Source organism: Candidatus Chlorohelix allophototropha (assembly GCF_030389965.1).
In the GTDB taxonomy this organism is placed as follows: domain Bacteria; phylum Chloroflexota; class Chloroflexia; order Chloroheliales; family Chloroheliaceae; genus Chlorohelix; species Chlorohelix allophototropha.
Window position 1 is genome coordinate 1 of sequence record NZ_CP128403.1, and the last position, 54,957, is coordinate 54,957.

General features: G+C 47.1%; 48 protein-coding genes and 1 pseudogene. 32 read left to right on the forward strand and 17 right to left on the reverse strand.

Annotated elements, in window-relative coordinates; translation table 11 throughout:
* The 11 genes from OZ401_RS25450 to OZ401_RS25500 all read left to right on the forward strand — a co-directional run bounded on the left by OZ401_RS25450 (position 1) and on the right by OZ401_RS25500 (position 13,002).
* Positions 1–1,848: a DUF4209 domain-containing protein gene (locus OZ401_RS25450; protein WP_341472306.1), complete on the forward strand. Its 1,848-nt coding sequence runs from the start codon at positions 1–3 to the stop codon at positions 1,846–1,848.
* Positions 1,820–4,657 (forward strand): site-specific DNA-methyltransferase, encoded by a 2,838-nt coding sequence (locus tag OZ401_RS25455; protein ID WP_341472307.1) that lies wholly within the window; start codon positions 1,820–1,822, stop codon positions 4,655–4,657. Before OZ401_RS25450 ends, OZ401_RS25455 begins: the two co-directional genes overlap by 29 nt.
* A 24-nt stretch (positions 4,658–4,681) precedes the next feature.
* Complete coding sequence (locus OZ401_RS25460) at positions 4,682–5,626, forward strand: hypothetical protein (RefSeq protein ID WP_341472308.1); 945 nt, start codon at positions 4,682–4,684, stop codon at positions 5,624–5,626.
* Positions 5,627–5,878: 252 nt separating this feature from the next.
* Positions 5,879–6,769: a hypothetical protein gene (locus OZ401_RS25465; protein WP_341472309.1), complete on the forward strand. Its 891-nt coding sequence runs from the start codon at positions 5,879–5,881 to the stop codon at positions 6,767–6,769.
* Positions 6,770–6,992: 223 nt separating this feature from the next.
* The gene (locus OZ401_RS25470) at positions 6,993–8,075 is read left to right on the forward strand and encodes an Eco57I restriction-modification methylase domain-containing protein (protein ID WP_425607654.1); all 1,083 of its coding nucleotides are present in this window, start codon (positions 6,993–6,995) and stop codon (positions 8,073–8,075) included.
* On the forward strand, positions 8,072–8,779 hold the full coding sequence (locus OZ401_RS25475; protein ID WP_341472311.1) for a CBS domain-containing protein: 708 nt from the start codon (positions 8,072–8,074) through the stop codon (positions 8,777–8,779). Before OZ401_RS25470 ends, OZ401_RS25475 begins: the two co-directional genes overlap by 4 nt.
* Positions 8,780–8,842: 63 nt before the next feature.
* Positions 8,843–9,793, forward strand: a complete 951-nt coding sequence (gene gnd / locus OZ401_RS25480; RefSeq protein ID WP_341472312.1) for a phosphogluconate dehydrogenase (NAD(+)-dependent, decarboxylating) — start codon at positions 8,843–8,845, stop codon at positions 9,791–9,793.
* A 35-nt stretch (positions 9,794–9,828) separates the two neighbouring features.
* Positions 9,829–10,557, forward strand: coding sequence for a M48 family metallopeptidase (locus OZ401_RS25485; protein WP_341472313.1), 729 nt, complete (start codon positions 9,829–9,831; stop codon positions 10,555–10,557).
* A gap of 42 nt (positions 10,558–10,599) precedes the next feature.
* Positions 10,600–12,237, forward strand: a complete 1,638-nt coding sequence (locus OZ401_RS25490) for a hypothetical protein (RefSeq protein ID WP_341472314.1) — start codon at positions 10,600–10,602, stop codon at positions 12,235–12,237.
* 53 nt (positions 12,238–12,290) lie between these two features.
* Positions 12,291–12,542, forward strand: a complete 252-nt coding sequence (locus tag OZ401_RS25495) for a hypothetical protein (protein WP_341472315.1) — start codon at positions 12,291–12,293, stop codon at positions 12,540–12,542.
* Positions 12,543–12,660: 118 nt separating this feature from the next.
* Entirely contained in the window at positions 12,661–13,002 is a 342-nt protein-coding gene (locus tag OZ401_RS25500; RefSeq protein ID WP_341472316.1) for a hypothetical protein, read from the forward strand.
* A gap of 136 nt (positions 13,003–13,138) precedes the next feature.
* On the opposite strand, the gene OZ401_RS25505 is transcribed toward OZ401_RS25500, so the two are convergent.
* On the reverse strand, positions 13,139–13,750 hold the full coding sequence (locus OZ401_RS25505; protein WP_341472317.1) for a Uma2 family endonuclease: 612 nt from the start codon (positions 13,748–13,750) through the stop codon (positions 13,139–13,141).
* A gap of 238 nt (positions 13,751–13,988) precedes the next feature.
* On the opposite strand from OZ401_RS25505, the pseudogene OZ401_RS25510 reads away from it, so the two are divergent.
* The 6 genes and pseudogenes from OZ401_RS25510 (at position 13,989) to OZ401_RS25535 (ending at position 17,880) form a co-directional block, all read left to right on the forward strand.
* Positions 13,989–14,305 (forward strand): annotated as a pseudogene (locus tag OZ401_RS25510) (HigA family addiction module antitoxin).
* A 54-nt stretch (positions 14,306–14,359) separates the two neighbouring features.
* Positions 14,360–15,019 carry an SDR family NAD(P)-dependent oxidoreductase gene (locus OZ401_RS25515; protein ID WP_341472318.1) on the forward strand — a complete coding sequence of 220 codons (660 nt, stop codon included), beginning with the start codon at positions 14,360–14,362 and terminating at the stop codon, positions 15,017–15,019.
* A 416-nt stretch (positions 15,020–15,435) separates the two neighbouring features.
* Positions 15,436–15,621, forward strand: a complete 186-nt coding sequence (locus OZ401_RS25520; RefSeq protein ID WP_341472319.1) for a glycine zipper domain-containing protein — start codon at positions 15,436–15,438, stop codon at positions 15,619–15,621.
* Complete coding sequence (locus OZ401_RS25525) at positions 15,618–16,019, forward strand: 2TM domain-containing protein (protein WP_341472320.1); 402 nt, start codon at positions 15,618–15,620, stop codon at positions 16,017–16,019. The genes OZ401_RS25520 and OZ401_RS25525 overlap by 4 nt, the downstream gene beginning before the upstream one ends.
* A gap of 571 nt (positions 16,020–16,590) precedes the next feature.
* Positions 16,591–16,881: a hypothetical protein gene (locus OZ401_RS25530; RefSeq protein ID WP_341472321.1), complete on the forward strand. Its 291-nt coding sequence runs from the start codon at positions 16,591–16,593 to the stop codon at positions 16,879–16,881.
* 825 nt (positions 16,882–17,706) lie between these two features.
* Complete coding sequence (locus OZ401_RS25535) at positions 17,707–17,880, forward strand: hypothetical protein (protein WP_341472322.1); 174 nt, start codon at positions 17,707–17,709, stop codon at positions 17,878–17,880.
* A 765-nt stretch (positions 17,881–18,645) separates the two neighbouring features.
* Here the strand turns inward: OZ401_RS25535 and OZ401_RS25540 are convergent.
* On the reverse strand, positions 18,646–19,053 hold the full coding sequence (locus OZ401_RS25540; protein WP_341472323.1) for a hypothetical protein: 408 nt from the start codon (positions 19,051–19,053) through the stop codon (positions 18,646–18,648).
* 273 nt (positions 19,054–19,326) lie between these two features.
* On the opposite strand from OZ401_RS25540, the gene OZ401_RS25545 reads away from it, so the two are divergent.
* The gene (locus OZ401_RS25545) at positions 19,327–19,470 is read left to right on the forward strand and encodes a hypothetical protein (protein ID WP_341472324.1); all 144 of its coding nucleotides are present in this window, start codon (positions 19,327–19,329) and stop codon (positions 19,468–19,470) included.
* Between the two features lie 318 nt (positions 19,471–19,788).
* On the opposite strand, the gene OZ401_RS25550 is transcribed toward OZ401_RS25545, so the two are convergent.
* The 6 genes from OZ401_RS25550 to OZ401_RS25575 form a co-directional block, all read right to left on the reverse strand.
* Positions 19,789–22,632: an nSTAND1 domain-containing NTPase gene (locus OZ401_RS25550; protein WP_341472325.1), complete on the reverse strand. Its 2,844-nt coding sequence runs from the start codon at positions 22,630–22,632 to the stop codon at positions 19,789–19,791.
* Between the two features lie 248 nt (positions 22,633–22,880).
* Positions 22,881–25,775 (reverse strand): nSTAND1 domain-containing NTPase, encoded by a 2,895-nt coding sequence (locus OZ401_RS25555; RefSeq protein WP_341472326.1) that lies wholly within the window; start codon positions 25,773–25,775, stop codon positions 22,881–22,883.
* A gap of 114 nt (positions 25,776–25,889) precedes the next feature.
* Positions 25,890–26,837 carry a helix-turn-helix domain-containing protein gene (locus OZ401_RS25560; protein ID WP_341472327.1) on the reverse strand — a complete coding sequence of 316 codons (948 nt, stop codon included), beginning with the start codon at positions 26,835–26,837 and terminating at the stop codon, positions 25,890–25,892.
* Between the two features lie 269 nt (positions 26,838–27,106).
* A complete protein-coding gene (locus OZ401_RS25565) occupies positions 27,107–27,550 on the reverse strand; it encodes a hypothetical protein (RefSeq protein WP_341472328.1) in 444 nt (147 codons plus the stop codon).
* On the reverse strand, positions 27,543–28,484 hold the full coding sequence (locus OZ401_RS25570) for an AAA family ATPase (protein WP_341472283.1): 942 nt from the start codon (positions 28,482–28,484) through the stop codon (positions 27,543–27,545). Before OZ401_RS25570 ends, OZ401_RS25565 begins: the two co-directional genes overlap by 8 nt.
* Positions 28,485–28,927: 443 nt before the next feature.
* Positions 28,928–29,539 carry a hypothetical protein gene (locus OZ401_RS25575; protein WP_341472284.1) on the reverse strand — a complete coding sequence of 204 codons (612 nt, stop codon included), beginning with the start codon at positions 29,537–29,539 and terminating at the stop codon, positions 28,928–28,930.
* Positions 29,540–29,703: 164 nt separating this feature from the next.
* On the opposite strand from OZ401_RS25575, the gene OZ401_RS25580 reads away from it, so the two are divergent.
* Both OZ401_RS25580 and OZ401_RS25585 read left to right on the forward strand, forming a co-directional pair.
* Positions 29,704–30,225 (forward strand): hypothetical protein, encoded by a 522-nt coding sequence (locus tag OZ401_RS25580; protein ID WP_341472285.1) that lies wholly within the window; start codon positions 29,704–29,706, stop codon positions 30,223–30,225.
* A gap of 121 nt (positions 30,226–30,346) precedes the next feature.
* Complete coding sequence (locus OZ401_RS25585) at positions 30,347–31,633, forward strand: pentapeptide repeat-containing protein (RefSeq protein ID WP_341472286.1); 1,287 nt, start codon at positions 30,347–30,349, stop codon at positions 31,631–31,633.
* 3 nt (positions 31,634–31,636) lie between these two features.
* Here the strand turns inward: OZ401_RS25585 and OZ401_RS25590 are convergent, their stop codons facing one another.
* From OZ401_RS25590 to OZ401_RS25615, 6 genes are all read right to left on the reverse strand, one after another.
* On the reverse strand, positions 31,637–31,873 hold the full coding sequence (locus OZ401_RS25590; protein ID WP_341472287.1) for a ribbon-helix-helix domain-containing protein: 237 nt from the start codon (positions 31,871–31,873) through the stop codon (positions 31,637–31,639).
* 55 nt (positions 31,874–31,928) lie between these two features.
* Positions 31,929–32,564: an AAA family ATPase gene (locus OZ401_RS25595; RefSeq protein WP_341472288.1), complete on the reverse strand. Its 636-nt coding sequence runs from the start codon at positions 32,562–32,564 to the stop codon at positions 31,929–31,931.
* Between the two features lie 232 nt (positions 32,565–32,796).
* Positions 32,797–33,072, reverse strand: coding sequence for a hypothetical protein (locus OZ401_RS25600; RefSeq protein WP_341472289.1), 276 nt, complete (start codon positions 33,070–33,072; stop codon positions 32,797–32,799).
* Between the two features lie 90 nt (positions 33,073–33,162).
* Entirely contained in the window at positions 33,163–33,816 is a 654-nt protein-coding gene (locus OZ401_RS25605; RefSeq protein WP_341472290.1) for an AAA family ATPase, read from the reverse strand.
* 143 nt (positions 33,817–33,959) lie between these two features.
* On the reverse strand, positions 33,960–34,211 hold the full coding sequence (locus OZ401_RS25610) for a hypothetical protein (RefSeq protein WP_341472291.1): 252 nt from the start codon (positions 34,209–34,211) through the stop codon (positions 33,960–33,962).
* 1 nt (position 34,212) lies between these two features.
* Positions 34,213–34,512: a hypothetical protein gene (locus OZ401_RS25615; protein WP_341472292.1), complete on the reverse strand. Its 300-nt coding sequence runs from the start codon at positions 34,510–34,512 to the stop codon at positions 34,213–34,215.
* 56 nt (positions 34,513–34,568) lie between these two features.
* Here OZ401_RS25615 and OZ401_RS25620 point away from each other — a divergent pair, with 56 nt between their 5' ends.
* The 4 genes from OZ401_RS25620 to OZ401_RS25635 all read left to right on the forward strand — a co-directional run bounded on the left by OZ401_RS25620 (position 34,569) and on the right by OZ401_RS25635 (position 39,825).
* Positions 34,569–34,967: a hypothetical protein gene (locus OZ401_RS25620; protein ID WP_341472293.1), complete on the forward strand. Its 399-nt coding sequence runs from the start codon at positions 34,569–34,571 to the stop codon at positions 34,965–34,967.
* Positions 34,968–35,499: 532 nt separating this feature from the next.
* Positions 35,500–38,667 (forward strand): SUMF1/EgtB/PvdO family nonheme iron enzyme, encoded by a 3,168-nt coding sequence (locus OZ401_RS25625; protein WP_341472294.1) that lies wholly within the window; start codon positions 35,500–35,502, stop codon positions 38,665–38,667.
* Positions 38,668–39,238: 571 nt separating this feature from the next.
* Complete coding sequence (locus tag OZ401_RS25630; protein ID WP_341472295.1) at positions 39,239–39,475, forward strand: DUF433 domain-containing protein; 237 nt, start codon at positions 39,239–39,241, stop codon at positions 39,473–39,475.
* Positions 39,472–39,825: a DUF5615 family PIN-like protein gene (locus OZ401_RS25635; RefSeq protein ID WP_341472296.1), complete on the forward strand. Its 354-nt coding sequence runs from the start codon at positions 39,472–39,474 to the stop codon at positions 39,823–39,825. Before OZ401_RS25630 ends, OZ401_RS25635 begins: the two co-directional genes overlap by 4 nt.
* Before the next feature lie 20 nt (positions 39,826–39,845).
* Here OZ401_RS25635 and OZ401_RS25640 read toward each other — a convergent pair whose 3' ends face one another.
* Positions 39,846–41,723, reverse strand: coding sequence for a DUF4231 domain-containing protein (locus OZ401_RS25640; protein ID WP_341472297.1), 1,878 nt, complete (start codon positions 41,721–41,723; stop codon positions 39,846–39,848).
* Between the two features lie 273 nt (positions 41,724–41,996).
* Here OZ401_RS25640 and OZ401_RS25645 point away from each other — a divergent pair, with 273 nt between their 5' ends.
* Genes OZ401_RS25645 through OZ401_RS25665 form a run of 5 tightly spaced genes read left to right on the forward strand, consistent with a single transcriptional unit; the run spans position 41,997 to position 44,878 of the window.
* Positions 41,997–42,341 (forward strand): helix-turn-helix domain-containing protein, encoded by a 345-nt coding sequence (locus tag OZ401_RS25645; protein ID WP_341472298.1) that lies wholly within the window; start codon positions 41,997–41,999, stop codon positions 42,339–42,341.
* Between the two features lie 2 nt (positions 42,342–42,343).
* Complete coding sequence (locus OZ401_RS25650; protein ID WP_341472299.1) at positions 42,344–42,919, forward strand: type II toxin-antitoxin system RelE/ParE family toxin; 576 nt, start codon at positions 42,344–42,346, stop codon at positions 42,917–42,919.
* A gap of 38 nt (positions 42,920–42,957) precedes the next feature.
* Complete coding sequence (locus OZ401_RS25655; RefSeq protein WP_341472300.1) at positions 42,958–43,518, forward strand: Uma2 family endonuclease; 561 nt, start codon at positions 42,958–42,960, stop codon at positions 43,516–43,518.
* 22 nt (positions 43,519–43,540) lie between these two features.
* Positions 43,541–43,876: a TfoX/Sxy family protein gene (locus OZ401_RS25660; protein ID WP_341472301.1), complete on the forward strand. Its 336-nt coding sequence runs from the start codon at positions 43,541–43,543 to the stop codon at positions 43,874–43,876.
* 42 nt (positions 43,877–43,918) lie between these two features.
* Entirely contained in the window at positions 43,919–44,878 is a 960-nt protein-coding gene (locus OZ401_RS25665; protein WP_341472302.1) for a tyrosine-type recombinase/integrase, read from the forward strand.
* A gap of 778 nt (positions 44,879–45,656) precedes the next feature.
* On the opposite strand, the gene OZ401_RS25670 is transcribed toward OZ401_RS25665, so the two are convergent.
* Positions 45,657–45,902 (reverse strand): UPF0175 family protein, encoded by a 246-nt coding sequence (locus tag OZ401_RS25670; protein WP_341472303.1) that lies wholly within the window; start codon positions 45,900–45,902, stop codon positions 45,657–45,659.
* A 759-nt stretch (positions 45,903–46,661) separates the two neighbouring features.
* Between OZ401_RS25670 and OZ401_RS25675 the strand changes: the two genes are divergently transcribed.
* Positions 46,662–48,023 (forward strand): hypothetical protein, encoded by a 1,362-nt coding sequence (locus OZ401_RS25675; RefSeq protein ID WP_341472304.1) that lies wholly within the window; start codon positions 46,662–46,664, stop codon positions 48,021–48,023.
* On the opposite strand, the gene OZ401_RS25680 is transcribed toward OZ401_RS25675, so the two are convergent.
* Positions 47,995–49,086 carry an IS4 family transposase gene (locus OZ401_RS25680; RefSeq protein ID WP_341467879.1) on the reverse strand — a complete coding sequence of 364 codons (1,092 nt, stop codon included), beginning with the start codon at positions 49,084–49,086 and terminating at the stop codon, positions 47,995–47,997. The two genes, OZ401_RS25675 and OZ401_RS25680, sit on opposite strands and share 29 nt — an antisense overlap.
* On the opposite strand from OZ401_RS25680, the gene OZ401_RS25685 reads away from it, so the two are divergent.
* Positions 49,063–51,045 (forward strand): plasmid replication protein, CyRepA1 family, encoded by a 1,983-nt coding sequence (locus OZ401_RS25685; RefSeq protein WP_341472329.1) that lies wholly within the window; start codon positions 49,063–49,065, stop codon positions 51,043–51,045. The genes OZ401_RS25680 and OZ401_RS25685 overlap by 24 nt on opposite strands.
* A 911-nt stretch (positions 51,046–51,956) precedes the next feature.
* Positions 51,957–54,956: a BPTD_3080 family restriction endonuclease gene (locus tag OZ401_RS25690; RefSeq protein ID WP_341472305.1), complete on the forward strand. Its 3,000-nt coding sequence runs from the start codon at positions 51,957–51,959 to the stop codon at positions 54,954–54,956.
* Position 54,957 lies beyond the last annotated feature (1 nt).

The window sequence follows — 54,957 nt, forward strand, 5'->3', positions numbered from 1 at the left end:
ATGACTATCATTGATATAGCAATTACTCCCGATGAATTCAATCAGGTAGATATTGAGTCAGTCATTAGTCAACTCAGTGAGCGAAACTGTGATTACTATTCTTCTCCTTTTTTTGCTAAATCCGAGGAAGCTAAATCAAATGGCTTGCTTATCGCCAGTGCGGTATTTAGGTTACTTGGAGCGCTCACTGATTTTCACCTTATGAGGTTGGATATACCTGAACAACCTTATGTAGCTAAATATGAAGGGCCAACTGGACGAACAGCAATGCCTGAAGATTTCACGGAAGAAGAGTTGGCATTATTAGCTCAAACTGCTAAGGATATTCAAGATGCCGATTTAAGAGCAAGAACCGCTGATGTTATTTGGCTTCGAAAGAAAGATTTTCGAATGGCTGGTTTGGCTGTTGAGTCCTATCTGGAATCGGGTACACTTCTTGAACACCCGGAAGACTGGTCACAAAGTGCTGATAGAATAGAACGAGCACTACAGTTAGCCTTAAAAATTAACTCAAAGCCTTTAGTTGATAAAGTTATTAGCCATATAGAAAATGTACTCGCAAAATATGACGGTCAAGACCCTTCTTTTTTAACCATTAAAATGTTTGAGCTACTAACTAAAAACAATAAAGCTGCTCCAGTTAAATATATCCCCCTTGTTGAGAGGTATGCTAAGGAAAATGAAAATCAAAAAGATTGGAGACGTGCCAGACATTTTTGGGATATTTTAGAACAGCTCTATCGGAAAGAGAAAAATTCTGAAAAAGCAAAAGAGGCATCGATTAATTCTGCCGAAACTCATTTTAATGAGGGCTTGGAATCTTTAAATATTGTCCCTTCTGAGGCTGACTCTTCCGAAAGAAATTATCCCGTTGCTATTTTTCATTTGCAACAAGCTTATGAGGCATATACAAAAATTCCAAATGCCAAATCGCGACAGGATGAAATCCACAAGAAAATCCTTGAATATCAAGAAAAATCAGTTGAAGGGCTACCTCGTATCTCGACAGATCCCATTGATATCATAGATTTCGTTGAAAATGCCCAAAACTTTGTGCGGGGTAAACCTTTATTTGAAGCTTTATTAGCACTCGCAACAGCATCCAAGAGTGAATCAAAAATTGCTTTAAGGCAACAGGTCCTAGATTTATCCGAACAAGCGCCACTGCTTCATATAATTACAACCACAATAATAAACGAAAAAGGTAAAACAGTCTCTAAAGCGCCTGGAATACTATCAAATGACCCCGAAGAGGTTGATGCTGCAATTACAGCAAATATGTATCGAAATTCTATATACAACCGCTCTCTTAAGGTTGCCTCAACAATTGATCCAATGCGTTATCAAATTGATTTAGAGCACAATGTGCGCATACAAGATTTTTATCCGATTGTTTTCAATAATCCCTTGATTCCGCCTGGCAGAGAACAACTATACGCTAAAGGCTTATATGAAGGGCTGATTGGAGACTTCCTCACTGCCGCTCATATATTAATTCCCCAATTGGAAAACTCCATTCGGTATTTGCTATACCGGACTGGAAAAATTACCTCCACCTTTGAAAATGAAGGTATTCAAAATGAATACGACATCAATAAAACCTTGAGGATGTCAGAGCTTACAGAAATACTTGGAGAGGATGTAGTTTTTGAATTAAGGGGTTTATTAACAGAACATGCAGGTTCAAATTTAAGAAATCTATTTGCGCATGGGCTGCTGGACTACGAAAGGTTTTTTAACACAGAAGTAGAATATGTTTGGTGGCTTACGTTACGCTTACTTTTTATTCCCATTATTCACAAATTGCAAGAGGTACAGAATGCCACCGAAGAACAACAAGCAGAATAACCCCACCCCCGTTGATGCACTCAAGCACAAGGATACGCGGGTGAATATACCCACTAACGAGTTGCAGGAGTTTGTGGCAGAGGAAGAGCAGAAGCCGAAGACGCTGCTCTACCCTCGCGACCCTTCGCTTGACCCGCAGTTGGTGTGGAAGGGCAAGGATGAGCAGGATGCCGCCGCGCTCGAAGTGCCTGCCGTACCAATCTACATTCAGGAGAAGATTCACCCGCAGGCTATAATCGAGGATTTGAGAGCGGAAGCGCGTAAGGAAACGCCTCAGCAGTTATCGCTATTCTCCGACTTCAACGGGATAGAAAACTTCGAGGATTTGGTGGATTTCTACCAGCATGAGCAGCACTGGTCTAACCGGATGATTTTGGGCGACTCGCTGTTGGTGATGGCTTCGCTGGCGGAGAAAGAGGGACTGAAGGGCAAGGTGCAGATGATTTACCTTGACCCACCCTATGGCATTAAATTTGGTTCAAATTGGCAGACGAGTACCCGCAAGCGTGATGTAAAAGACGGTAAAGCGGAAGATTTAACCCGCCAACCTGAGCAAATTAAAGCCTTCCGCGACACATGGAAGTTGGGTATCCATAGCTACCTTGCCTATCTGCGTGACCGTCTGATGGTAGCACAAGAGTTGCTAACCGAAAGTGGCAGCATCTTTGTACAAATCGGTGGTGAGAATGTACATCTGGTGCGTAATTTATTAGATGAAGTTTTTGGAAGCGAGAATTTTGTTTCCTTCATAAGTTTCCAAAAAACAGGTGGTGTACAAAGTAACTTCTTGCCTTCTTCTGTAGATTATTTGCTTTGGTATGCCAAAGAAAAAATCCAGGCAAGGTCAAAGTTTAGACAAATATATCAGACTAGAAACCAGGGCGAAACATCGCTTGAAAGATATGACCAAGTAGAAGAAGCAAATGGACTACAGCGGAATTTGACAGTTGAAGAAAGAAAAAATGGGCTATTGCAACAAGGCGCAAAAAGATATCAACTAGCTCCAATATATTCCGAAGGTGAATCATCTGATACAAAAGAATTTAAATTCCATGGTAAGGGGTATAAACTTAGACCAGGGACACATTGGAAAACAACAAGTGACGGGTTGCAAAAACTTTCCTTTTCTGGAAGGTTAGAGGAAATGGGGTCAGTCATTCGCTATAAAAGATTTGTAGATGATTTTCCTGTTATTCCAATAACTGACCACTGGGAATCGATGCAAATAGGAACCGAAAGAGTTTACGTTGTTCAAACTTCTTTACTTGTAATCCAACGTTGCCTACTAATGACTACCGACCCCGGCGACCTGATATTTGACCCCACTTGTGGCAGTGGTACAACCGCCTATGTCGCCGAGCAATGGGGGAGGCGTTGGATTACCTGCGATACCAGCCGGGTATCTCTCGCCCTTGCCCGCACCCGCCTCATGGCTGCCCGCTTCCCCTACTTTCTGCTCTCCGACTCTCCTGATGGAGTTAAAAAAGAAGCCGATGTTACCGGGCGTATCCCACCCGACTATCCCACCAGCGGCGACATTAGGAAGGGCTTCGTTTACAAGCGCGTACCTCACGTCACGCTGAAAGCCATTGCCAACAACCAAGAAATTGACACCATCCATGCCAAATATCAGGAAAGGCTTGAAGCGCTGCGCCAGCAACTCAATTCCCTGCTCCACCACAATTGGGAAGAGTGGCAGATACCACGCGAACCGGACAAAAGCTGGAATGAGCAAGCCTTGAAAGCGCACGAACAATGGTGGCAACTCCGCCGCCAGCGTCAGCAAGAGATTGACGCTTCTATTTCCCGCAACGCCGAGGTCGAACTGCTCTACGACCAGCCCTACGAGGATAACAAACGCATCCGAGTCAGCGGTCCCTTCACTGTCGAAAGCCTCTCCCCCCATCGCGTAATCAGCGCAGACGAAGAACGCCCCGCTACCGAGCAGGACGGTCAGAAGCAGCAGAGCGGGGGCGACTTCCTTAACATGGTACTGGACAACCTCAAAAAAGCCGGTGTCCAGAATACCGTCAAAACCGAGCGTCTCAAATTCGACTTACTTGAACCCTTCGCCGGAGAGTGGCTGCACCTCCACGGGGAATACACCGAACCGGATGGCTCTACCCACCGTGTCGCCGTCTCCATCGGCTCTCAACATGGCACAGTCGGGTCGGAGCAAATCAAAGGGGCAGCCCGCGAAGCTCTCAAAGGCGCAGGCTTCGACCTGCTACTGGTATGCGGCTTTGCTTTCGACCCTTACGCCAGCGAAACAGTCCGCGAATTCAGCCCCTCCCCAGAGGCTACGGGTAAAAACTTCGCCATTGCCGAAGAGCGCAAACAATACGGCAAACTCCCGGTGCTGCTGGTGCGAATGAACCCCGACCTGCTGATCGGAGAAGACCTACTCAAGAAAACGGGCGCGGGCAATCTATTTATGGTCTTTGGCGAGCCTGACATCAAAATCGACAAAGATGCTGAAGGGAAACTGGTAGTCACCCTTCAAGGGTTGGACATCTACAACCCCACCACCGGCGAAATAAGCCCCTATTCCACCGACAAAATCGCTTGCTGGTTCATTGATACCGCCTATAACGAAGAAAGCTTCTTTGTGCGCCACGCCTACTTCACCGGAGCCGACCAACCCTACGAAAAGCTGAAACGCGCGCTCAAAGCAGAGGTGGACGAAGCCGCATGGTCATCGCTCTACTCCACCACCAGTCGCCCGTTCGAGCGCCCTGCCAGCGGCAAAATCGCGGTAAAAGTCATCAATCACTACGGGGACGAGGTGCTGAAGGTTTATCGGGTGTAAGTACACCACAAGAAGGGGGGAAATATGGTAGCACATTGGAAGATTGGACAGGGTTTTGCTATTCGATACGGTGGACGTGGCAATATCCAGTGGTTTAAAGGCAAAGAATTCGATCAACTTGCGCGTGGCTTTCATCAAGGAGTAAGCCCTCTTTCTCCGTTTGGACTTGCGCTCGAAGCAGCTAACAGTGCAGTTGGTTTCCTCCAGTGGTGGGAATCACGCAAGTCTAGGCTGCTTCAGGAAGCACAGTATGAAGAGAGAAGAATTGGCTGGTTAGCCGATATTCTGGAAGTATGGTATCAGGAACTGGATAATGGCGAAATGCGCCGAGATACTATTCATTATCTGGATAGGGAAGTTTCCAAACTGGTAGAAAAACTGGAGCAGAATAAGTTAACAGATGTACCTTCTTCCTTTCTACTCCAAGTAGAACGAACTACTGAGTCTCTTATGCAAATGAATATGAGAATGGATAAAATTCTCAGAGAGTCCGCACCAAATTTTGTGCTACCCGATGTTGATCTACCGCAACGCTATGAGTATAAACCCTACTTTGAGGTTCTTGAAAACGAAGAAATATTCAAGAAGTATATAGAGGTAGCCAATAAAATAATTGAGGCAACTTCATTTGTCTTTTTGGGACTACAGTTTGCTTCAAAAGCTTTCAGATTAAGCCCCATGGGAATGGTTTTAACCGGAGTTCTATGGACAGCCCCGAAGTTATGGGAACTAGTCAAGAAATTCAACGATGATAAAAAGAACCAGCGAATCCAGGATTTTATAGCTCTAATTAACTTAATGGTAGAAGTACGAAGTGCAGATGCTTTATTAAGCCTTTTCGTGAAATTACCACCCGTCACTAGGGTTTACACACTTGAGGAAATGCTGAACAACGGGGAAGGCAGATTATTACCTGCCGAAGACAGCCTCCTTTTATTGGCAGAACCCGAAGCTGAAAATAATTCCTAGAACTCTGAATTTGGCAATAGAAGCTGTGTGAGCGTCCAACCAAAGAGGGCGCGAAGCCCATCGGGAAACTGAACGCTTGTTTACAGGTTGTTAAGAGATTCAGAAACTAGAATCATGGTGAAGTAGTTGCAGAAATAGTACATTCGTTTATAGCTTTATCCCTTGACATTTTCGCACATACCGAGTCAAGTTGGACAGCTATAGAGGTACCAAAGAGTGCTGATTTAAGAGTAGTACATAGAGGAAAACACTATGGTTATAATAAAACTAATTCGGTGGCTGGTATTTTGTTTCGTTTATCTACCTTTGGGTATAATCTTTAAATTTCGTGTGTCAGGCTCAAAAAAAAGGGAACGCCATGAGATTATTGAATACACCGTATATCGGGTTCTAAAGCTAATTCGTTGGCTGACAATTTGTTCTGTATATATTTTATTGTTTTCTCCTATTTTTTACTTTCTTTCTAAAATCCTATCCCAAGAACAAGCTCAGATCGTAAGTGCAGGAATTTTTTTTATCGGAATTCTAGTTATCGCGTTAATTGCTTTAGTTTCCCCATCTTTCTGGATCTTCTTAAATGGGAAACCGAAACCTAAAACTCTGATACAAGAAATGCCTAGCTATTACGTATCTTTTGAACAAGAGCTTTACCAAATATATTCAAATCGTGATGATAATAAGTTAATTAGCACGTTAAAAACTAGGTTGCCATCTTGGGAGTTGAGCAACTCCATTATTGTTACTACTAAGGAACTTCTGCAATTACGCCAGAATGTATTAAATGCCTGTACTAAAATCAGCGAGGGATATTTCAACGATTTATTGAACCGCTTAAATAGTGCATCACAAATGATATGGATTTATGCAGATCGCATTGCGACCTTCAGGAACGATAAAACAAGTATGAAAGATCCAGGTGGTAAGTCATTTTTAAAACCAGCTAATGAATCAGAAAAGTTTTGGGCAAATCAGAATCTGCGTATGCTTAATTTGCGGATTGTTTTACGTAATACACGTCTGTTGTTAGCTGAAACACTTATGTCCAATATTTATCTTACCAATGGTATGGAGCGAGTACAGATAAGCTTAGAATCCCTTAATCAGGCTACCAAGGAGTTAAATACGGAATGGCACTTGGGGTAGCGGGCACAGTGGAACAATTTTGTACGGTTTGCGTTTTTTTCTGGCTAAACTTGTTATTAGTAGTTAAAAACCGCCAATTTGGGAGTATATTTTCGCGTTATTGGTAGCACAGCATAGTAACAAGTGCCAATAATGTCAGTTATTGGTAGTTCGCCCTATTTCAAAAAAGAAATAGAAGAACATGATTTTTAGATTATAGGTTCAATATCGAAAGCGCACAAAAATGTTCCACTGTGCCCGCTACCCCATTATGCAAGAGGGTGGCTTCGATGTGATTATTGGCAATCCGCCATACCTTGAAATGAGAGAAATAGATTACCAACCGCGTAACTTTAAAAGTGTCGAAAGTGGTGCAGTACACGTATTATGTATTGAGCGTGGCTTAAACCTTTTAAAAGCTACGGGAGGTTTAAGTATGATTGTTCCACTTGCCTTAGTATCTACTCAAAGAATGCAAACTATACAGAATCTTTTGGAGAACAAACGAACAGTATTTTATTCTAATTATTCTTGGAGACCAGGAAAGTTATTTGATACTGTAAATCGCGCACTTACCATATTTATTGCACACTTCACAAAAGAGTCCAAAACTTTTTCGACTAAATATGAAAAATGGATTTCAGAGACTAGGAACGGTCTTATTGAACGTATTAGTTATGTAGAAGTGCCTCATCAACGACAGTTATTTTGGGTTCCAAAACTAGGGAGCAATATTGAGCAATCAATTTTGAACAAAGTAACTAAGCAAAAATCAACCATTGCTCACTTCAACACTAAAAGTGATTACAAAGTATTTTATAGAACGACTGGTGGTTTATATTGGAAAGTTTTTACTGACTTTCCCCCTGCTTTCAATGTTGAAGGTAAATCTGGGCATTCTTCGCGGGAAACTTGGTTTTCTCTAAGCAAAAAAGAAATGGTTAAACCTGTTATTGCTATTTTAAGTAGTGATATATTCTGGTGGTGGTACACAATTACTACAAACCTACGTGACTTGAACCCATCTGATATCCAAAAATTTCCTATACCAGAAGATGTTTTAAATGATACAACTTTAGCTAGAGTTGCCGAGACATATCTTAAAGATTTACAACAAAACAGTACGATGTTAATGCGTATTCAGAAGCAAACTGGACTTACTGAAACACAATCATTCAAAATACAAAAATCCAAACCCATAATAAACGAAATAGACCGGATTCTGGCGCAGCACTATGGCTTTACAGCCGAAGAACTGGACTTCATCATCAACTACGACATCAAATACCGCATGGGCAAGAGCAGCGAGGAAGAAGGGGAAGAATGAAAGCAGAAGACCAAGATTTGATTGAACGGTTTGAAATCGCTTACAACAACATTGATAAACAACTTCGTGAAAAACTGGAAGACCAAATAGACGCAACTTTTTCCGTGCTTGTCTGGGAATATGCCCAAAAGTTTCCCTTTTGGAAATATCAAGCTACTCTACAACAATATGGCAAGTTAAGAAATTCTCTGGTTCACCAACATTACAAAAAGCACGAGTATCTAGCCGTTCCTCTTCTTGAAACTGTGCTTAATATTGAATTTATCCTAGCCACCTTAGAAAACCCACCACTTGTTTATCCCGATTATCAAGCTGAAGTAATGAGATTGAGTATCAACGATAACTTAAAGCGAATTTTTGATTTAATAGCAAACCTTAACTACAGCCAATTTCCGATTTACGATGACTCAGATTTCATTGGCTTATTGACCGAAAACGGTCTGTCCAGAGGGTTAGCCCAGTTTCGGCAAGACGACACTATTCAGTTCAGTGATATTAGTATCCGGGATTTGTTGAGTAAGGAAGAAACTACTAATAATTACGGCTTTATTTCTCGGAGAACTCTATTTGCCGAAGCTGCCCGACTCTTCAGAGAGAATACCAAATTGGAAGCATTGTTCATTACCGAAACTGGTCGAAAAACCGAAGGGCTATTAGGTATCATAACTCGGTGGGACATAGTTAACCCAAAGCGCCCTGCATAGGGCAGCCACACTGAGAAGTAAGCTCAAGAAGGTTGTGGCTAACGTCAAAATAAAAGGAACTATATGGAACTAGGATTTCTCGGTCTGGGCAGGATGGGCTTCAATATGTCTCGGCGGTTGCTTCTGGGCGGTCATTCTGTAGTAGCGCATGATTCCGAGGCACTCAGGACTCAGGAAATAATGGAGCAGGGGGCTATCGGCGCTAGTTCCCATCAGGATATGGTGAGCAAGCTCAAACAATCCCCAAAGTGTGTCTGGTTGATGGTGCCAAGCGGTCAAGTGACCGAAAACCTTGTAAATAAAGTTGCGAATTTGCTCAGCCCTGGCGATATTATAATTGACGGTGGCAACTCTAATTATCACGATACAATCCGCCGTCATACTATACTAAAAGAAAAAGGACTTCATTTTGTAGATGCTGGCACCAGCGGCGGTATCTGGGGCTTGCAGAACGGTTACGCTCTGATGGTCGGAGGTGACCCAGAACCGGTGAAGTTTTTAGAGCCAATCTTTAAGACCCTTGCGCCTGAAAACGGCTATCTACACTGCGGAGCAAGCGGGGCAGGACATTTCGTTAAAATGATTCACAACGGCATAGAATATGGAATGCTGGCGGCTTACGGGGAGGGTTATGAAATCTTAGAAAAGAGCCGATATCAGCTTGATTTGCTGGCAATCAGCAAGATGTGGCAGAACGGCAGCGTTGTGCGCAGTTGGTTGCTCGATTTGGCAGTGTTGGCTTTTGAACAGGAGGGCAACAAGCTTGACGGTATCAAAGGTTATATCCAGGATAGTGGAGAAGGTCGTTGGACAGTACAGGAGGCGCTTGAGCAATCCACCCCTGCGCCGGTTCTTACCCTAGCCTTGCTACAGCGCTTTAGCAGTCGTCAGCCTGAAAGCTTTAGCGCAAAAGTGGTGGCGGGGCTTCGTAACCAAGTTGAAGGAGATGTCATTTCATCAGGGACAAAACATAGCGACTCTTTTTGTCCAATCAATGTTCCTACACGGCAATAAGATGAAATTCGCACAAATCAGATTAAAGCATCAGAATGAATACTGAAAGCTATCAAATCACCGTCAACGATTTTGTGGTTGACGTGGTTCGCAAGAATATAAAGAATGTGCATCTGGCGGTTTATCCCCCCAATGGGCGGGTGCGAATCGCCGTTCCGCTGCGGGTTAATGACGAAGCCGTTCGCCTCTTTACCATCTCCAAAATCGGTTGGATAAAACGGCAGCAAGCCAAATTTAACCAGCAAGAACGCCAAGCCACCCGCGAATTTGTCTCCGGTGAAAGCCATTACTTTCAAGGAAACCGCTACCTACTCAACGTCATTTATCAGGAAGGCACACCCCACGTCAATTTCCAGAGCAAGACCCGTCTTGACCTGATAGTGCGCCCCGGCAGTAGCGCCGCTCAACGTGAGCAGGTACTCACTAACTGGTATCGTCAGCAACTCAAGGAAATGATACCCCCGCTCATCGCCAAGTGGGAAACCGAGATAAACGTTAAAGTGGCAGAATGGGGCGTGAAGCAGATGAAAACCAAGTGGGGCACTTGCAACATACAGGCGCGGCGCATCTGGCTGAATCTGGAGCTTATCAAAAAGCCGGCGCATTGTATTGAGTACGTGGTCGTACACGAAATGACCCACTTGCTGGAGCGCAAACACAATGAGCGGTTTAGCAAGTACATGAGCGCGTTCCTCCCACAGTGGCGCTTGTACCGCGAAGAACTGAATCACTCCCCTTTGGGACATGAGGTCTGGGATTACTGAAGGTTGGCTAACGTTCTACTCTTTTGAGAAGGAATCTGACTTATGACCGTAACAGTTATGACGGTGGTAATATGCGCTCCTAAAGACCAACCCATACGAAATGAACTTCTCAAGTTTTTCTCACCCCTTATCCGACAAGGTGATATTACAGTTTGGCCCGAGCTTCAGCTATTCTCGGATATGGCCCAAGTAAAAAAGCTAATTTTAGAGAAGGCACACCAATCTGACCTGCTGGTTCTTATCGTTAGCCCGGAATTTCTGGATGATGAGTTCTTTTACACTGAACTCATCAAAGGTCTGGTGGCTAGGGACACCTTGCGGATAATTCCTGTAATCCTCAAGGATTGCCTCTGGTGGGAAACACCACTTGAAAAGCTGAGCGTCTTGCCGAAAGAAGTCAATCAGAAAAAGGGCGAATTATTACCGGACTATCTGGGCAGAAGAACAAAACGGGAACGGGTCTTGTGTCAGGTCGGGCTTGACCTGCTGGAAGTAATCAAAGAGATGCGCGTCAGGAAAGCGACGCAACCACCATCCCTACCCACCGCCACCGTAACGGAAACCAGACATCTGGATACCGCCCTACCTTCCGAAGTAGAAATGGGTGAGCGGGTTCATATACTGGCGATGTTGCGTACCAAAAACTCTCAAGGTTTGCGGGAATACTTATCCGATATTGAAAAGCAAGAGGCTTTCGACCTTAAGCCTGAACAGGTAGTAACACCCGGAAAAATAGAAATAAAATACCCCAAGGACTTAGCAGGGCAGGTTTTACCCGTAGAATTACTGGTAAAAGTTAGCAGTATAGATTTTGAGCTTGAAAAGAGCGTGGAACGGGTAACACTAACTCTACAAAAGGATTCTATACCCTGTATCTTCCCAATGAAACCGCTAAAGCTTGGAACTCTTGAAGTTAAACTGAAAGTGAGTAGTCTTGATGAAGCGCTATTCTTTGAAACAACCCTTACAACCGAGTGCGTTGCTAAGGCAGCAAGCACCAGCTATACAATAAAAGCTGTAACTAAAAGGAATACCCGCCCAGATATAGTCTTACAAGCTCGCCCAGGCAAACTCGCCCAATATGTAGCCAACCGGGAAGCCGGGCAACTAGACCTTATTCAGAAACTAGACCGGGCATATAACCTTGCAAGCGAACTAGACCTCCAATTAGCTCACGCCCACAACTTTGACGTAACCCGCGAGGTAAGCCTTGCACGTAAATTCGCGAGCCAACTAGCCTATGAACTCAACCACCTCCGTGAACTAAACTACGCAGAACTATTCGGACGCGGTGGCATCTCTACATTTTTCACTCGCGCTTCCGACCGTGCCAGCACCCGCGCCAGCCTACTCAATAGCATCCGTGAACTCGCCAGCCAACTTGACCCTACCATAACAAGTGAACTCATTATAGCGCGTGAACTCGCCAACCAACTTGTCAGCAGTATCGACGGTCTACCCTTTCAAAACACACCTGAGTCTGTTATAACCGCTGAGAGCAAACGCTTTTTAATCATAGCGGTGGCTATATTCATAGTTTTTCTAATAATCGCACTCTCCGTAAACTATTTAGGCGCTAGGGATGCTATGCCCACCAGCATACCGTATGGCACACCAAACTTTACAGTTCAGCTTTCGCCAAGCCCAGCAAGCTCGTTAACGCCAGCATACTTGCCGTAATAGAACTACTATTTCGGCTGAATCGGAAAATTGTCAGAAAAGGTATGTTAAAAATGGAATGGGATAAAATACCGCTGCGCTTTCAGCGTCTTATGCATATTGCTAGGGAATATGATAGGACATATTTCGAGAAAAACCCGGAGGCTGAAAGTTATATACGCCCATATCTGCCCGGCGAAAACTACCCGATGGATTCACTCAGCCGAGCAAACGGGGAGGAAGTCGAGCCTTGCGACTTTTTAATAGTCTATCGAGACAATACTAGAGAAGCGCTAGACCGTAAAAAAAAGCCGGAAGATTTTTAATTTTTTACGAGTGATTTCAGATTCGGGTAGGAAGACGAGTCGGACAGTCGCTACGGAGAATTGGCGATGAACCTCTTTCGCCCTAAATCTTTTAAGTACCACACAAAGGAAGGTTAGGATGAACGCCAAAAAACTATCTAGTATTGTTGTAGTTGTATTTGTGCTTGCGACCGCTTTCTTGACCAGAATTCCCGATATTGGACCAATTCTCGCGAAACTGGCAGGCTTGATTGGCATCATAGTCGCCCTGTTAGCAATCTGGTACCGTAACGCTATGGTAAAACAGATAAAACAGGATTATAAGGAAGAAATTGAAATGAAGCAGGAACTTCAGAAAATTATACAGGAACAGCAAGCCCAGACTACTACGTCCACTCCCGCATCAGCGGCTACACCAAAGCCACAAGTTCGCCCGACCCGAACTACCAGCCGTTCTAATCTGCGCTCTAAGTTACCTTAGAGCCTACGCCACTGCGGCTAAAAGACGATTTGAATTCAACGGTAAGTTAAGACAAGGCTTACCGACTCTTTTTGTCCAAGCAGTGTTCCTACCAGAAAGGCTGCGAGGAAGAGGATTAGGGCGCTAGCCGACGCAACTACTTTTTTCTGGCTCTCGGTTTTGGTTCCGGCTTTTCTTCAAAAATCACTTTGTGATAGATTGTTTCCAGAGATAGTTCTAAATCCAGCGCGGCAATTTCTATACTGCCTTTAAGGTCCTGCTTGAGTTCTAGTAACCATTTCTCGGCATCAAGCCGATGGTAATACTGGATATAAGGGCTGTACTGGTCAACCAGTAGATAATCTTGCAAACTAGACAGGCTCTTGTATAACCTGAATTTACCTTGCTGGTCATATTTCATTGTAGTGGACGAGAGAACTTCAACCACTACGAGGGGATTGGTAATGGTATCATTTCTACCGGGCATAAATAAAGGCTGACCGCAAATAACCGTCACATCGGCGTAGGTATATTTTTTAAGCTCCTCGATTTGCAGCCTCATATCACTGCCAAAAACAAAACAGGGCTTTTCCGCCACCGCCCGGCTGAGGGCTGCCAGAATATTTGAGGCAATCAAATTATGATTAAAGGAGCCGCCCGCCATTGCAAATATAACGCCGTCATAATATTCACTTTTATAATCTGCGGTCTCCTCCATCGCCAAGTATTCTGCTGGGCTGAAGAAGCGTTTAGATAAAGCGTTGGTCATTTCTCCGACCTTTCTCTTTGCGATATAATTATAGCATCAAAAAAGCGAAGTTCTCTCAGGTCGTAACCCAGAGGCGGGAGCATGTTTCACCCCTTCTACCAAGTAGAAGAATAGCTCTGGTAGGAGTAACGCTCTAAGTTAAGCTTGGTTTTTGCTAAAGAAATTGAGCTAAGTCTGGGCAGTCTGTACGAGGGCATTGCCTTTGAAGAAGATGAATGACCATTGAGGAGGCAGCACTATGGCAAGACCACCCATCCATCCGGGCGAGATACTGGCAGATGAACTGAAGGAATTGGGCATTAGCGCGGCTGAGCTTGCCCGTTCTTTGCAAGTCAACCGCATCACCCAAATTTAAGCGGTAGGCGTTCTATCACAGCGGATACCGCCTTGAGATTAGCCCGGTGGTTTGGTACCAGCGCCGAATTCTGGATAAATTTACAGAAGAATTACGAACTCCGCCTTGCCGAGCAAGCAGAAGGGCTGGAAATTGAACGCACTATTATCCCACGACAGCAAACTTCCACGTTGGAGCATACCGTGAGTAACTCGAACTAGCGTAGGACTTACGATTATTTAAAAGATTCGTACAATTTGAAAGGCTTATAGCAAATGGACAAAGAACTTTGTGTGGTTATCGGGGCAGGCGCTGGTGTCAGCCAGGGTGTCGCCAAGCGTTTCGGAAAAGAAGGCTTCCGCATAGCCCTTATCGCTCGCCGTGCTGAGTCTGTCGCGGAGTCAGTTTCAGAACTTGAGAATTTAGGGGTAAAAGCCTTTGGTTTTGTCGCAGATGCCTCCGACTTTAACGCTTTAAAGCAGACCCTAGAGCTTATAAGGCAAAGTCTGGGTGAGACAACCGTGCTGGTCTACAATGCCGCTGCAATGAAACCGGGAATTCCTTCCGAGATACCGGTGGAAAGCCTAGTAGAAGATTTCAAAACTAACGTGGCGGGAGCATTGGTAGCTGCACAGGCGGTAATTCCAAGCATGAGGGCGAAGGGGAAGGGTACAATCCTTTTCACAGGGGGTGGGCTGGCGCTAAGTCCAAACCATCAGGTTGCCTCCCTGTCAGTGGGCAAGGCCGCCCTCAGAAACCTTGCTTACTCTCTGGGAGCTGAACTTGAAGTGGAAGGAATCCAAGTAGCTACTGTAACCATTGCTGGTTATGTTAAACCTGGAACTCACTTTGACCCTGACCTGATAGCGGAAACATATTGGCAGTTACACACTCAGAAACTAGGTGAGAGGCAAAGAGAAATTGTCTATAAGTGAGTAGTTACAAGGCTTTCCGCACACATTGGAGAAATTTCGGGCGGTAAGAAAAAGCTGAAAAGGATGTGAACAGCACCTTTCAAAGCCTGAGCAGCGTTGTTCAGGCTTTTTTTGTTACCGCGATATTTTTGTATTACTCACGGAATTAGTGACTACACTACATAGAATTTAGAACAAACGATTACTTTGCACTTCCTCGTAGAGCTGCTCAGGTTGGGCCATATTGCTTAAAATTCTTGGCTCTACAAAGCCATAAAACTTGGATATAGAGGGGGGTGCTGAGTTAATTTAAAATTGGGCTTATATGTGGGGCAACGAACAGACCATCCTATTTAATTACTATATGCTCAGAGAACATTGGAGGCATATATGAGGTTGCAGTTCAAGTTTTTGCGGAATGAACAGGTAAGGCAATAATGAATCAACCGAAGAAACCTACTAAATATGAAACCGCTGTTGGACTGGGTTTGGCACTTGGGTGCGGTGTGGGGCTTACCTTCGGAATTATCTTTAATAATATTGCGATGGGCATTGCTTTCGGAGCAGCATTGGGCCTGGTATTTGGAAGTGTGTTTGGAATACAAAAGGATGGCACGAAATGAACAATTCCACTGGAAACGACCAGAGTTATTTGAATGCCTATCAGGCGGCTGAAAAACGGGTGAAAGCAAAAATTGGGTTTAAGTGGCATCTTGCCAGTTATCTGGTAGTAAACTCTTTTCTTATTGTCGCTTACCTGTTGAGTTGTTGGGATGGCAGTAACTGGAACTGGTCTTATCCTTGGTTTGTCTGGACATTAGGTGGTTGGGGTATCGGTGTAATGTTCAATTTCTTGGCAGTATATATTTTCCCGGATAATCACGTTACCAACCAGAAAATGATTGGTCAGGAGTTGCAGCGCATGGGTGTAGCGTCTCCGACCTTAGCCCCAACTGCTACCTATTCTCCGAGCGGGCAACCGGTGGCAGCAGTACCACCAATACAAGATACTAACCTGTAATCGGCTAGGGTGATTACTCTCCATCGCTAACAATACATTCCAAAGCCTAAACCATTCTCTGGTTATAGGCTTTTTTTATGCCACGATATTTCTGTAGCTATACCCGGAATTAGTGATTACACTACATGAGAATTTAGAACAAACGATTACTTTGCCCATTATTACAGCTATGTTGGGTTTACTTCCTCGTAGCGCTGCTCAGGTTGGGCCAAGTTATGTGTGTTAACTAACAGACGCAGGTCATTAAAATGTTTTAATATTAGTAGGTAAGACCCAGCTACCATAGTAGTTGTAGCAAGACAATCCGGTCAAGGATGTCCGGATTTTCCTACCCACAAATAGAAACGCTTACTGCTAGCACTAAACGAGCGTACTTCTGGGGTAGGGCTGGCAGATTAGTTTGTTCTAACCCTTTTGTGTCTGCCTCCACACTCACCGGACAATTTTTAAGAACCGAAACAAGTTCTCCCCATCGTCATCTCAATAACCCTCCCTGAATATTTAAAAATATTAGTGTCCAAGAAGGTTATCCGGTAAAGTGTTACCGGGAGAAGAAAGGGGAAATCAACCAATGGTAAGCCGTTTAACGCTGATGATAGAAGATTTACAAACCAATCTTTACAGTATCACAAATGTGATAACTGCCTTGAGATTGGTGCTGGAAATGGGGAATCCTAGCCCGGATGGCGTAGTATTTACCAGCGATGAAGTTCGCCAGATGCTCGAAGAACTGGGGGTAGGGGATGACCAGATTGAAGCAGCTCGCACCCATATTAATAGCTTGCAAGCGATGGTGGTGCGCAGCAACCGCCAGTTTGGAACCGGCGAATTAAACCGCCTGATTGAAAGCGTAGGGCGGTGAACAGCACATTCCAAAGCCTGAGCCTTACTGTTCAGGCTTTTTTGTTGTCACGTTTCTCCTACCGCCTACCACTAATTTAGTGACTTCCCCATAATATCCTATAGAGGATAAAGAGTAACTAGGCGCATGAAAAAACCCACAATACCAGGCATGTGAAAGGCTATGAAATATTACCAGCGTTTGCCGAAAATAGCATGTTTTTGAGTCTGACAAAATTGTTTTAAGCTCAGTTATTCGGCAAAGGGTACTGAAGAAATGTGTAAAGCATCATATGAGCTAGTCTGTACTCATGATGTACTGCTTCTCTCTCACAAGGTAACGATACGCCGGGATGATGATAAGCCAGATTGGAGCAACTTAACCGTGTTCCATATGGAGGGCAGTTATTGCTAAGTGGATCACACGTTGCTTGGAAAAGTGATTGCCGGCTATACGTTTGCAGCGTTGGTATGGAAATAGCTAGCTAAACCTCAAAACAATCTAACGGTTTTGGGCAAGCTTCGTTCACGTAGAGCCAATTACCCCACCTGACCCATCCCCGGATTTGAACGCAGGATTTGCGACAATTGTATTATAGGCATATCAACCATAAGACAAGTGCATCATATATAAGGGTGGCGATATGCAATAAAAATATATGGGTGTGAAAGATTCAAATAGTTTTACTCTATAGTGTTTTTTAAAGCTATGAAAGGTTTACATTATCACGATGTGCAATTAATGTATTAAAAAAGTGGAATTTTGGCATAGCTAGTATGCGTGTTTATAATACAATTCGCTGCTTATTATTTTGACCTTAGTTTAAAATCCTAGGCATGCTCAAAAGTGAGATGTAAGGTTAATAAGACGGTTGGCTTAGAAAACCCAGAGAAACGTGGCGGCACTTCGCCCTTCTCCAGCACCATTCGCTCTTTTTCACTGCTCTCTACCGAGCAACAACCAGAATTGCTATCTATCCCTTCAAAATTAAAGATTATTTTCCCACATGTGTATTTTTGATAGGCAAAATTCTTTGTTTGGAAGCATAGACCACCAAAGCATTAAAATGCTAAGGGTGTTCCAGTTGGCCCCCACCGAGCAGCTTTAATTGGTAATTCTCACCACCACTACCCTGCCATATACCCCATAGGGCTTTTGAGAAAGAGCGACCCGCGAGAATGAACCTGCCCAGAAAATTTTATATATTCGGACTTTTTGAAGTGGTACTTCAATAGCCAGCTAAGTTTTGGTGGCTGACCCTAAAAGTCCTCGAAGAAACCCAGCTCATAAAAGTGACTTCTGGAAGAAGAAGTGAGAATGGATTAGCAGATAGTTCCAACACTTACACTCTTCTTCCGGTTCCTAGAAATACGTTGTTGCACACAGCAACACTAATAAGACTCAGTTAAAGAATTAGTTGTTAATGGTGCTAACGCACCGGCGGCGGCAAACTCTTCTCAACAGCTTAATCAGCAACCCCCGCTCTTCCCACCTCCAGAACTTAGTGAATCCAATTCCCCTCCCTCTGCCGAGGATAAAAGTGTGCCGCCTGCGCCGAAGAAGCAGCGTGTGCCTATCAGCCCGGAAGCGGCTTTCAAGAAGGTTTAGAACATAGGATTACTTTGCACACTAGGCCACGTCACAGCGTGCTTTTGCACTTTCGTCCTTAATTCCCACATCGAAGAACATTTCATCTGCCCACTAAAGCCTCTAAGACAGCCCACAACGCCAGAGGCAGCACAATTGCTATTATTCTATTTAACCGCCCCAATTCGCTTTGTGGCCTCACTCGTCCTCTTCAAATTCATCAAAGTGCATCTGTATAGCTTGATGCCACAAGGTGAGAAACTGCTTAACGCTAAGCTCAACAGTATATTCAACCTTTCTAACCTTTTCAAAAGTTTCAAAAGTTATTCTCATGCCATCCTCATAGCCTGTAACTTCGTTGACCTTAAACATACCCGTAAGTTCTATCGTACGTGTTACTTTAGAAACTTGAAAAAAATCTAATCTATCAAGTACAAAACCGTTTTTTACAGGCGTAACATGACCAATTTTGTAATGATTATTCACCATATACATTAGCTCGTTATAATCCGTCTCATTCTTATAGGTTTCGGGTTCATAGCTACTCACGATACGCAGTAGCGTGCTAAAAGTCTTCGGGTTCTTAAATCTAATTCTTTCGGGCATCTGTTTCTCTCCTCTGTTACTTGTGAAGTTTTTGCTAAAGTCTTTTTTGTCCCAGGCAAACTTAAGAAACCCACCCTTGACTGGTAGCGCCCGTTGGAACGGATACTATCCGGTCATAGGGTAGGCTAACGAACTGTGGCAGAAACAGAAAAAGCAGTTACCCAAGAGTATCCAGAGCCATGGGTAATACTCCAATAGCCACAAGGGCTATGGGATACCACTCAAAACTTTGAATAATATCAGGATAAGCTGCCGGAAGAGGAGTTACGCTCTGTGAAAAACAGAACGTGGTGTGATAAAATCGCGACAGCCCTATCCTGCCAGAACCAGGAATGGGTTAGTGGTGCGCCGATGTTACTAGCATCTGCGTGCCACGCTACTTTTGTTCTATTTGCTCAGTGGTACTTTACAGCCTGACATTTCGCTTGTCAAGAGTCTTGGATTTACCCCCAATCAGCCCAGATTGCATAACCTTGTGTAATGATAATACCTCCAAATACCGCCATGCTGGCGGTATTGTACTACGCAGCTACCGGAAGGGCTTTTCGTACACAGTTGAGAGAATTTAGTGGCTTTTATACCACGCGCCAATAAGCTGACTACCTCTTTTTGGAGCGGCGCTTCGCGCTTTCGGAATTCTCTTTACTCCTTACCCCTTTGACCTTTCCCTACCCCTAGTTCTTTGGGTTAGTTAATTTAGAGGAAAGAGCGCCAGAGACTCAGAGTTCAGAGGATTCAGAGTTCAGAGGGGCGCATAGAGGACGACACCACCACCCGAAAACCAAAATAGTCGTAATCGTTGACAGGGTTGAAGTTGACGCGGAACACACAGGACGCAATAGCTACATTGGAGTTGAAAGACCCGCCCCGCAGCACTCGACTATCTCCGCTACCATCCACCACCACTTCCGAAGGCTTCCCATACTTGTTCAAGCACCACTCCCACAAGTTTCCGCTCATATCCAACGCCCCGCATTTCGCCGCCCCTTGCGGGTACATGCCCACGCCCACCGCCCGGTTCAGCCCCGCCTCTGCGGTATTGGCATAGCCTTCTCGCCACTCCTCGCCCCATGGGTACTCCCGCGCTTCCGCGCCCCCCTGCGCCGCCCACTGCCATTCCCATTCCGTAGGCAGCCGTATCTGCGCGTTTTCACCTACTACTAAAAGCTTGCCCTGAGAATCGCCCACATCCGGAAATTGCCAGCCCCTATACCGCTTATTCAACCACCGCCCATATGCTACGCTCTGATACCACGAGATAGTATCGCGCGGGTTGTTCCACGCTTTGGTGCGCGGTTCATCCAGCTGGTAATCCTTGGGAAAGCCTTGCCACCACTCCCGGTTCTGGTAGCCGTCCGCCGCTTTCACAAACGCCTCATACTGGGCATAGGTTATCTGGTATTGCCCGATGTAAAACGGCGCTACCTTGAAACTCTCCTTCTCTATTTCCAGCTTCCCGCCCGGCGCTACCGCCATCCACGCTATCTCCGGCGTGCCGTCTTCTCGCACTCCTATCCCCCTCCGCGTGTCCCCGATTACACTCAATCTTCGCCCTATCTCATCCCGGCGCAGATGGCTGGTTCGCAACAGATTTGTTTCTCGCAGCAATCGCTCCTGCTCAGGCTCAATGAAATCTTCTTCGAGCGGGTTAGGTTTCCATTTCAACCGTTCCTGCATCGCATATACCATCAACAACCGCTCCTGTGACCAGCGCCACGCCTCCGGTTTGCCCTGCCACACCCAGTCTGCCGCTCCGTTCTGCACCTGCCGCCTCAGAATCAGGTCATCTTGGTATTCCTCTATCCATTTCTGCAACCGCCCCCAACTCCTGAACAAAGTCTCGTGCGCTACCTCAACCTGAGTTTCGTCCTTCACCAGCAACCGCGCCTGCGTAAAAGCCTCCACCAGCGCCAATTCCTCTGCCCCAAAACAGTCGTGCCGTACCCGCTGCCGCGTTGCCGCAAACTGTCCTTTCACTTCTTCCACTGTCACCAGTTCCCGGAATACCTGCCCCAACAACCGTGTTTTTCCCGCTTCCTCGCCCGGTAGCTTCTCGAAAACTTGCTCTGCCCTCTTCCCAATTGCCCCTTCTACCTTTCCTAACGCCTCGTAATCCGCATAGGTCAGGCGGTTGTCCCCTCGCGTCATCGCTATCTTGTACAACTCATCCAAAAGATATGCCAACAATGCCAGCGAGCCTGCCTCACTCCCGGTGTCTCGTAAAATCAGTGAGGGTAGTCCTCGTTCAAATTCCAGAGTCGCCATTTCCGCCGGGCGTTCTATCATCTGCAACAATGCACCCGGATTTGGCGCAGACAGGTAGAAAGTACCCTTGTTCAACAGTTCAGCCAGTATGGGATTTTCGATGGCGCGATGTACAAAGTCGTGCCTTATTGTTACCAACACCCGCATGCTGGGATGCTCCGCCAATTCGCTTAGCATCTGAATAAAAGGTTCAATCGTATCTTTCTGTGACAGCGTAAACAATTCCTCGAATTGGTCTATGAACAGCAGCACTTCCGCCCATTCCGGTGCTTTGGCGCTCTCCAGTGCGGTATTGAGCAGCTTACCTAACGTTGCCGGATTGCGGGTTATTTCTTCCACGAAGGCTTGCTTGTCCTTGGGCAAGGGCGCAAAGCTCTTGTTGATGCCATCGAATAAAGCATCAAACGGCTCTTTTCCCGGCGTGAACTGCACCACCCGCCAGTCCTTGCTACCCGGAATAGCGTTCGTTTCCAGTCGTGGCAATAGCCCTGCCCCCACCAGCGATGATTTCCCACTCCCAGATGCCCCCACCACCGCTACAAAGCGGCTCTCCACCACCTTCCGCACCAACGCATCGGTTTCCGCTTCTCGCCCGAAGAAGATGGGCGCATCGGTTCTCTTGAAGGAACGTAGTCCCGGAAAGGGCGAGCCTTCCCACTTCTTAGTGGCTATAATCTGCGTTTCAGGTGCAAGATTTGGGGATAGAATTGACAGTGGCTGAGCAGCCTGACGTTCCAGCAGTTTCAGCACGGTACTTTCGAGGTCGGTTTCAAATTGTTTCTTGAAGTCGGCAGGACTCTTGTATTTGTTGACCCCGCGCCGGATTTGTCCGGTAGCGGAATCATAGAACAGGTCGCTCTTGAAAAAACTCTTTACCTTCTTATCTTGGGCGATACCTTCATCATCGTCAGAATCAAACAGCTTTTTCTCGGTGCGGCGATAGATGAGTGGGTAGGTCTGGGGATTGTTCAGCGCGTTCAGCAGTTCGTAATGAGTACCGGAAAGATAATCTACTCCTTTATAACTAAAAGGGGTACCCATCCTCGACCACAATATCACCACCACAATGTCACATTCAGAGGGTTTGGGTAGCCCAGCGTCAATCGCTTCTTGCGGAGTCATTCTGGCATCCATCGGCACACCTGCACCCGGCTTGTCCCATGCCACCGGACGGAAACTCAGTTTTTCACGGAACACAGGGCGGTTCAGCAGCCATTCCAGCACTTCCAGCACAGCTTGTCGTTCTTCTGGCACATCGCCGGGTGAGGATACGAACACTCTGAAAAGAGGTGGTGGTGGTAACTTTTCTGGCATCAACCTTCTCCAATGTAAAGTTTAGTGGTAACGCAACTGCGGTTTAATTATAGCGCACGCTCAAAGCCTTTTCCATTTCGCCTTAGCCAAGCCGCTCCTGCAAGAACGCCAGAGGCTCAGAATTCAGAGATTTCAGAGTACCGCCTACACAACATCAGACTAGCTCACAACATACTTTACATATATCTTCACCAGCGTTTGCCGAAAATAGCATGTTTTTGAGGCTAATAAAATTGTTTTTAGCTCAGTTATTCGGCAAATAGTACTGAAGGAATGTGTAAAGCATCATATGAGCTAGTTTCACACAACACCACCCGAAAACCGAAACCGCTGAGACCGCTGTCCGCGCCGCTGCTACCGCGGTACACACAGGACGCAAGGGCAAGAGTGCTGCCGAAAGAGCCACCTCGCACCACTCGAGAGTCGTCACTATCGTCCACCGCCACTTCCTCCGGCTTCTGGTACTTGTTCAAGCACCACTCGCGCAAGTTCCCGCTCATATCTAACGCCCCGCATTTCGCCGCTCCCTGCGGATACATTCCCACTGCCGTTACTCGGTTCAAGCCCGCTCCCTCGGTATTAGCGTAACCCTCTTGCCACCCACCCCACGGGTATTTGCGTTCTTCCTCGCCACCTTGCGCTGCCCACTGCCACTCCCACTCGGTCGGCAGCCGTATCTGCGCGTTTCCTCCCACCACTAAAGGCTTGCTCCCACCGCCCGGTTGTGCCAATTCCAGACCGCGCAGACGACTATTCACCCAGCGCGTAAACGCCACGCTCTGATACCACGAAATAGTATCGCGTGGGTAGTTCGTCAAGCGGGTACTTTGGTTGCGTAACTCTTGAGGCTGGTATTTCTTCGGAAAGCCCTGCCACCACTCCGGGTTCTGATATCCGCCCGGTGCTTGTACGAAAGCCCTGTACTGAGCATAGGTTACTTGGTATTGAGCAATATAGAAAGGTTCTACCTTGAAACTTTCTTTTTTGTATTCTATTTTCACTTCCCCACCCGGCGCAACGGGCAGCCACACTATAGCGGGTGTGCCATCTTCCCGCACACCCACTCCCTGCCGCGTGTCGCCTATAACCCCCAACCGCCGCCCAATCTCATCTCGGCGGTCGTGTGTGGTAGTCAGCTTGTCTTTTTCCCGCAAAAGTCGCGCCTGTTCCGGCTCGATGAAGGCAAGCTCGGTTGCTTCCGGGGTCCACTCCAACCGTTTCTGCATCGCATACACTGGCTCTAGCCGTTCGTTCAGCCACAACCACGAGTCGGGTTTGCCCCGCCTTGCCCACTCCGCCGCTCCGTTCTGCACCTGCCGCCGCAGTAGCAAATCATCCCGATAATCCTCTATCCATTTTTTCAACTGCTCCCAGCTTCGGAACAACTCTTCGTGCGCTACTTCCACCTGCGCTTTGTCCATTACCAGCAATCGTGCTTTGGTAAATGCCTCTACCAGCGCCATTTCCTCTGCCCCAAAACGGTCATACCCGGCGCGTTGGCGGGTGGCAGTGCCGCGCTCATCCACCTCCACCAGTTCCCGGAAGACCTGACCCAGCAACTGCTTTTTGGCTTCTTCCTGGCCCGGCAACTTCTCGAAAGTCTGCTCCGCTCGCCTGCCGATTGCGCCCTTTACTCCACCCAGCGCGTTGTAATCCGCATAAGTCAGGCAACGGTCGTGTCGGGTGTCTGCAACCTTATACAGTTCGTCCAGCAGGTACGCCAGCAACGCCAACGAACCCGCATCGCTGCCCATATCATGCAATATATCGGCGCGTAGTCCGGGCGCAAATTCCAGCGCGGCTATTTCCGCCGGACGCTCAATCATCAGAGACAAAGCAGCATGGGTGGGCGCAGAGAGATAAAATGTACCCTGATTGAGTAACTCCGCCAGCAGGGGGTTTTCAACGGCGCGATGCACAAAGTCATGGCGTATTGTAACCACCACCCGTAAGCGAGGCTGCTCAGCCAAGGCGCTTAACATCCGGGCAAAGGGTTCCACCGAATCTTTCTGTGTCGGAGCAAACAGTTCCTCGAACTGGTCAATGAACAGCAATATCTCCGCCCATTCCGGCTTATCCGCCAGCACCCGTAGCAACTGCTTTACAGCTTCCTGTGGCGATTGCACTAACTTCTGCGCCAACGGGTGAGGCTCTTCGTCCAACAGCGGGGCAAGCTTCACCGCCAGCGCCAGAAAGGGGTCATTGCCCAGCTCTCCGGGTGTAAAGCGCAACCCGTTCCAACCCTTGCCCTGCTCATAATCGGGCAGCAACCAGTCCTTACTTCCGGTATCGGCATCACTGATAGCGTTCGCGGCTAAGCGAGGCAACAAGCCTGCTCCCACCAACGATGATTTGCCGCTGCCCGATGCGCCCACCACTGCCACGAAGCGGCTCTCTTTTACCCGCTTGACCAGTGCATCGGTTTCCGTCTCACGTCCGAAGAAGATGGGGGTATCGGCTCGCCGGAAAGCGCGTAAGCCGGGAAAGGGCGAACCTTCCCACTTTTTAGTGGTGATGACAGGCTCATTCGGCTTTATAACAGGCGCAACCGGACGCTCAGGCGGACGCTCCAACAAGCGTTTTACGATGTCTTCTAGGTCGGTCTCAAATTCTTTTTTGAACTTAGCAGGGCTGGCGTATTTTTTCACGCTGCGCCGAATTTGTCTGATGGCGGGATTTTTGAACAATTCACTGTCGAAGAAGTTTTGTACCTTCTTGTATTGCGCTATGCCTTCATCATCGTCAGCCTCAAATAGCTTTTTCTCGTCACGGCGGTAGATTAGTGTAAAGGTCTGGGGGTTGCTTAGGGCATCTAGCAGTTCGTAATGAGTGCCGGAGAGGTAATCCACCCCATCGTTATGCTTATAAGGCGTTCCCATTCGCGACCACAGAATTACCACCACAATGTCGCATTCAGAGGGTTTGGGTAGCCCGGCGTTAATCGCTTCCTGTGGAGACATATTGGCAGGCATAGCCGTACCAGCTCCTGGCTTGTCCCATGCCACCACTCGAAAGTTCACCTTTTCACGTAAAAGGGGACGGTTGGGCAGACCCTCCACTACTTCCAGTACAGCCTGTCGTTCTTCCGGCACATCTCCGGGTGAGGATACAAATACTCTGAAAAGAGGTGGGTTTTCTGGCATTAACATTCTCCAGCATGAAGTTTAGCTGTAACGCAACTGCGGTTTAATTATAGCGCAAGCTCAAAGTCTTTTCTACTACTCCAAACGCCTTTATCAGCTTGCCAGCAAAGTAAACTAAAGCTGTGGTGCGTAACCATGCGTTTCCGGTACAAACTGCCCTCTGTCCTCTCCTAGCAACGGCGTTTCCGTAACCCTTGCCCTCGTCAGGTAGGCGTATTTGCCGGTGGTGTACTTGGAAAAATCTATAGCCGTTGGACTCTTAGATTGGCTCTTACGCGCTAGGCTCTCTTTGACCGGCTTGCTCTCCTTTGCGGGCATCGGCTCAGCCTCGTTCAGCAGCATATAGCGAATATAACCGGGGGGGTTGTGGATACCGGATACTTGGCTTGCCTGTACTATGCGCCTGACATACTCAACACCCCGATTCTTGCTGGTCACGAATACTGCTAACTCTTGGATAAGGCTTTCTGACAAACCGGAGGGTGCCAATAAAGCTCTAATCTCACTCGTTTCCTCTGTGGGGTCAGGAAACGAAACTTCCGGTAAAGGAGTGGCATACTCTGGTTGAGTGTCTTCGATTTCGCTAAAAGCGATTTCAGAAAGTGGCTCTTCACACACATGTTTTAAATCATATATATCAGCGGAAGTATATTTCCTATCCCCCCGGCATTTTTCTTCCTCACCCCGGAAATATATTTCCGGTTGTACAACCCTTAGTGGTTGCTTCTTCACCCTATGCTTATCCACGTAATAGGTGTTGGTAGCGCCGGTGTGATGTGCCACCGTTATCAGCCCTTCGTCTGTTAGTTCTTTCAACAGGTCGCGTACCCGTCTTTCAGTGATGTGCATTTCCTCCGCCAGACGAGCCTGAGAGGGCCATGCACAGGATTTAGCGCCGCAGTAAGCCATCAGCACCAAATAAAGCTTGAGAGCTGCCGGAGTGATATTCGGGTTCGCAATTATATTGACCGGAATTTGTACAAAGTGTTCTGATTGAGAAGAGGTCGGTTCAAAAGTATCCTCAGCGTCAGACTGAGCCTGTATTTTCTGTGAAAAAGGCATAAAAAATTCTCCTTAGCTCTTGACATTGGAGAACCCCTTATGCTATCCTCCTAATGTCACTAATGTGAAAAGCATTAGAAAGAAAATAAAGTTCTCCCTGTGAGGGCTATGACTTGTTTGGAAATCCCCAGTGCTTGCAGGCGTGGAGGGGATTTTCTGTTTTTATAGAGTTTTTAGAGTCCGGTCACTGACCGACTTTTTTTGTTTCTTTCGTTTACATCCTATAGATATAGAAAATAGCGTCACCCAGAATTCTGGGCAACAAGAATTCAAGAAATCTTGTTTTCTTGATTTCCAGAAAACTTGTTAACCAGAAAACTTGAATCTCCGTTTTCGGTTAAATCTCGATAAGCGGCTAAAACAGCCTCTTCTACCACTTCTTCAAGAAGAATTTTCCCCTTATACTTGCGGCGTATGATGCGTTTAATGTCTTCTATAGCTTCTACAGCTTCCGGGCTTAATCTGTAAGTCGCTTTCGGATAAGACGCTCGGATAGCAGCCTTTTCCTGCTCAGCTTTCCTAGCAGCATTTTCTTGATTTCCAGAAATCTTGTTTTCTTGATTTATGGAATTCTTGAAATCTTGAACCGTCTCGAAGCCTTCATCTATGAGTTCGTTATCTGCGGCGATTTCTGCAGGAGAGCGCAAAATGGCGTTCTTGCCTTTTGGTTTCTCTAACTCATTAAATATTACCGGTGGTCGCTTATTAGCCATTTATTATTTCCTGTGCTACCAACTGGTAAGCTTTCGCGCCATCTAGTTCAGGGTGCATGTTGACTAATGGCTTGGCATATCTGGGTGATTCAATGAAACGGACTGATGAATTGACCACTGGCTCAAACATCCGAATGTTTTCTCGCTTGCACAATGCCTGTAAGTATTCGAGTATCTCTCGACTATTTAGGGTGCGGGCATCATATTTAGTGGCAAGTATGCCGGTGATATTCAGGTTCGGGTTGGTAGCTGCCCGGACGTTTGAGATGGTGTCAAACAGCATTTTAAGCCCCCGTAGCGCCATATATTCACAAGCTACTGGAATAAGCACGGTATCGGCAGCGGTGAGCGCATTAACGGTTAGAATACCTAGGCTAGGAGGACAGTCAATAATGATGTAATCGTAGCTGTTCCGAATGGATTCCATCCGACGCTTTAAGATTCCTTCCCTTGAAAGAATTTGCATAAGCTCTACTTCCGCTCCGGCTAGGTCAATATTAGATGGAGCCAATTCAAAGCGGTAGTCTGTTTCCATTATTATTTTGGAAATATCAAGGTCTCTTTTTACCAGCACATCGTAGATGGTCAGGTTAAGCTCGGAAGTATCCAACCCTAAACTGACGGCACAGCCACCTTGCGGGTCAAGGTCCACCAATAGCGTCTTCTTGCCCTCTTTACCCAGACTTGCCGCTAAGTTGACCGATGTGGTGGTTTTGGTTGCGCCACCCTTCTGGTTTGCAACTGCTATCACCAAAGCACCGGTATGTGGCGCTGGACCGTCCCCAATAAAGGCTAATAAGACCCTTTCTTTAATTCGGTACTCTTTGCCAACTCTTGCGGCTGGCAGCTTGCCATCTTTTATAAAGCGCAATACTGTGTTAACATGCACATTAAGACGTTCTGCAACCTGCTCGGTGGTGAGAAGCTTATCCATAATCCCTTTCTTAGTCGTAAATAGACACTATTATCACCAGTATAAAGACATGTCTCTTAACCTGTCAATAGGGAAACCGAGCAAGTATTCTGCCAATATTTTGTCTGCTAAAAGCCTTCTAAATTTCTAGATAATAAAATTCAAGAATTCTTGAAATAAACAAATAAAGAATTATTGTTTTCTGGAATTCAAGAATTATTGAAAAGAATAATTCCAGAAAATGAGGCTAGCGGTTGTAATGTGCATTTCGATTATTCTTCGAACAGCGACAATTGAGAACCCCGCCTCCGCCGCTTTTCCTCTTTCGCCTGTAACTGCTTGATACTCTCTTTGGGAGTAGGTAGGTTTTCGGGGAGAGTGCTACATGGAGGGTATTTGTACAGAAGCCCCTCCCCTATCGCCCATATGTCTCCAGAAAGCCCCTAAATACCGCACACACACACTCACACAAGGTCACTCACGCTCAATTCTGCTTTAGCCTTGCGGACCTGCCACACGCTTAATCCGGTCGCTGCGGACACCTGCATAAGACTTAGCCCGGTGTTTAACAGGTGCTTTGCTGCTACTTCGGGTGTCGGTTCTGGCTCCGGTGATGGCAATACTGATGCTGGTTGCTGTAGTTGTGCCGATTCCTCAAAGTTGAAATTTCCTTCTTCTGTATCGGCTTCGGGTGGTTCGCCCTCTGCCGGATGGGTAGCAGGCTTCAACCAGCTATTGATTTGTATTGAACGCTGGTCTGCTCCAGCTCCCCCCACATTCAAAGGCTTGCCGTTCAGGGTGGTGGTGGTGTGTGGCGCATAGTGCGTGAGTGCAGGGTACTGTGGCGCTGAGTTGCCAGCCGGTGCGGTTAAGATTCGCTTCTCCTCTGGCAGGTATATGCCGGGTAGATTGCCTAAAGCATCCCTTGCAAGGGTATAGACCTCGGCTTGTGTCTTTAGCATATCCTTAGCGCGAATATGGGCTTGTTGTCGGGTGTAGTCCATGAGGAATATCAATCCGGCTCCAGCAGCCAAAACAAGGGGTAGGCTCAGCAAAATAGCGGTGATTTCAAACATATAGTGACTCTTTTCTGCTAAAATGAACCTATGCCCGGTTTGGTGACTCTTTCCGGGCTGTGGGGTAGTGTCCAAAGCACTGCCCTTAAATTTTAGTATAGCACAGTTCCATGGTTTTTTGCCATTTTCACTACCACAACATGGTAAAACAAGGTGTATGAGTTATGGATATGCGCCGATTGACTTTCACAGAAGCCGCAAAGGAAGCTGGTATTCATCCGAATAGCATCAGGAATTGGAATAAGGCTGGAAAGCTGACTACAGTCCGCTCCGACATTATTCGTAATCAGCAAACTTGGACGGTGGAAATGTGGGAAGTGCTACAGATTGCCAGCGCTGGAGGTCTAACAAACTCCGATAACCCTAACAATAACAATGGTAATCAAAGCGCGATAGTGGCGGTAATCGAAGGGCAGCGAGCAGCTATTACAAAACTAGAGGAAGAACGAGAGGGTTTGTTAGTCCGTATTGATGGACTCCAAGAAGGGCGGGCTACGGACCGCCAAGAGATAGGACAATTAACCGGACAACTCCAGCAGGTGGAAAAGAGAATAGCCACATTAGAGAATGACAAAGCCAGTTTGCAAGGGGATTTAAGACGCACTAATCGTTGGATAGCAATACTTATAGCAACTGTGCTATTTCTGGCGCTGGTGGCTGCCTTGGTGGCGCTAGTGGTCAGATAGCCATAGGCTAATGCAATATAGCGTTTTGTGTAATAGTTCCTCTGCTTTATTGGAATCGCGTTGTTTATTCCGATATTAGTGACTATTTGTTGTAGCTTTAGTTCTTAGCAGGTAGGGGAATATGGCGAACGAAGAACATCTAAGCATCTTAAAGCAAGGCGTTGAAACTTGGAATAAGTGGAGAGAAGAAAAACGAGATATTCGACCTGACCTGAGAAAGGCTATCCTGAGCAGGGCTAGCCTGAGAAAAGCCATCCTGAGTGGAGCTGACCTAGAAGGGTCTGCCTTGAGAAATACAGACCTCAGAGATGCAGACCTGAGCGGTGCTGTCCTGAGTTTGGCAGACCTGAGCGGTGCTGTCCTGAGTTTGGCAGACCTGAGCGGTGCAGACCTGAGAGATGCAGACCTGCGCAGGGCTAGCCTGAGCTATGCTGACCTGAGCATGGATACAAACCTGAGCGGTGCTATCCTAATTGGTGCTTATTTGGGAAATGCTAACTTGCGCGGGGCTGACCTACGTGATGCTAACTTGAGCGGTGCTAACCTGAGCAGTGCTAACCTGAACTTTGTTAACCTGCGTGGCGCTAACTTGAGCGGTGCTATCCTGAGCGGTGCTAGCTTAGAATGGGCTAACTTGAGCGGTGCTATCCTGAGCGGTGCTGACCTACAGAGTTGTGATTTAGTAGGAACAAATCTAGAAAACGCAACTCTAACTGGATGTAAAATTTATGGTGTAAACTGCTGGGATGTAAAACTTTCAGGTGCAGAACAATCAGGGCTTATTATTAGCAAGCACAACGAGCCAATTATTACTGTTGACGGACTAGAAGTAGCTCAATTCATTTACCTGATGCTCAATAACGAAAAAATCCGCGATGTTATTAACACTATAGGTAAAAAAGCAGTGTTGATACTAGGTAGATTTAATCTGCCTGAGAGAAAAGCTGTGTTAAATGCGCTTCGGGAAAAGCTTACCAGACTTGGTTTTCTACCAATAGTATTCGATTTCGAACGCCCCACCGACAGAGACTTCACTGAGACTATCAAAACTCTGGCGGGAATGTGCCGCTTCATTATCGCGGATATAACCAACCCAAAATCTACGCCTCTTGAGTTACAAGCACTGGTACCGGATTATATGATACCCTTCGCTCCTATCATCCAAAAGGGTTACGATGAGCAAGGCAGACAAGAAAAGCCTTTTGCGATGCTCGCTGACTTACAAAATAAATATCGCTGGATACTAGATGTTATAGAGTACGATACACAGGAAAAGCTCATTGCTAATCTAGAAAAAGCCATCATAGAACCTGCTATCAAGAAACACAATGAGTTAATTGAGACAAAGGCTCAGCGAATGCCAGTGAAAAGTATTGACGAGTTTGCGAATCAGGATAATGGTTTGTAATAGTTACTCTTCCAGCGCCTTTATCGCAGTATGTTGTACCCAACTACTACGGCTCAAACCAGAACGCCTCGCCTCAGCGTCGACCCGCTCCAATACTTCTGGGTCGAAATAGACCATAAACCCTACCTTCTTGGCTCTGGCTTCCTTCTTCGGCTTTCCTGAACCCCCTATAAATTCTTCCTCTGCCAGTTCTTTGCTTGTAACTTTGCTGCCAGCTCCCGGTCTTTTCGCAATTGCCATATGCTATTACTCCACAATTATTATGATATTTATAAGCTATCACTATGATATTGTTTTAATTGTAAATTGCCCTTATAACAGCCTGTAGTTCCTCTACCGCCTTCGCATCCTTTGGAGATTGCTCCAGTACAGAACGACCAGCCGCAGCAGCGTTTGGGAAAGCCTTGCGCCTGCCAATAGTCACACCCAGCATTTGCAGCCCTTCAATCTCTCGGACTGCCTCCAGTGCTTCCTCGTTATCACGCCCTTGTGAGTCGGCAATATTCAAAAGCGCTAGAGCTGCCAAATCGGTATTCAATTCACGGGCTTCCTTCACCAGTTCGGCAACTTGGTACATTGCCCACAAATCAAAGGAACGAGGTTGCACTGGTACTAGCAACTTGTGAGTAACCAGCAGAGCCGCTCGGATACTACCGGTATCCCTGCCACCCACATCAATCACAATGTCGTCATATTTGCTGGCAAGCTGGCGCACTTGGGTGCGTATAGCTCCCCCTTGAAGGCTCACTGCGGTATAACCCGGCTCGCCCAGCTTCTCGGTGCGTAGTTCGGTGAAAGCTACGGAAGTGCCTTGCTCATCGCCATCCACCAGCAGCACATCACTACCGGCCAACGCTCTGGCAATAGCGATATTCACGGCAAGAGTAGTTTTACCTACCCCACCTTTGGTATTACCAACGGTCAGTATCATGATATTATCCTTATATTAAAACAGTATTGAATAGATATGATAACAATATCATTGTAATAGTTCTATGCTATTGTTGTCAACTTTATTACAGTGGGCTTTCCTTACTGAAGTGGTGGGGTATAATCAATTACATTGGGGGTTTTTGCATAACCCCCAGATAGTAACAGGTAGCTTACACGGGCTACCTGTTATCCCTCAGCTTGCATCCGTTATTTCCCGCGTTGCACTGGGGTCATAGGTCTTTTTCTTCCATATCCAACATACGACTGGCAGCGTATTGTATCCACGCGCTACGGCTAAGTCCACGCCGTTTGGCGGCTGCATCTATCTTTTTCAAAATCTGTTTATTGTAGCGTACAAGTACCGGCGTGCGACCTTCTTCCTCTTCCTCTGCTGCTGGGGTATTACCTGCATTGGAAATAAAAGCATCTGCCAGCTTGGCGCGTTTTTCTTCATCTTGCTGGGTGGTTTTATTCTGATTACTGGGAGTTCTTTCTCGGATTGCCATTGTTTCCACTCCATTCTTAAAGATTGCGTTTGTATATCGCTTAGCATAATTATGTATATCATTTGATATACATTAGATTACTTTTGTAAATTAAACCTTTGCATTTTCTTTGATGTATAAAAGCTCAATCAGGCGTTGTAATTCTTCGATGGCTTGGGTGTCACTTGGCTTATATTCCGTCACAGCTCGACCATAACTGAGAGCATCAGAAAACACCTTGCGGTTTCCTATGGTGAGGTTTAGCAACTCGACCGCTTCCCGCTTTTGAACCACTTTGGCGGTTTCCTTGTTGTCCTTTCCGCGTGCGTCTGCTGCGTTGATAACAACGAGGGCACGTAAGTTAGGATTAGGTAGTCGGGCTTCTTCTATTAGCGGAGTAATATCATCAAGTGCCCATAAATCCGGGCTGCGTGGTCTGATAGGAATAAGGAGAATATCAGAAACGGTTAGGGCTGCTCGTAAGCTGCCGGTATCACGTCCTCCCACATCTATAATGATGTCGTCATACTTGGGAGCGAATTTCTGCACCTGGTCGCGCAATGCTTTACCGCGCAAGCTGGCAACGGTATAACCAGTGCTGCCCAGTTCCTCGGCGCGGGTATCGCTGAAAATGGTTGCTGTAGCCTGCTCGTCTCCATCTACCAGTAGAACATCATAGCCAGCAGCGGCACGCGCTACAGCAAGATTGACAGCTAGTGTGGATTTTCCTACACCACCTTTTGTGTTGCCAACGGTCAGAATCATGTAGAAATCTCCTATAATGTGGAATAGCGATTATATATCTTAACGCTGTCTTTTGTATTTCTAACAATATCTAATGTATATCATTTGATATACAAATTATACAAGCACATTATTAATCGTCAAGGGGTTATTTTCTTGGGATTTCAAAACCTTTCGGTCATTCTCAGGATGCCAACGGTGGGGAACTTACGAGATTTCGGGGAAAAGCGGTTCATCGCCAATTTATGCGGTACGAATGTCAGACTAAAGCTGTTAATCAAATCTGTAGACTCAAGAGAAGCTTGGTTCTGAAAGGCTACCACATAAAATGAAGAAGAACCACTTCTTCCCGGCTGCGGTAAATGACCCAAACTTGTCTTTATTGAGTTTCCTTCCTCAATCGGAATTAGGCTCAATCTAACCTTCAAGGCGCTTGATGTACTCGGTGTCCTGATGCCATTCCTCCCCGTCATTGTGGGATACGATGCGCCAGCCCATATGCCCTTCTTCGAAATACATGAAAGATGGTACAGGGTCTACCTCCCACTGCCCTTCTACACATCGAACGGCAATGCGCATCTTGTGGTGACGGTTCATCTTGGTGTTGTAACGGTGCTGACCGGCGTAGATAGCGGCTCCAATCGTATCGAATTTCTTCTTCAGCATTACGCCAATCATTTTGGTAGCTCCCCCATATCTTCGTTTGGAAATAGGCATGTCCATGTCCAGCGGTCACGGTGAAAGTATGCGACGACCTCCCACACCGGTTCATAATGCTCGTACTGCTCGTCGGTTACAACGGGTGGGTCACCGAAGCTAAAGGTCATCATCATCCAAGTGCTTTTGCCCGGCACGCGATGAACGGCGACGAATATCCGGTTCTTGTGGTAGTAGTCAATACTGTGTTCGGTGGTAGCGACACGGATAGCCTCTTTAAGTGTGGGGAAGGCTCTCGCTTCGCTCTGCATATCACACCTCGGCGTAAGGTTGCTCAGGAATATGGGTTGGTATTGGCAGGGCAGTTTTGGGCGGTGGTGCTAACCCCTGTCGTTGAATTGTCTGTGTCTTTTTGTACGCTACCAGTTCAGGACAGTCAGATGCGAAGGGGCAGTAGTTACGGTGCAGACAGATACCCCGATGCAATTCCGCTTCGGCGCGTATCTCCTTCCTGACCGCCAGTTCCAAGCTGGTAGCTCGACTTAGTTCTTTCTGCTGATACTCGTAATCAGCCGGCACAAGGTATTCGAGACTCTGCTATATGTTGTCCCGGTTGTTTCAATTTCTCAATGGGAATTAGGCTCAATCTGACTTTTATCTGAGAAGGATTATACATCATGGAAGATTTAGGTTTCAATTCCTCAACATAAAATGAAGAAGAACCGCTTTTTCCTGAAATCTCTCGTAAGTTTCCCAAGTAGTAGCAAACCATTTGCTCACCAGTGGATTATCTTTGATGTAGGTGTCCGTAGCGAGCGGATTAAGCGTGTGGCAACTCCGCAGACCAACTGAGCGTGTGTGAGTGCGAATATCCGCACACACAAGCATTTTGACAGGGGCAAAGGGGCGATAGGGGAGGGTACAGTGCGCATAGATTTCATTGATTTTAAGCGTCTTTTTTGATACCTTTGGTATATCAGGAATGCCACACTCGGAATCAGTAATAACTCAACCTTTAAAGCTAATAATCGAAAACAACGAGAAACTATGCCAACCCTTTTCATCTCATACAAACGGGGAACAACCGTAGTCGCGCCCTTGATGGAGAAGTTGAAAGAAACTGGCTACCGCCTGTGGTTCGACCGGGAGGACATTCATCTGGGCGACCCAAGCTGGAAGGCTAGAATTGACGCAGGATTGGAGCAATGCGAAGGGGTAATTCTGTGTATCTCTCCGGCAGCGTGTCAGTCCGAGCCTATAAGGTACGAAGTGTGCAAGGCATTGGAATTTAAGAAGCCTATATTCCCAATAATCTTGGAGAAAGTGGAGAGCGCCAGCGCCGCAATAGCGGATTTGGGACTACCGGGGGAACAGCACTTAGAAGATTTCACGGATGTGACGCGCTGGCAGGAAAATCTGGAGAAGCTGCGGAAGGGTCTGGAAGCGCAGGGCTTGCGGGTAACACGGCACGACCGTCGTAAGGAGCGCAATACACAGGAATACGCCCTGCACCAGCGCTACCTGAAAAAGCTGGCAGAGCGGGTAGGGCTGCTGAACTTGGCGCACGTAAACGAGGCAGAGAAGCGTGGCATCGAACTGGAGAAAGTGTACGTGGACTCGCCCACAGCTTTGAGTATCAGCCTAGAGGTGAAGGATTGGCGGGTGATTGACTGGTGGCTCTCGCGAAGTGACCAGCCTGCACGCGAGTTGCCGGGTGAGGACAAAGCGCCGAAGCGCACCAGAGTGGAGGAAATGGGCTACGAACGCTCTCCCTTTGAGGTTCTAATCGGGGGAGTGGATGAAGAGATAGCACGCTATCGGGAAGAAAACCCTCATGCAAAACCTGATGAGAAATATTCTTGGAATAATCCTTGGAACAACGGGGTCAAAGAAAACCAGACCCATTTGCACCTGACGCATTTAGCGGCAGGGTGTGACCGGTTGGTAATCTTGGGAGCGCCGGGCAGCGGGAAAAGCACCTTCGTGAAGTATCTGGCATTGTGCTTGGCAGGGGCGGGGATTGAGGGCTGGAATCGGGCTGCCAATCTGAACTCGCTAGAGAACTGGACACACGGGGCATTAACGCCGGTGTACGTTGAACTGCGCCGCTTTGTGGCATCAACCTACTTTCCCTCGAAGATAAGCGAACCGGCAACCGCCCAACACCTATGGAAATACATCGAAGGGGAGCTATTGGGCGAGGGATTGGAAACCTATGCCTCTGAGCTTGAATATGACTTGGAACAAGGACACGCCCTGCTAATACTGGACGGGCTGGACGAAGTACCCTACCCGGAAGGCAAACTCAAAGAACGGCAGACGCAAATAATCAACTTGGCGCAGAGTTTGCACACTCGCTTTGCAGGCAGCCGGGTAATCGTCGCCAGCCGCCCTTATGCCTATCAGGGTTGGAGCTTGCCCGACTATGAGGCGGTGACAATAAGCGAATTTGAAGAAGAACACCGGATAGAATTAGCCAGCCGCCTATATCGAGCAATGGGCTTGAGTGAGGAAGAAGCGCAGGCAAAGGCGGAGGCGCTGAACGAGCAGCTAGAAGAAATAGATGATGAGTTGAAAGACCGCCCCTTGTTCGTGACTTTGATGGCAACCTTGTATCTGAAGGGTGGAGAAGACGGGTTGCCAAGTCGAAAGGGGGCATTGTACCGGGAGAGCATCCTGCTGCTGTTGGAACGGTGGGGCAAGAGCAAACCGGGTTCACCATCACTGGTGGAGATACTGGGGGATAAAAGCGTAGCGGACTTATACGGGCGATTGGCAGCCTTGGCATATGCAGTGCAGGGGAGTAGCGAAGGAAGGGAACAAGCGGCAGAGATAGATGAAAGCTTGTTGTACAAACATCTCAAACCATTGGGACGAGAGGTAGCGGCGGAACTAATCCCATATTTGTGCGAAAACGCAGGGGTGCTGGTAGCGCCGGGACAGCGAGGAGAAGAAGAAATCTTTCACTATGCCCACCGAAGCTTTCAAGAGTATCTAGCGGCGGTACATCTGGTGAAGCTATGTCGGGACAGCGATAGCTTCAAGCCGGTGCAGGCACAGCTATTGGAAAAGCCGGAAACGTGGCGAGTAGTGTGCTGTTTTGTGGGGGATGTGCTGGCGGATACGAAGAAGAAAAGTGAGATTTGGTTACTACTGGCAGATTTGTTGGAAGAAGAAGAAATACCTGAAAAAAGGGAAGACCTGCGCTGGTGGCTAATATGGCTGGCAGCAACGATAGCGCAGGAGCAGGAAATCTGTGGGCTGGAAAAAGCCAAACGCAGCAATGACCGAAGCACCCTAAAAAAGATGGTGGAATGGCTGAAAGCTTTGCTGGGAACGGTACAGGCGTTGGGAGCGGTGGAACGAGCGGAGTGCGGACGGGCATTGGGCTTGTTGGGAGACCTGCGCAAAGGGGTGGGGACGAAGCCGTATAAATTGGCAGGACGGGAGGTAGAACTGCCAGAACTAGAATGGTGCGACATAGGAGCGTCGGAAGGTGGGAAGTTTGTGATGGGTTCAGATGACTGGGAAGATAACCCGCGCCGGGAAATGGAGTTGGGGTACAGCTACCGAATGACGAAGTACCTAATCACATACGGGCAGTATCAGACATTTGCGGAGAGTGGAGAATACGAGCAGGCGGAATGGTGGGAGGGTTTCCCAGAGGAATATCAGCCGCAGAAGCTAGACCAGGACTATATGAAAGAGAACAACCGACCGCGAGACTATGTAAGTTGGTATCAGTCGGTGGCGTTTACGCGATGGTTGACGGTGAAATACCGAGCAGCGGGAGAGATAGGGGTAAACGAAGAAATACGGCTGCCAACGGAGGCAGAATGGGAGTATGCGGCAAGGGGAGTTGACGAGCGGAAGTACCCCTATGGGAACGAGTTTGATGGGACGAAGGGAAATACAGATGAAACGGGGATAGGGGCAACGAGCGCGGTGGGGAGCTTCCCGGATGGGGCATCGCCATTTGGGGTGCTGGATATGAGTGGGAACGTGTGGGAGTGGTGCTTGAATAAGTACAAAGAGCCGGAGGAAGTGGGGGTGGACGAGAGCGGGGACAATCGAGTGCTGCGGGGCGGTTCTTGCCTCGACGATGGAGCTCGTGCGTCCTGTGTGTTCCGCAACTACGACTACCCTTACGGCGATGACTACTTTATTGGTTTTCGGTTGGTGGTGTGTTCCGCTATGCGCCACTCTGAACTCTGAATTCTCTGAACTCTGAGCCTCTGGCGCTCTTTTCTCTAAATTAACTAACCCAAAGAACTGGGGAAAGGGTAAAGTCAAGGGGGTAAGGAGTAAAGAGAATTCCGAAAGCGCGAAGCGCCGCCCGAAAAAGGGGTAGTCAGCTTATTGGCTCGTGATATAATGGGGTTGCTGGGTTTATTAGCCCGGTCAGGCTACCGGGAAGGTTCTGCGGGGCGGGTCTTTCAACAACAATGAAGCTAATGCGTCCTGTGCGTACCGCAACAACAACAACCCTAACAACGATAACAACAATATTGGGTTTCGGTTGGTGGTGTGTTCCGATGACCTGCCTACCCTTCAGAGGGCGCAACCTTCAGGGGTTGAGCTTGCTTCCAGAAATGTCGTGCGATTACGGTTTCACGTCCGAGGAGAAGGCGGCAGGATAGCGCCGGTGGGTCTGGTCTGCGCGTGCAAACGCCAGGCACATATCTAATAACGGGCGCAGCCTGGATTCGCTCCCGCTGGGCCTTTACTCTTTCTCAAGCCTTGGAAGGTTATAAAAGCAGACAGGCTCCATGCGCGCTAAGGAGTGGTGATGAGTTTATTGCTAGAGCGGATTACAATTAATCCTGAGATTAATCACGGACAACCCTGTATTCGTGGGCTGCGTTATCCGGTGGAATTATTGCTGGAATTGCTGAGTTCCGGGATGAGTTACGAAGAAATCCTGTCAGATTACCCAGACCTTGAACGGGAAGATATACTCGCCGCGCTGGAATTTGCCACGCACCTCAGTCGCACCAAACGCATTTTTACCGACATCTCATGAATTTTCTGGTTGATGCTCATCTACCGCGCCGAGTGGCGTACTGGCTTAAAGCGGCAGGGCACCAAGCAATCCACACCCTTGATTTGCCTGAAGGCAATCGCACTACCGACGCTGCGTTAAACAGCCTCTCGCTAGAGAACCAGGCAATCCTTGTGACCAAAGACTCAGACTTTGTAAACTCATTCATTCTACAGCGTCAGCCCTATAAGCTGCTGCTCATTTCTACCGGAAATGTGACTAATAACGTGTTGGAAAGCCTAATTCAGCACAATTTGGCTTTATTGGTCAATCTTTTTGAGAGTCATAATTTCCTAGAACTGACCAGAGATGGGCTGGTTTTACACTCCTGAAATCTCTTTGCTACTCTTTCTCAGGCATTGGAAGGTTCTGAACCAACCGTTTCAGGCTTGCCACCCTGAGCGGAAGAACCTTTGCCTCTCTGTTGCCCGTTTGCGCTGGAGTTACCCGTTTTGGCAGCATCGGAGTTATCCTCCCCCTTCTCGGCTTGGTGCTTCTGCAAATCAGATAGCGCAGTTTGCATCTGTTGCACCCACCCAATCTGTTCGGACTGAAGCGTGTTCTCAGTAATATCCACCAGTTTGTCAATATTAACCTGTTCCGCCTGCTGGTCTGGGGTTAAAGCCACCCACCAATCCCGGATATTCTCCAAACTCTGAGCAGCCCGGTTATACTGCTTGAGGGTATTAGTGACCTGCATATATTCCAAATACGTAGTGATAGCGCCCACCAAGGCGGTTATCACCGGAATAAGCAACTCCTTACTGATTGCCGCTATGACGGTACTGGTTCCACTAAATAAGAAAATAGCCCATTGCAACCTGAAGCGCAGCCTGTCCAGTCCCTTAGCCTTCTTGCGGTAATAAATGCGCTGGTTCTCCAGCCTGAACTCTAGGTATTCTTCTGGCGTGAGGAAGCTAACCCCATCATCGGTGGCGCTGGCTTTCTCCTCCGGCTTTTTCTTCTTCACCTTCGTCTTATCCGGTTCTTGCAAGGAGGAAGTGGTAACCTCGCTCTCCAGCCACTTATGACTAATAGCCTCCAGCATATTTGAGAGATACATCTCAGGAGTAGTGCCGTCCTTCTTTGCTCTCTTGAGACTATAAGAACCGGAGCGAGTGCGGTAGCGGAACATCTCGCGTTTGACCGCATCGGTAGCCGCTCTGACCAATACCCACTTGGAACCCATATTGAAGAAATTTGCCCCGGCAATTAATACCGTCACAATCGCAGGCACTCCCAATACCAGAAAATACAAAGTATCGGTAACCCAACTATCCCACTTGACCTGTTTGGCGAAAGTCTGCAACACTGCAAAGCCTGCCCCAAACACCCCCAATATCAGGATAGCCAATTGCAATAGCTGAAACCTGTTCTTGAAGCGCTCGGCGTTATGGCTGTAGAGCTTGTAACGTTCTTTGGCTTTTTGGATAATCTTCTCTCTGGAAGAGTTTAACTGGAGCATAATTTGCCGTCCGAACTCTTCCGGTGTTTCGGTTAGGTTGAAGAAATGCAAATTACCGTCTGCCACAATCTCCGCTAGCATAGGGTCTTCCACGAAATCCGGTTCGGACTCGACCAGCTCGACCAGCTTGTCCGCTAAATCGCCGCTCCCCTTCACCACAATAATCGGATAGTCGCGCCGGGTGCAAGCCAGAATCTCTCGTTTGGCTATATCATCTCCGCCCACCAAAATTGCCAGCGGCTGCGCCTTATCGGATAAAGTCGCTACCAGATTAATCCGGCTGGCACTCTCATCCCCAGCATTAGCCCCTTTTACCAGAACGAAATGGGAATGGTTGGGTTCGAGCGGCCATTTTCCGTCTTGTGGGGCAGCAATAGGCGGGAGCAGCGCCCTGCCTTCAGGCGCGATACCGAGCATAGGGATTTTGACATTCCGGTCGGCGAAACTTCTGCCCAACAAATCAACCAGCGTGGAAGCAATACCTTCATCCACCAGCGTAACGGACTTACCGGCTGAGAGTTGTGCTACTACACGGGCAAACCCTCGACTGAATAACTGAAACAGGCGCGATTCCAATTGGGGGATAGCCAGGTCGGCATTTCCGAGAACAAGAATAACGTTTGAAGGTGGGTTCAGACTCAAAGCTTCCAGAACCTTGCCCGGTTCATCACCGGGGGTCATTGACAGCAGGAGCGCTTTATTACCGTTGGGAAAAGCAATCGTCTGTGCCGTGCCGGCAGGTGGCGGAGTCTGAGTATCACTCATGGGTTTAGCCTCGCTCTGCAACAAATTGATGCTTTGAAGCGTTGTATGCTGTTTACGCCGAGTAATGGCTGGCATACAAGCAAAAGTTTAATCACCATACTGCTCGACTTTAATATTATGCAAGCGATTCTAGTTTATTGCAACCCGTCAGTTGTACCAAATAAGGTTTTGTGGGAGTAGAAACCTTTACTATACCTCAAGCCATTTATTGACATATAGCGAAGAATACCATAATATGCCGATAGATACCATTTTAGTATGGAGGCACATATTATGGAATTGATGAACTTAAAACAGGCGTGCGATTATCTAGGGGTTACATTGGTAACCCTAAGAAAGTTAATTAACACCGGCAAACTGACCGCTATTCCAGACGAATTGGATAGCAGACAGAAACTCATTAAAAAAAGCGAGTTGGATACATTTTTAGCAAAACGTGGAGGAGCGGAAGCCTATCATCCCGTTTCGGAGGAATTAGAGGGCGTGCTGAAGGCTGCCACCGAAAGTGAAGCCGAGAAATTAATAGACACACACACCTATATGGAAGACATTAAACGCATGGCGGCTGAGATTCTAGCTCAAAAAGAATTTAACCAGCGCCAAAGGGCAAGCGCCTAATAATGCCGCCTATCGTTGACTTTACCAACCGCGCCAAAGAAGACCTACGCCAAATTTTTGAGCATTGGGTAAGAAAATACGAATCGGACACCTATGCCCGGTTATCCGGCACGCTACTAAAGGAAATTGAAAAACTAGCTGAAAACCCAATGTTGAAGCGGAATGTGGAAGGCGCCCCTGAATACATCAAAATGTGGGCTATCATGAACGGAAGCTTTAGGGTCTATTTCGAGCGAATGGACAAAAACGCCATCAAAGTTCTGAGAGTTTACAGCGCTAAACGCATGGAACTACCCCCAGAGGAAATTACCAAACCACTTAGTACCGCCGACTTTACGGCATCAGCGCCGCCGCCCAAACCGCGAAAACCGCAATCTTTCGAGGCTGTGCTAGGCGAAGCGCCGGTCAACAGCGTAGAATACCAGCTATGGCAAGGCGAGGGTATTTTAAGCAGTAGCATAGAGAGCCGGGTAGAATACCTTCAGAACCGCGCCAAACGGACATTATCAGCCGATTACAAGCGGTTGGCGATAGCTTACCTTCAGGACGAACTGGGCAAGCGTAGAAGGGGCGAATAACAGTTATTAGCCGCTCAAGTAGTGAGGAAACGTGAAGTATGGCAATGCGAGCAGGGGCTGAAAGGCTCTACAGTGTAGAAGAATTCGAGAAGTTACCGGAATTTGATAACGGCTACGAATTGCTGGAGGGGAGGCTGGTAAAACTACCGCTGACACACATTAATCACGGGCGTATTATCCGCCGCCTTATTGTCGCGTATTATAACTTTGACCCTAAAGAGCAAATCGGGGAAATGCTAACTGGCGAAGTAAACGTGCGGTTAAGCGATAACCACGCCCCTGCACCGGATATAGCCTTCTGGAAGAGAGAGAACAAACCCGCAGATTCGCTGGGAGCAGCGCCCCGTCCAGATATGGTAGCCGAAGTGTGGTCATCTTCTGATTGGGAGCATCCCACCCAAGCCCGCGCCAAAGCCAAACGCTATATCGAAGCTGGGGTGTTGCTGGTGTGGCTCATAAACCCTAAGCAGCAAAATGCCGAAGTGTACCGACCGGGACAACCGGTGGTGACTATTGGGGAGCAGGGAGAGCTAGACGGTGGGGAGGTAATACCCGGCTTTAGTGTTTCTTTAGTGCCGCTGTTTGAGAATAGGGGCTGAGCAGGAATGAGGAGTAATCACTATGGCATCCCGGCAAAGTACCGTTGATTACATCATCGAACAAATTGCAGCCGCCGGAACAGTCTATGCCAAAAAGATGTTTGGCGAATATGGCATATTTTATGAGGGAAAGATGGTGGCGCTGGTTTGTGACGACCAACTTTTTGTCAAACCTACTGCTGCCGGAAAAGCCTATATCGGTGAATTTGTAGAAGGGATACCGTATCCCGGCGCAAAAGCCTGTCTGCTTATCAGCGGTGACAAATGGGATGACCGTGACTGGTTAGTGCAGCTAATACAAATCACCGCTCCAGCATTACCGCTACCAAAAAAGAAACTCAAGAGACCTAAAGAGTGAGCGCTATTGGAACAAATGGCTGTGGGGTAAGAGAAGGGGCGAATGATGGACAACCTACTGGTAACAATCGAAGCAGACAAATGGGCGGAAGCCGCCATAAGGTGGCTGGAAGCAGCCGAAGCGCGCCGGGGCAGCAAACGCACCAGAAACGAATACGAGGCAAACATGCGCCTGTTCATGGCTTCGGTGAGCAAACACCCCGCTCAGATAACCGGCTCAGATTGCCAGCGCTGGGCGAGTGAGATGCACCAAGCCGGACTGGCCAATGCCACCATCAAAGCTAGACTGGCAGCCGTCTCCAGCTTCTACCGCTTCGCCCAAAGATATGAGGTAACCCCCGGACAATACCTGCACAGCTTCAACCCTGCCAGCGCCGTACAGCGCCCCCATGTCAACCCCTACGAACATGCCCAAGGACTAACCCCCGAACAAGCCAAGGCCCTGCTAAAAGCTTGCGACCGCGCCACCATCAAAGGGTTAAGAGATTACGCCCTACTGGCTTTCTACCTCTACACCGGAAGAAGAAGAAGTGAAATAGCCCGACTGTGCTGGCAAGATATACGACCGGGCAGCGAAGCGGGCAAACTGGAATATCACTACACCGGCAAGGGACACAAAAGCGCTTGGCGCGAAATCCCGCCCCCGGTGTGGAGCGCCCTCCAAAACTACCTCAAAGCGGCGGGTAGACTAGAAACCATGCGCCCCGACAGCCCCCTCTTCGTCGCCACCCAACATCAAGCCGCCGAGGAACGCCCCATCGCCCCCATCACCATCAACCAGATAGTTGACCGCGCCGCTAAGCTGGCCGGACTGGAGCATATAAAAGTACATTCACTCCGGCATACCGCTGCCAAGCTGAGAAGAAGGTCGGGAGCAGACTTGGAAGAGGTCAGCCAATTCCTCGACCATTCCAGCATTGCCACCACCCAGATATATATCAACAGTTTAGAGGCGGTAAAAGACGTCAGTTGGCAGGGGGTAGAGGCGCTAATTGGGGGCTAAAAGTATATAACTAATTAGCGTTTGTTTCATACTTCTATAGCCCTCCATGCTTCAGTAATAAAGAGCCGGGACCAGCACCCGGCCTTTTCTTTTTAAAAACCGTTTTTTATTTTGTTTGTATATGTGATGGTAGCCTCCCAGCATTCAGGGTGATAATAGACGTATAACAATGCAGCGGTACCATCCTCAGATTTACAGTGTGTTTCTAGGCAGATTGAAGCTTCTTCACAAATGATATTCTGGTTACAACCATAACAATCTACCGTTTCTAACAGTTTACCCGGTGGTATTTTCCTAATAACCGTCACCAAGAGTAGCCTCCTTTGACAGTAAACCTTATTTGGGCTTAGTTCTAATGACGGTATAATCAGCGCCGGTTACAAAGCCACCGGCAAAGCTGATAAAAGTTGGTTAACTAGCTTGTGTCAGCCTAAACACCGGCTTGAAGTGCGCTAATATATCGAACGCTTTATTTTCTTTGTTAGTCCACTGCTCAACGATTACGTTGCTTTTGCAAACGGGGCAACTTGAAGGGGGTTCTTGTCTAGGTTTGCCATCTTGACGGGTCTGGCAACGGCTCGACGGGCTGTTAATACTTTGATACAAGTATGGAATAAATCAAAAGTTTTTTCCTCACCCTCCCGGATGATTTTTATATTGAAATCCAATCCAGGTGCAGTTTGTCCTATAAGCTGAATTTCTATGCTTGTCCACCCTTATCTATCGTCTAAGAGCCACATCACAAGGTTTTTTATTGGGGAGGTGTTGCTAACCACTATCATGCTTGCCCCAAAACTCTCAAGTTTCGCAAATCTTCTTCCAAGTCAGCCGTGTCGTAATGAACCGGGATTTGGCGACTGGCGAGTAGATGCTGAAACTGCATGCGGTTAAGCTGTGCTAAATGGGCAGCTTGGGCAAGGGTTAATTTGCCCTTCTGGAAAAGCAATATAGCTATTTCCTGCGCCATTTCTGCTTCGCTCATTCCGGTGGCGCGTATCAGCTCATCGGATATTTCAATGCTCATTTCCGTTTACCTCTTCTCTACTTCCTTTGAGTGGCATCCTGCCTTTATATGGTAAGACCTGCGTTAGTTGCCGTCAATGCCCCTCCACCAGCGCGATTCCCTCATCCGTCTTCAGAGAATAACTCTTTCAAGCAGTTCCAGTTTTGTTGCATATTTTGAAATTTCTTTAACATTTAACTTGCTTAAAACTGTTTCGCCTAACCTATTGAAAAACACTTTGACATAACTTACAATCTATTATAGTACATTAATTCTCATGATTCGTATTTAAGGAAATACGATGGTTTTTCTCGTAAATGTGACTTGTCTGGTGAAAACACCGCCAGAAATAAATAGGAATAAGAAAATATTTTGAACCAGGCACTCCTAACCGAGTAGCACCTTTTTTTGTATATTTTTGATGAGTTGAAAACTTTGGATTAGTAAAAGGTCTTCTTGAGAATTGGAACCTATATTGCTTTGGCAAGTAATATCAGTTTATGAAGCAAATCAGCGTATAGTATAAACCTAGATTCCACAAAGTGTTCTGTTCAAGCTGATAAGTAACTGCATTATAAAACAATAGCCCTTTAAAAGGGGGGCTAATCTATTTCATACGTGGACCAATTCTCTAGTCTATCTAAATACTGGAAAAAACCGCTGACTTATAGTTCGAAATTTTGTCAACGGTTATTGATATTAAGTGGACTTTGGGGTTATTATACAATACTCAAATATTGAATACAATCCTCAAAGCCTTCAAAATATATGGAGGTCGTGATGGAAGGAAATTACAATGCCGCTTTATTCAAGAGCCATCTTGCTTTTCTGGGTCTGCCAGAAGACTATAATAGACATTTTAAGAAGTGGACACCCTTAGATCCCCAAACTGGTTGCCCCAAATTGGATAGCACAGGCAACGTCAAAACCGCGCTATGTGTAGCAAAACCGCATACCGCCAGTGTACATGCCGAGGCAGTCTGGACCCAAATTAACCAGAGTTCTGAACTGAATAAGAGCGGCAATCCCAAAAAGCCATTTAACAAATCAATCGAAGTTGTTTCGAACCTGCAAATTGACTTCGAAGACCCTAAAAACCCAGAAAAAGTAAAAGAATTCGGACTTGCTTTTGGCAAGAAAGTATCTGCCTTATTGGGCTATCCCGAAGAGTTGCCGGTTTTGGATTCCGGCGCTGGTTGTCATATTGAATTCCCGATTAATTCGATTATCACGGCTGATTTTTGCGGTGGTGACTTGGTTAATCAGGCGGTAAGGCAAGTAATCGAAAAACTCATAAAGCCCCTCTTTGACGAAACGGCACAGGAGTTTTGTTTGACCGGAACTATAAAGTTGGAAGGCTTTGATATTTCACGTATTCTATCTTTAGCTGGAACATTCCGCCCACCTAACCCAAAGAAGGATATCGAGGGCAGGGCCTTTCTGGCGCAAGGCTACGCTCGTAAATGGCTTAACTATGACGAAACCAACCCGCCGAAACGCTGGGAGAATGAACAGCTTACCCGCTTAATCCTGGAAGAAATCGAGGAAATCAAACGCGAAGAAAGCCAGAAACAAGCCCAAAAGGAAACTCGAAAAAAGGCCGATGTGACCAGTGCTAGTGGTATAGTTGGACTTCACACAAAAGACTTGAAATACTTTCTGGCTTGGCTACAGAAGCAAGCCGCAACTATGCCAATAACCGGCGATAGGTCAAAGAACTTCTATCGGCTTATAGATAGAGCGTGGAGAGCAACCCAAAACGAAGCTTTGATAGGTGAAAACGCCGACTTTATAGACCAATTGACCGGTGGTAAATACACCTCGCAGAGGTCTAATACAGAGGTTGAGGTTAAAAGAGCGCTTCAACGGATTGTAGCAAGCTGGAAAGCAAAGAAACATAAAGAAGCACGTGCCAGACTAGATACGCTGGCAGGGGTGAAAGTTGATAAACGTTATAATACTGCCTTTATGCCAGATATTGAACTTACTAAAGCTGTGACTATGCTTAAATCTGGCAAGGGAACTGGTAAGACTGAAGCTGCTGCTCGGTTAATAGCCAGTTTGCCAAAAACTGCCAAGGTTCTTTGTATTTCACATTTGCTACCGTACACAATTAGAAATCCTCTAAAAGAAAAGGGATAAAGGCGACTGGTAAGGGTAAATGTTCATTCAAAAAATGCTCAAGCAGGTTCAAACCTAAATTGAACAGGCTCAAATCCAGTCGTTCGGTGCGATGAATGACCCGGTTCCAGCCTTCAGCTAAAGCTATCGTACCCAGATGTACAATCCAAAGATAAGCCAGACAAGCCGCTAACAATAACCTTTCTAGCCGTTTAGGGTCATCCAAATGGCTCTTGTCCAGCCGAAACCCTCGGCTCTTGCTATCGGAAAAGAAGGTTTCAATCCTAAACCTCTTTTTGTAGTACCGGATTGCTTCCTGGGCTAGAGCCAAATTACTCACCAGATAAAGTGGCTCACGGTAAGGCTTTTGCCAGACCGCTATGACCAGTACTGGTCCGTACTCGTGTTTGCTGAATGCTACGCCGCTCTGACTCACTACCTGACCAGGCTGAACCCCTAACTTACTGATGGCATAATGAGCTTGTTCATCCAACCAGACCTGGCTATTTTTAGCAGTACGACAGACATACTGCCAACCGTAATAATCTAACCGTCTTAACAAACGACAGCCATCGAATTCACCATCACCCAAAAAGACTACTTGGCTACCAGACGGAACCAACGAGTGAACTTGCTTTAACAATCTGATGTGCAAAGCTTGAGCTAAATGTCCCTTTTTAGCCTTAACCACCAACCAACCCAAAGGTAAAGCCCGCCCCTGATATACTACACTGATTACTAAGCCCATTCCACCAGCACCAACCTGACTGCCATCTATCACCAGTACCAGTGGACAATGACACAGGCTACTCAGCAATTGTTTGGCGAAAGGAGCATACACCACTTTTTGGTTAAAGTTATCATTTTTGAGCAATCGGCGCATTCGGATGATGCGGCTTTCCCGTTTAGTTTTATCTGGCACTTTGGCGGCGATATTAGGCAACGCACTATGCCGACTACCTACAATCCCACTGATCACCATCGCTAGAATTGTTAAATATTGTAATTCGCGCCCCTGCGCTTGTGGGTGGAGTTGCAACAATTGCTGTTTTATGGCACGATGTCGGCGAAGGTTGTCACTCATTTTGGTATCCTTTTGCTTTCTACTTTGGTCGGTAAGAAAACTACAGTTTACCACTCTGCCTCAACCTTCTCCTCCTTTTCCTCTCCTTTATATCTGTACGGTAGCAAAATTTCACATAGGGTTATTCTTACTCAAGAACTAAGCCGCCGGTTTGGTCTGGAGAATTATCTAGATTTCCGAGAAGAGGGTATTATGCAACAGCGCGAATTATCTGACGCGCCTCGCTTGTCAATCACGGTTGATAGCCTCCAGCATTTAATCAATTTGGGTTCTTCCAGAGATTTGCTTATCCTTGACGAAGTAACACAAATTCTCAGGTATTTAACGTTTTCCAAAACACTTTCTAAGTCGCGCCGAATCGTCCGGGTAGCCTTTGAAGCCTTAATAAGAAATGCTCATAAGGTGCTGGTTATGGATGCCGACCTTGACAAAGTAACTTATGACTACCTTTGTGGATTGAAGGGAAAAAAAAATATTGAGGTCGTGGTAAATGACTTCGTGCCTGAAAAGAATATTCCGCTTTACTCTTTTGAGAAGAAAACCGAGTTGTTATCCCATATGTGCCATATCTTAAGGATTGGTGGCAAGATTTACTTTGCCTGTAATTCAAAGAGTGAAGTTGTCATACAAACCGCAATTATTAAAGCACAATTCCCGAACTTGCGGGTAATGTCTATCACTAGCGACAACTCAAATGAAGAAGCAATTCGAGAGTTTGCAAAAAACCTGAATGAGAATGTAATTGATTACGATATTCTTTTAGCCTCACCAAGCATTGGAACTGGCTGTGATATTTCGGTAGAGCATTTTGATTATACCTTCGTAATAGGAGCAAGGCGGTCCACTAATCACCGTGATTTATTGCAGCATATGAGCCGTAATCGGAAGGCAAAGGCTATTTTTTGCTGGATAGATCCGACTGAAGAAAACCACCCAATCGACCCCGAATACTACCGCAAAGAGTGTGTTGAAAGAGCCGTAGATACTGGCTTGATTGTCGGTTACGATGTTCAAGGCAGACGAATACCCGCCGCTATAGAACAGCGTCAGCTCAAACTATACGGTGCGTATAAGGCGCAGGATGCTATCAGCCACAACAAACTTGCTGAAAACTTTTATCTCCAGGCAGAACTCGAAGGCTACCAGGTAAAAGAGTGCACTGCCGAAGTCGAAACGCTTGAATACTCTAAAGCCCGAACTCAGACCAAGGGAATCATAAAAGAGAAGGGAATCCAGGCTGTTCTTGACGCGCCGGACCTTGAAATGAGGGATGTCCAGAAACTAAAACGTAGGGAAAACGGTCTGTCCAGAAGCGAACGTGTTACTTTGGAAAGAAACAAGATAAAAGACTTTTACAAAGAAACACCGACTAAGGATTTGCTTGAATATGACCGAGAGGGCAAAACTCGCATTTCGATTTTCAATCTTGCCTTACTGCTTGGCTACCGAGACTCCTTAGAACTTGATGATAAAGATATGTTGAATACTGACAGGCTGATTACAGATTTTACTGGCTATACGCTTGCAACATACCGGCGAATTGAAATATTAAAGCAATTTTGTGTTTTAGACGATGACGGTTATTTTACTTTCGATAAAGAATTTTGTGCTAAAGACTTGTCCCAAGCGGTGCGCTGGACACTCAAAAATAAGCTTCTAATCCGGCGCGACCTAGGGCTATATCTACACCGCGATTTTCCAGATAAGCCAGTGCAATTTCTAGCAGAAGTATTACAGCAGGTAGGAATAAAGCTAAAACACCGGAGGTTTGGCAAGCGTGGCAAGCAGGTTTATTACTACAGGTTGGACAGGGAAAGTTTCGATAAAGCTTTGAAGTATGCCGAGAGGCTACAATTAGAGGCACAGCGTGATTGCGCTAGCAGCACACATACCTGTGTAGTCGACCCTTATGTATATATATATAATAATCGTGTTGACTACAAAAGAGACACAGCGTGATTGCGCTAGCAGCACACATACCTGTGTAGTCGACCCTTATGTATATATATATAATAATCGTGTTGACTACAAAAGAGACACAGGTCAACTTTGCCTCGCTGAGACAAGACTACCAGCATGTACAGCACGCTTATAGACACACCTAGGTGTTACTCAGGCGCCCCCGCGTTTTGACTTATGCTTGAGACTGGCGAGCATCTGGAAATCAAACAATCTCAACTCCAGCACGATTGTTGGTGTTTGAGATTGTTTGCATCATTTTTGCATATGCCATTACCCCCGAACAGATTCAGTTCGTGTTAAAGCCTGCCAGAAGACACTAAGACAATACAACCTAGAATTTATGATGTACTTAAAAGCTTATTCAACTCTAATTAGAAGTAATTGTCATTGTAATGTTTTAATGTTAAATTGTTAGCATACCAAAAGGCTAATCTTCTGTAACATGCCAGAAGTATCCCCAATATAGCCTATCCCTGAGTGAAGCTGGTTAAATCGGGTTTGCAGTAAAAGTTGTAATGTTGGCGATTTAGCGTTGAACAGAAGGATAGCCCGTGCCCAAAGTCTTTGATAACATCGAACTACATCTTGACCGTCCTTACGCGACACTTTTGCATCCATTCCAAAAGCCTTCAGAGCAGATTTTTGGGTGTGCTAATTCCAACATGCAAATTAGTGTGTAGTGCTACCCTATAACGAGTTGTGCAACAAAATTCCCCTGAAATTCATGGCGAACTTTGTTGTGTCAGTGGGAATATTATTTAATAGAGGATGAGCCTCTTTTCCAAGAGGCTCATAAACAGATTCATAGAAACTACCAACATGTTGAAAAACGGTTTTGCTATTTACACACTACGAGTCTTACAACCTGAAAGAATGAAACTAAACAATTGCACAGGAATCCAGCCGCGATGAAGCAAGTTGTAATCGAGAATCCTATCCTCAATTCCCCTTTCTCCGAGCCGAAGCGCCACTTTAGGTTCGACGAACGCGGTATCACCGACGAAATTTTAGAAAAGCGCCGCCCCAGTTCCTACTTCATCCCTATCCCCAAGCCCAAAGGTAAGGCTAAAGGACAGACCTCTATGGATTACATGGAGGGTTGGATTGAAGAGCGCGAAAAGAAGAACGACAATATCAATCGCTTGCGAGAGCGGGTGAAGATATGGCGACAGGGGAACTACACCGGCGTTACGGCTACCACTCGCCGCTTGCTGGAATACTGGACTAACCCAGACCGCGAGAAAAAACTCTTTTTCTGCCAGATTGAAGCGCTGGAGACTGCCATCTATATCGCCGAAGTTGCCACTAAATACGGTGATAGTTGGGTGGTTGAGCAGTGGCTTAAAGAGCAGAACGCCGTAGCTAACCCCAAGCTGTTCCGTCTCGCTTTCAAAATGGCTACCGGTAGCGGAAAGACGGTGGTGATGGGAATGCTCATTAGCTGGCAAGCGCTTAATAAGCTCGCTAACCCACAGGATAGCCGATTCTCTGACACCTTCCTGATTGTCACGCCTGGTATCACCATCAAAGACCGCTTGCGGGTATTGCTACCCAACGATCCGCAGAACTACTACCGACAACGCGATTTACTCCCCCCTGACCTGATGGAGCAGTTGCACAAAGCCAAGTTGGTAATCACCAACTTCCACTCCTTCAAGCTGAGAGAACACACCGATGCTGGAGCGCTCACCAAGAGCATTCTCAAGCAGGGGCAGGCGAGCAGCCCCTTCACCGAAACACCCGATCAGATGGTGCGAAGGGTTTGCCGGGAGCTTGGCACCAAAAAGAATGTCATCGTTATCAACGACGAGGCACACCACTGTTACCGCCGTAAGCCGGATGATGGGGGCGAAGCTCTAAAGGGCGATGAGAGAAAAGAGGCAGAGAAACGCGAAGAGGAAGCCCGTATCTGGATTTCAGGGCTGGAAGCTGTGAAAGAGAAGCTGGGCGTGAAGATGGTGTACGACCTCTCCGCTACCCCCTTCTTTCTGAAAGGTTCGGGCTACCCGGAGGGCACACTCTTTGGTTGGGTGGTTTCGGACTTCTCGCTGATTGATGCAATCGAATGCGGGATTGTGAAAGTGCCGAGGGTGCCGGTAGCGGACGACTCAATGACCGGTGAGCAGCCGACCTATCGTGACCTCTGGCTACGCATCCGAGAGGGGCTGCCCAAGAAGGGGCGTGGCACTCGCGATGAGAGCGAAGGGGCTGACCCGATTCTGCCGCTGGAACTGGAAGGGGCGCTGCAAAGCCTCTATACCAACTACGAAAAGTATTACGCCTTGTGGAAAGCAGCGGAAGGGGCTGACCAGACTCCCCCGGTGATGATTGTGGTCTGCAATAACACTAACGTTTCCAAACTGGTGTACGACAAAATAGCCGGTTACGAGAAAACCCTACCCAACGGGCAGAAGGCGCTGGTGCCGGGCAAGTACGCGATTTTCAGCAATGTTTCGGACGAACGCTGGTTGGCACGCCCCAACACCATCCTGATTGATAGTGAGCAACTGGAGTCGGGTGAGGCGATGAGCGCCGACTTCAAGAAGATTGCCAGTCGTGAGATTGAGGAGTTCAAGGAAGATTATCGCCAGCGCTTCCCAGGACGCAATGCCGATGAGTTGACCGATGAAGATTTGCTGCGGGAAGTGATGAATACGGTGGGTAAGCCCGGCAAGTTGGGCGAGCAGGTCAAATGTGTGATATCGGTTTCGATGCTGACAGAGGGATGGGATGCCAACACTGTAACCCATATTCTGGGAGTGCGGGCTTTCGGGACGCAACTTTTGTGTGAGCAGGTGGTGGGGCGAGGCTTGCGCCGCCGCAGTTACCAGACTAATGCGGAAGGCTTTTTCGAGCCGGAATACGCCGAGGTTTACGGTGTGCCATTCTCCTTTATTCCCTGTGCCGGAACCGAGCAGGTTGTCCAGAGTGGCAAAACTGTCACTCGTGTGCGGGCGTTAGAGAATCGGCTAGAGTGCGAAATCTCTTTCCCGCGACTGACCGGCTACCGATACGCCATAGCCACCGAAAAGCTGAAATACAAGTTCAGTGAGGACTCGGCGATGGCGCTTTCCACTGCCGATGTACCCACCAAAACCGAGATGCAGTCCATTGTGGGCGAAAGCGAAGTTCACAATCTCGATCCTCTACTAAAACGTCGGGAGCAAGAGGTTGTCTTTAAGTTAGCTCACGAAGTATTGAGACACTATTTTCCGGCAGATAAAGAGGAAAGCAACTTATCGGTTAAATTCTGGCTGTTTCCGCAACTGCTGGAAATAACCCGCCACTGGCTGAAAGAATGTGTCCATTTCAAAGCCAATACCTTCCCTCAGCTACTTTTGCTGGATCAGCATTCTTACAATGCCCGCGACAAAATCTATCAGGCAATTGTGGGGGCTGAGGAGGGCGAGAAGCAGCTTCAGCCGGTGTTGCGCCCTTACGATACGGTTAGCTCTACCCGCTACGTGGATTTTGACACCACTCGCCCGGTTTACGCCACCCACCCCCAGAAGTGCCACATCTCGCATGTGGTCTGCGACACCCAAAGCTGGGAGCAGAAATTGGCGCAGGTGCTGGAAGATATGCCGGAGGTGGTGTGCTACGTCAAGAATCAGGGTTTGAACTTCACTATTCCCTATACCATTGACGGGGTAGAGCGGCAATATCTACCCGATTTCGTGGTGCACTATAACGACCGGAATAACCCACAGGATTTGCTGAACCTGATACTGGAAGTATCCGGGGAACCGCGTAAGGATAAAGCCGCCAAAGTAGCGACTGCTCGTAACCTGTGGGTTCCGGCAGTAAATAATCACGGTGGCTATGGACGCTGGGCTTTTATCCAGATTACCGACCCTTGGGATGCTGAGAATACCATTCGATCAGTGTTTAAGTTAGAGAAGGAATAAT

Coding starts and splice junctions, on each gene's coding strand:
- OZ401_RS25450 (WP_341472306.1), top strand. CDS start 1: ATGACTATCATTGATATAGCAATTACTCCCGATGAATTCAATCAGGTA.
- OZ401_RS25455 (WP_341472307.1), top strand. CDS start 1,820: ATGCCACCGAAGAACAACAAGCAGAATAACCCCACCCCCGTTGATGCA.
- OZ401_RS25460 (WP_341472308.1), top strand. CDS start 4,682: ATGGTAGCACATTGGAAGATTGGACAGGGTTTTGCTATTCGATACGGT.
- OZ401_RS25465 (WP_341472309.1), top strand. CDS start 5,879: ATGGTTATAATAAAACTAATTCGGTGGCTGGTATTTTGTTTCGTTTAT.
- OZ401_RS25470 (WP_425607654.1), top strand. CDS start 6,993: ATGTTCCACTGTGCCCGCTACCCCATTATGCAAGAGGGTGGCTTCGAT.
- OZ401_RS25475 (WP_341472311.1), top strand. CDS start 8,072: ATGAAAGCAGAAGACCAAGATTTGATTGAACGGTTTGAAATCGCTTAC.
- gnd (WP_341472312.1), top strand. CDS start 8,843: ATGGAACTAGGATTTCTCGGTCTGGGCAGGATGGGCTTCAATATGTCT.
- OZ401_RS25485 (WP_341472313.1), top strand. CDS start 9,829: ATGAATACTGAAAGCTATCAAATCACCGTCAACGATTTTGTGGTTGAC.
- OZ401_RS25490 (WP_341472314.1), top strand. CDS start 10,600: ATGACCGTAACAGTTATGACGGTGGTAATATGCGCTCCTAAAGACCAA.
- OZ401_RS25495 (WP_341472315.1), top strand. CDS start 12,291: ATGGAATGGGATAAAATACCGCTGCGCTTTCAGCGTCTTATGCATATT.
- OZ401_RS25500 (WP_341472316.1), top strand. CDS start 12,661: ATGAACGCCAAAAAACTATCTAGTATTGTTGTAGTTGTATTTGTGCTT.
- OZ401_RS25505 (WP_341472317.1), bottom strand. CDS start 13,750: ATGACCAACGCTTTATCTAAACGCTTCTTCAGCCCAGCAGAATACTTG.
- OZ401_RS25515 (WP_341472318.1), top strand. CDS start 14,360: ATGGACAAAGAACTTTGTGTGGTTATCGGGGCAGGCGCTGGTGTCAGC.
- OZ401_RS25520 (WP_341472319.1), top strand. CDS start 15,436: ATGAATCAACCGAAGAAACCTACTAAATATGAAACCGCTGTTGGACTG.
- OZ401_RS25525 (WP_341472320.1), top strand. CDS start 15,618: ATGAACAATTCCACTGGAAACGACCAGAGTTATTTGAATGCCTATCAG.
- OZ401_RS25530 (WP_341472321.1), top strand. CDS start 16,591: ATGGTAAGCCGTTTAACGCTGATGATAGAAGATTTACAAACCAATCTT.
- OZ401_RS25540 (WP_341472323.1), bottom strand. CDS start 19,053: ATGCCCGAAAGAATTAGATTTAAGAACCCGAAGACTTTTAGCACGCTA.
- OZ401_RS25550 (WP_341472325.1), bottom strand. CDS start 22,632: ATGCCAGAAAAGTTACCACCACCACCTCTTTTCAGAGTGTTCGTATCC.
- OZ401_RS25555 (WP_341472326.1), bottom strand. CDS start 25,775: ATGCCAGAAAACCCACCTCTTTTCAGAGTATTTGTATCCTCACCCGGA.
- OZ401_RS25560 (WP_341472327.1), bottom strand. CDS start 26,837: ATGCCTTTTTCACAGAAAATACAGGCTCAGTCTGACGCTGAGGATACT.
- OZ401_RS25565 (WP_341472328.1), bottom strand. CDS start 27,550: ATGGCTAATAAGCGACCACCGGTAATATTTAATGAGTTAGAGAAACCA.
- OZ401_RS25570 (WP_341472283.1), bottom strand. CDS start 28,484: ATGGATAAGCTTCTCACCACCGAGCAGGTTGCAGAACGTCTTAATGTG.
- OZ401_RS25575 (WP_341472284.1), bottom strand. CDS start 29,539: ATGTTTGAAATCACCGCTATTTTGCTGAGCCTACCCCTTGTTTTGGCT.
- OZ401_RS25580 (WP_341472285.1), top strand. CDS start 29,704: ATGGATATGCGCCGATTGACTTTCACAGAAGCCGCAAAGGAAGCTGGT.
- OZ401_RS25585 (WP_341472286.1), top strand. CDS start 30,347: ATGGCGAACGAAGAACATCTAAGCATCTTAAAGCAAGGCGTTGAAACT.
- OZ401_RS25590 (WP_341472287.1), bottom strand. CDS start 31,873: ATGGCAATTGCGAAAAGACCGGGAGCTGGCAGCAAAGTTACAAGCAAA.
- OZ401_RS25595 (WP_341472288.1), bottom strand. CDS start 32,564: ATGATACTGACCGTTGGTAATACCAAAGGTGGGGTAGGTAAAACTACT.
- OZ401_RS25600 (WP_341472289.1), bottom strand. CDS start 33,072: ATGGCAATCCGAGAAAGAACTCCCAGTAATCAGAATAAAACCACCCAG.
- OZ401_RS25605 (WP_341472290.1), bottom strand. CDS start 33,816: ATGATTCTGACCGTTGGCAACACAAAAGGTGGTGTAGGAAAATCCACA.
- OZ401_RS25615 (WP_341472292.1), bottom strand. CDS start 34,512: ATGCCTATTTCCAAACGAAGATATGGGGGAGCTACCAAAATGATTGGC.
- OZ401_RS25620 (WP_341472293.1), top strand. CDS start 34,569: ATGCTCGTACTGCTCGTCGGTTACAACGGGTGGGTCACCGAAGCTAAA.
- OZ401_RS25625 (WP_341472294.1), top strand. CDS start 35,500: ATGCCAACCCTTTTCATCTCATACAAACGGGGAACAACCGTAGTCGCG.
- OZ401_RS25635 (WP_341472296.1), top strand. CDS start 39,472: ATGAATTTTCTGGTTGATGCTCATCTACCGCGCCGAGTGGCGTACTGG.
- OZ401_RS25640 (WP_341472297.1), bottom strand. CDS start 41,723: ATGAGTGATACTCAGACTCCGCCACCTGCCGGCACGGCACAGACGATT.
- OZ401_RS25645 (WP_341472298.1), top strand. CDS start 41,997: ATGGAATTGATGAACTTAAAACAGGCGTGCGATTATCTAGGGGTTACA.
- OZ401_RS25650 (WP_341472299.1), top strand. CDS start 42,344: ATGCCGCCTATCGTTGACTTTACCAACCGCGCCAAAGAAGACCTACGC.
- OZ401_RS25655 (WP_341472300.1), top strand. CDS start 42,958: ATGGCAATGCGAGCAGGGGCTGAAAGGCTCTACAGTGTAGAAGAATTC.
- OZ401_RS25660 (WP_341472301.1), top strand. CDS start 43,541: ATGGCATCCCGGCAAAGTACCGTTGATTACATCATCGAACAAATTGCA.
- OZ401_RS25665 (WP_341472302.1), top strand. CDS start 43,919: ATGATGGACAACCTACTGGTAACAATCGAAGCAGACAAATGGGCGGAA.
- OZ401_RS25670 (WP_341472303.1), bottom strand. CDS start 45,902: ATGAGCATTGAAATATCCGATGAGCTGATACGCGCCACCGGAATGAGC.
- OZ401_RS25675 (WP_341472304.1), top strand. CDS start 46,662: ATGGAAGGAAATTACAATGCCGCTTTATTCAAGAGCCATCTTGCTTTT.
- OZ401_RS25685 (WP_341472329.1), top strand. CDS start 49,063: ATGTCGGCGAAGGTTGTCACTCATTTTGGTATCCTTTTGCTTTCTACT.
- OZ401_RS25680 (WP_341467879.1), bottom strand. CDS start 49,086: ATGAGTGACAACCTTCGCCGACATCGTGCCATAAAACAGCAATTGTTG.
- OZ401_RS25690 (WP_341472305.1), top strand. CDS start 51,957: ATGAAGCAAGTTGTAATCGAGAATCCTATCCTCAATTCCCCTTTCTCC.